Source organism: Micromonospora trifolii, assembly GCF_050516465.1.
GTDB classification, from domain to species: domain Bacteria; phylum Actinomycetota; class Actinomycetes; order Mycobacteriales; family Micromonosporaceae; genus Micromonospora; species Micromonospora trifolii.
The window spans coordinates 2,781,490-2,839,160 of record NZ_CP191526.1 but is presented as its reverse complement, the minus strand read 5'-3'; the positions used below and the strand labels follow the sequence as shown (position 1 = coordinate 2,839,160).

At 70.5% G+C, this 57,671-nt stretch carries 44 protein-coding genes (2 of these 44 only partly in view); 29 read left to right on the top strand and 15 right to left on the bottom strand.

Going from position 1 to position 57,671, the window contains the following annotated elements; translation table 11 throughout:
* Together alr and ACQRWP_RS13155 are read right to left on the bottom strand one after the other, a co-directional pair.
* Window positions 1-1,027, bottom strand: partial view of an alanine racemase gene (gene alr, locus ACQRWP_RS13160; RefSeq protein WP_430502505.1) — the 5' portion only. The gene continues 116 nt to the left of window position 1, outside the view; the window shows 1,027 of its 1,143 coding nt (coding positions 1-1,027); it begins with the start codon at window positions 1,025-1,027; its stop codon lies beyond the left edge, outside the window.
* Entirely contained in the window at window positions 1,024-2,067 is a 1,044-nt protein-coding gene (locus ACQRWP_RS13155; RefSeq protein ID WP_430502504.1) for an acyltransferase family protein, read from the bottom strand. Before ACQRWP_RS13155 ends, alr begins: the two co-directional genes overlap by 4 nt.
* A gap of 341 nt (window positions 2,068-2,408) precedes the next feature.
* Here ACQRWP_RS13155 and ACQRWP_RS13150 point away from each other — a divergent pair, with 341 nt between their 5' ends.
* The 3 genes from ACQRWP_RS13150 (at window position 2,409) to ACQRWP_RS13140 (ending at window position 6,281) form a co-directional block, all read left to right on the top strand.
* Window positions 2,409-3,062 carry a CatB-related O-acetyltransferase gene (locus ACQRWP_RS13150; protein WP_430503196.1) on the top strand — a complete coding sequence of 218 codons (654 nt, stop codon included), beginning with the start codon at window positions 2,409-2,411 and terminating at the stop codon, window positions 3,060-3,062.
* 111 nt (window positions 3,063-3,173) lie between these two features.
* Entirely contained in the window at window positions 3,174-4,046 is an 873-nt protein-coding gene (locus ACQRWP_RS13145) for an LLM class F420-dependent oxidoreductase (RefSeq protein ID WP_430502503.1), read from the top strand.
* Window positions 4,047-4,238: 192 nt separating this feature from the next.
* On the top strand, window positions 4,239-6,281 hold the full coding sequence (locus tag ACQRWP_RS13140) for a serine/threonine protein kinase (RefSeq protein ID WP_430503195.1): 2,043 nt from the start codon (window positions 4,239-4,241) through the stop codon (window positions 6,279-6,281).
* A gap of 65 nt (window positions 6,282-6,346) precedes the next feature.
* Here the strand turns inward: ACQRWP_RS13140 and ACQRWP_RS13135 are convergent, their stop codons facing one another.
* Complete coding sequence (locus ACQRWP_RS13135) at window positions 6,347-8,608, bottom strand: catalase (protein ID WP_430502502.1); 2,262 nt, start codon at window positions 8,606-8,608, stop codon at window positions 6,347-6,349.
* A 184-nt stretch (window positions 8,609-8,792) separates the two neighbouring features.
* Here ACQRWP_RS13135 and ACQRWP_RS13130 point away from each other — a divergent pair, with 184 nt between their 5' ends.
* The 13 genes from ACQRWP_RS13130 to ACQRWP_RS13070 all read left to right on the top strand — a co-directional run bounded on the left by ACQRWP_RS13130 (window position 8,793) and on the right by ACQRWP_RS13070 (window position 26,905).
* Window positions 8,793-9,692, top strand: a complete 900-nt coding sequence (locus ACQRWP_RS13130; RefSeq protein WP_430502501.1) for an alpha/beta hydrolase family protein — start codon at window positions 8,793-8,795, stop codon at window positions 9,690-9,692.
* A gap of 135 nt (window positions 9,693-9,827) precedes the next feature.
* On the top strand, window positions 9,828-10,622 hold the full coding sequence (locus tag ACQRWP_RS13125; protein ID WP_430502500.1) for an ABC transporter ATP-binding protein: 795 nt from the start codon (window positions 9,828-9,830) through the stop codon (window positions 10,620-10,622).
* Complete coding sequence (locus tag ACQRWP_RS13120) at window positions 10,619-11,341, top strand: ABC transporter ATP-binding protein (RefSeq protein WP_112672860.1); 723 nt, start codon at window positions 10,619-10,621, stop codon at window positions 11,339-11,341. Before ACQRWP_RS13125 ends, ACQRWP_RS13120 begins: the two co-directional genes overlap by 4 nt.
* Window positions 11,342-11,374: 33 nt before the next feature.
* A complete protein-coding gene (locus ACQRWP_RS13115) occupies window positions 11,375-12,253 on the top strand; it encodes a branched-chain amino acid ABC transporter permease (protein ID WP_430502499.1) in 879 nt (292 codons plus the stop codon).
* Window positions 12,250-13,362, top strand: coding sequence for a branched-chain amino acid ABC transporter permease (locus ACQRWP_RS13110; protein WP_430502498.1), 1,113 nt, complete (start codon window positions 12,250-12,252; stop codon window positions 13,360-13,362). Before ACQRWP_RS13115 ends, ACQRWP_RS13110 begins: the two co-directional genes overlap by 4 nt.
* 85 nt (window positions 13,363-13,447) lie before the next feature.
* The gene (locus ACQRWP_RS13105; RefSeq protein ID WP_430502497.1) at window positions 13,448-14,734 is read left to right on the top strand and encodes an ABC transporter substrate-binding protein; all 1,287 of its coding nucleotides are present in this window, start codon (window positions 13,448-13,450) and stop codon (window positions 14,732-14,734) included.
* A gap of 141 nt (window positions 14,735-14,875) precedes the next feature.
* Window positions 14,876-15,643: an SDR family oxidoreductase gene (locus tag ACQRWP_RS13100; protein WP_430502496.1), complete on the top strand. Its 768-nt coding sequence runs from the start codon at window positions 14,876-14,878 to the stop codon at window positions 15,641-15,643.
* 94 nt (window positions 15,644-15,737) lie between these two features.
* Window positions 15,738-16,349, top strand: coding sequence for a TetR/AcrR family transcriptional regulator (locus tag ACQRWP_RS13095; protein ID WP_430502495.1), 612 nt, complete (start codon window positions 15,738-15,740; stop codon window positions 16,347-16,349).
* 64 nt (window positions 16,350-16,413) lie between these two features.
* Window positions 16,414-19,236: an AAA family ATPase gene (locus ACQRWP_RS13090; RefSeq protein ID WP_430502494.1), complete on the top strand. Its 2,823-nt coding sequence runs from the start codon at window positions 16,414-16,416 to the stop codon at window positions 19,234-19,236.
* Between the two features lie 46 nt (window positions 19,237-19,282).
* Window positions 19,283-20,431: an acyl-CoA dehydrogenase family protein gene (locus tag ACQRWP_RS13085; RefSeq protein ID WP_430502493.1), complete on the top strand. Its 1,149-nt coding sequence runs from the start codon at window positions 19,283-19,285 to the stop codon at window positions 20,429-20,431.
* Between the two features lie 17 nt (window positions 20,432-20,448).
* Window positions 20,449-20,913, top strand: coding sequence for a MaoC family dehydratase (locus tag ACQRWP_RS13080; RefSeq protein WP_430502492.1), 465 nt, complete (start codon window positions 20,449-20,451; stop codon window positions 20,911-20,913).
* 1,761 nt (window positions 20,914-22,674) lie between these two features.
* Window positions 22,675-22,899: a hypothetical protein gene (locus ACQRWP_RS13075; protein WP_430502491.1), complete on the top strand. Its 225-nt coding sequence runs from the start codon at window positions 22,675-22,677 to the stop codon at window positions 22,897-22,899.
* 223 nt (window positions 22,900-23,122) lie between these two features.
* The gene (locus tag ACQRWP_RS13070) at window positions 23,123-26,905 is read left to right on the top strand and encodes a hypothetical protein (protein ID WP_430502490.1); all 3,783 of its coding nucleotides are present in this window, start codon (window positions 23,123-23,125) and stop codon (window positions 26,903-26,905) included.
* A gap of 20 nt (window positions 26,906-26,925) precedes the next feature.
* Here ACQRWP_RS13070 and ACQRWP_RS13065 read toward each other — a convergent pair whose 3' ends face one another.
* On the bottom strand, window positions 26,926-27,924 hold the full coding sequence (locus tag ACQRWP_RS13065; protein WP_430502489.1) for an acetylxylan esterase: 999 nt from the start codon (window positions 27,922-27,924) through the stop codon (window positions 26,926-26,928).
* A gap of 21 nt (window positions 27,925-27,945) precedes the next feature.
* Window positions 27,946-28,983: a LacI family DNA-binding transcriptional regulator gene (locus ACQRWP_RS13060; protein WP_112698181.1), complete on the bottom strand. Its 1,038-nt coding sequence runs from the start codon at window positions 28,981-28,983 to the stop codon at window positions 27,946-27,948.
* A gap of 319 nt (window positions 28,984-29,302) precedes the next feature.
* Between ACQRWP_RS13060 and ACQRWP_RS13055 the strand changes: the two genes are divergently transcribed.
* The 9 genes from ACQRWP_RS13055 to ACQRWP_RS13015 all read left to right on the top strand — a co-directional run bounded on the left by ACQRWP_RS13055 (window position 29,303) and on the right by ACQRWP_RS13015 (window position 43,268).
* Window positions 29,303-31,666 carry a glycoside hydrolase family 3 N-terminal domain-containing protein gene (locus ACQRWP_RS13055; RefSeq protein WP_430502488.1) on the top strand — a complete coding sequence of 788 codons (2,364 nt, stop codon included), beginning with the start codon at window positions 29,303-29,305 and terminating at the stop codon, window positions 31,664-31,666.
* A gap of 10 nt (window positions 31,667-31,676) precedes the next feature.
* The gene (locus ACQRWP_RS13050; protein ID WP_430502487.1) at window positions 31,677-32,666 is read left to right on the top strand and encodes an ABC transporter permease; all 990 of its coding nucleotides are present in this window, start codon (window positions 31,677-31,679) and stop codon (window positions 32,664-32,666) included.
* On the top strand, window positions 32,663-33,571 hold the full coding sequence (locus tag ACQRWP_RS13045; protein ID WP_430502486.1) for a carbohydrate ABC transporter permease: 909 nt from the start codon (window positions 32,663-32,665) through the stop codon (window positions 33,569-33,571). The genes ACQRWP_RS13050 and ACQRWP_RS13045 overlap by 4 nt, the downstream gene beginning before the upstream one ends.
* Before the next feature lie 77 nt (window positions 33,572-33,648).
* The gene (locus ACQRWP_RS13040; RefSeq protein WP_430502485.1) at window positions 33,649-35,262 is read left to right on the top strand and encodes an extracellular solute-binding protein; all 1,614 of its coding nucleotides are present in this window, start codon (window positions 33,649-33,651) and stop codon (window positions 35,260-35,262) included.
* Window positions 35,263-35,349: 87 nt separating this feature from the next.
* Entirely contained in the window at window positions 35,350-36,039 is a 690-nt protein-coding gene (locus ACQRWP_RS13035; RefSeq protein WP_430502484.1) for a DUF624 domain-containing protein, read from the top strand.
* Window positions 36,036-38,069 carry a beta-galactosidase gene (locus tag ACQRWP_RS13030; protein ID WP_430502483.1) on the top strand — a complete coding sequence of 678 codons (2,034 nt, stop codon included), beginning with the start codon at window positions 36,036-36,038 and terminating at the stop codon, window positions 38,067-38,069. Before ACQRWP_RS13035 ends, ACQRWP_RS13030 begins: the two co-directional genes overlap by 4 nt.
* Window positions 38,066-40,198, top strand: coding sequence for an alpha-glucuronidase (locus ACQRWP_RS13025; protein WP_430502482.1), 2,133 nt, complete (start codon window positions 38,066-38,068; stop codon window positions 40,196-40,198). The genes ACQRWP_RS13030 and ACQRWP_RS13025 overlap by 4 nt, the downstream gene beginning before the upstream one ends.
* A 309-nt stretch (window positions 40,199-40,507) precedes the next feature.
* Window positions 40,508-41,833: an extracellular catalytic domain type 1 short-chain-length polyhydroxyalkanoate depolymerase gene (locus ACQRWP_RS13020; RefSeq protein WP_430502481.1), complete on the top strand. Its 1,326-nt coding sequence runs from the start codon at window positions 40,508-40,510 to the stop codon at window positions 41,831-41,833.
* A gap of 40 nt (window positions 41,834-41,873) precedes the next feature.
* Complete coding sequence (locus ACQRWP_RS13015; RefSeq protein ID WP_430502480.1) at window positions 41,874-43,268, top strand: endo-1,4-beta-xylanase; 1,395 nt, start codon at window positions 41,874-41,876, stop codon at window positions 43,266-43,268.
* A 115-nt stretch (window positions 43,269-43,383) separates the two neighbouring features.
* Here the strand turns inward: ACQRWP_RS13015 and ACQRWP_RS13010 are convergent, their stop codons facing one another.
* Together ACQRWP_RS13010 and ACQRWP_RS13005 are read right to left on the bottom strand one after the other, a co-directional pair.
* Window positions 43,384-43,827, bottom strand: coding sequence for a hypothetical protein (locus ACQRWP_RS13010; protein ID WP_430502479.1), 444 nt, complete (start codon window positions 43,825-43,827; stop codon window positions 43,384-43,386).
* Between the two features lie 100 nt (window positions 43,828-43,927).
* Window positions 43,928-44,623 carry a methyltransferase domain-containing protein gene (locus ACQRWP_RS13005; RefSeq protein ID WP_430502478.1) on the bottom strand — a complete coding sequence of 232 codons (696 nt, stop codon included), beginning with the start codon at window positions 44,621-44,623 and terminating at the stop codon, window positions 43,928-43,930.
* On the opposite strand from ACQRWP_RS13005, the gene ACQRWP_RS13000 reads away from it, so the two are divergent.
* Complete coding sequence (locus ACQRWP_RS13000; protein ID WP_430502477.1) at window positions 44,622-45,059, top strand: MerR family transcriptional regulator; 438 nt, start codon at window positions 44,622-44,624, stop codon at window positions 45,057-45,059. The two genes, ACQRWP_RS13005 and ACQRWP_RS13000, sit on opposite strands and share 2 nt — an antisense overlap.
* On the opposite strand, the gene sthA is transcribed toward ACQRWP_RS13000, so the two are convergent.
* The 4 genes from sthA to ACQRWP_RS12980 form a co-directional block, all read right to left on the bottom strand.
* Complete coding sequence (gene sthA / locus ACQRWP_RS12995; RefSeq protein ID WP_430502476.1) at window positions 45,056-46,459, bottom strand: Si-specific NAD(P)(+) transhydrogenase; 1,404 nt, start codon at window positions 46,457-46,459, stop codon at window positions 45,056-45,058. The genes ACQRWP_RS13000 and sthA overlap by 4 nt on opposite strands.
* 53 nt (window positions 46,460-46,512) lie before the next feature.
* Window positions 46,513-47,532, bottom strand: coding sequence for a fibronectin type III domain-containing protein (locus tag ACQRWP_RS12990; protein ID WP_430502475.1), 1,020 nt, complete (start codon window positions 47,530-47,532; stop codon window positions 46,513-46,515).
* Window positions 47,533-47,620: 88 nt separating this feature from the next.
* Window positions 47,621-48,259, bottom strand: a complete 639-nt coding sequence (locus tag ACQRWP_RS12985; RefSeq protein WP_430502474.1) for a response regulator — start codon at window positions 48,257-48,259, stop codon at window positions 47,621-47,623.
* Window positions 48,256-49,449: a sensor histidine kinase gene (locus ACQRWP_RS12980; protein WP_430502473.1), complete on the bottom strand. Its 1,194-nt coding sequence runs from the start codon at window positions 49,447-49,449 to the stop codon at window positions 48,256-48,258. The genes ACQRWP_RS12985 and ACQRWP_RS12980 overlap by 4 nt, the downstream gene beginning before the upstream one ends.
* A 146-nt stretch (window positions 49,450-49,595) precedes the next feature.
* On the opposite strand from ACQRWP_RS12980, the gene ACQRWP_RS12975 reads away from it, so the two are divergent.
* Together ACQRWP_RS12975 and ACQRWP_RS12970 are read left to right on the top strand one after the other, a co-directional pair.
* Entirely contained in the window at window positions 49,596-50,354 is a 759-nt protein-coding gene (locus tag ACQRWP_RS12975) for an ABC transporter ATP-binding protein (protein ID WP_196923481.1), read from the top strand.
* Between the two features lie 8 nt (window positions 50,355-50,362).
* Window positions 50,363-52,882, top strand: coding sequence for an FtsX-like permease family protein (locus ACQRWP_RS12970; RefSeq protein ID WP_430502472.1), 2,520 nt, complete (start codon window positions 50,363-50,365; stop codon window positions 52,880-52,882).
* A gap of 52 nt (window positions 52,883-52,934) precedes the next feature.
* Here the strand turns inward: ACQRWP_RS12970 and ACQRWP_RS12965 are convergent, their stop codons facing one another.
* Together ACQRWP_RS12965 and ACQRWP_RS12960 are read right to left on the bottom strand one after the other, a co-directional pair.
* Complete coding sequence (locus ACQRWP_RS12965; RefSeq protein WP_430502471.1) at window positions 52,935-54,548, bottom strand: ricin-type beta-trefoil lectin domain protein; 1,614 nt, start codon at window positions 54,546-54,548, stop codon at window positions 52,935-52,937.
* 96 nt (window positions 54,549-54,644) lie between these two features.
* The gene (locus ACQRWP_RS12960; RefSeq protein ID WP_430502470.1) at window positions 54,645-55,067 is read right to left on the bottom strand and encodes a DUF2000 family protein; all 423 of its coding nucleotides are present in this window, start codon (window positions 55,065-55,067) and stop codon (window positions 54,645-54,647) included.
* A 50-nt stretch (window positions 55,068-55,117) separates the two neighbouring features.
* Here ACQRWP_RS12960 and ACQRWP_RS12955 point away from each other — a divergent pair, with 50 nt between their 5' ends.
* Window positions 55,118-55,921, top strand: coding sequence for an AraC family transcriptional regulator (locus tag ACQRWP_RS12955; RefSeq protein WP_430502469.1), 804 nt, complete (start codon window positions 55,118-55,120; stop codon window positions 55,919-55,921).
* A 6-nt stretch (window positions 55,922-55,927) separates the two neighbouring features.
* Here the strand turns inward: ACQRWP_RS12955 and ACQRWP_RS12950 are convergent, their stop codons facing one another.
* Window positions 55,928-56,761 (bottom strand): helix-turn-helix transcriptional regulator, encoded by an 834-nt coding sequence (locus ACQRWP_RS12950; RefSeq protein ID WP_430502468.1) that lies wholly within the window; start codon window positions 56,759-56,761, stop codon window positions 55,928-55,930.
* A gap of 209 nt (window positions 56,762-56,970) precedes the next feature.
* Window positions 56,971-57,671: the final stretch of an aldehyde dehydrogenase family protein gene (locus tag ACQRWP_RS12945; protein WP_430502467.1), read on the bottom strand. It continues 724 nt past the right edge of the window; 701 of the gene's 1,425 nt are visible here — the last part of the coding sequence; the start codon falls outside the window, past its right edge — the gene reads right to left on this strand; its stop codon occupies window positions 56,971-56,973.

Sequence of the window (57,671 nt, the reverse complement as noted above, 5' to 3'; positions counted from 1 at the left end):
GGCGGTGGTCACCCTCGGCCGGGCCGAACACCACGACCGGGTCGCCGACCGTCACGGGAAGATCTCCGGCGTCGACCACGCACTGGTCCATGGCGATGCGCCCGACGATCGGGCACCGCCGACCGGCGAGCCACACCGAGGCGCGGCCACCCGCGGCCCGGGGCAGCCCGTCGGCGTAGCCGAGCGGCAGCAGCGCCAGCGTGGTCGGTGTGCCGGTCACGTGCTCGGGCCCGTAGGAGACGCCCGTGCCGGCCGGCACCCGCTTGACGTTGACCACCCTCGTCCGCAGGGTCATCGCGGGGCGCAGCCCGAACTCGCCCGGACCGCTCACGCCGAACGGGTCCACGCCGTAGAGGGCGATCCCGATCCGGCAGAGGTCGAAGCGGGTCCGCGGTGCGGAGAGCGCGGCCGCCGAGTTGGCCAGGTGAACGAGATCGGGGTCCAGGCCGGCCGACCGTGCGGTCCGCAGCGCCTCCTCGAAGATCGCCACCTGACGGGTGAGCGCGGGGGCGCCCGGCAGGTCGGCGTCGGCGAGGTGGGACCACACCCCGCGCACCCGGATCCCGCCCTCCCGTTCGTACTTGCGGGCCCAACCGACCAACTCGGGCCAGTCGTCCCCGGCGGCCCCGTTGCGGGACAACCCGGTGTCCGCCTTGAGCTGCACCATCGCCGGAACGCCGAGCAGCCGTGCCGCGTCGGCGACGGCGTGCAGGTGGGTCGTCGTGGACACGCCGACGTCGACACCACCCTTGATCAACATACCGAAGTCGTCATCCGGGCCGTGCAGCCAGCTCAACGTGGGCGCGGTCACACCCGCCTCGCGCAGGGTCAGCGCCTCGGCCGTCGAGGTCACCCCCAGCCAGGTGGCGCCGGCGCGCAGCGCGGCCCGGGCCACCTGCACCGCGCCGTGGCCGAACCCGTCGGCCTTCACCACGGCCATCAGTCCGGTGCCGGTGACCGACGCGATCGTCCGCACGTTGCTGGCGATCGCGTCCAGGTCGACCAGGGCTTCGGCGAGGGCGCTCATCCGGCCGCCTCCACCCGGGGCGTGCCGGGCAGCGCGAACAGCCAGCCCGCGCGAACCGCCAGCAGCCCACGGTGAATCGCCAGGCTCAGACCGATCACCAGCCCGCTCAGCAGAATCGGATAACCGAGCACGATCAGGCCCTGAGCGGACTCACCCAACCCGGAAACCGGTACGAGCAACAGCCGGTGCAGCAGGGCCAGGACCGGCATGTGAATGACGTAGATCGGCAGGGTGATGCGGCCGAGCCTAGCCAGCGGTTTGCTGAGCGCCGACCACCGGGACAGCCGGGCAGCTGCGGTTATGCCGAAGATCACTGCCACCGCGGAGACCGCCGGCCATACCCCGAACCACTGCTGGGCGCCGGTCACGGCCATCGCGGCGAGCGCCAGGACGTAGCCGCCCGAGGTGAGCAACAGCCGGCGGCGGCTGGCCGTGGCGGCCCACTGCTGGATCTGCGGCCGCAGGTACAGGCCGGCGAGGAAGAAGACCAGGTTCTGGTAGAGACCGGCGCGGTTGCCCGGGGTGTCGAGCAGGCCGGCGGCGGCGACGGCGGACAGCGCGGCGGCGGGGACCAGGACCAGCGCCCGGGGCACCCGACGGGTCGCCTTGGCGATCGTGAAGTACAGAGCCAGGGCGTACAGGTACCAGAGGTTGGACGGCGTGATGGTGAGCTGCTCCAGCAGGCCGAGCGCCGAGGTGGCGCGGTCGGTCGGCAGTTCCGGTGCGGCGGCGAGGACCACCGTGTGGATCAGCAGCCAGACGGCGTACAGGTAGAGGAACCCGGCGATCCGGCTCCGGGCGACGACGCGCCACGGCCGCTGGGCGGCGTTCGCCGCGAAGACGCCCGAGATGGTGAAGAACAGCGGCATCCGCAGCGGAAGGAACTGCTCACCCAGCGTTCCCCAGAAGCCCGGCACCGGTACGCCGATGTGCCAGTCGATCTGGAGGTAGTCCTTCACGACGACGTGCCACAGGACGACGAGGATGATGCAGACGCCCTTCGCGGCGTCGGCCCACTCGGCCCGCTGTGGGCGTCCCACGGCGGGGGTGGCCCTGGGTCGGTGACGGAATCGGACGCGCGTCGCGTCGGACCCCGTTTCGGCGGACCAGGACTCGGTGGGAGACAGCTGTTGGATCACTCACCAGAAGCTGCCAGCCGGATATCCGCACGTGATCCACGAATTGTCATGATCCGGTAATGGACGCGGCCGGGCCCGTGTCGCAAGCAGTTCCCAGTACTCCAACGGGATTCGCACAGTGCTCCTGGACCGGATAGCGACATCGAGGCAGTGCGCTCCGTGTAGACGGGTGCGGTGGTAGCGTGCGGCGAGTCTTTGCGATCTTGGTTACGTCCCTTCGGCAGCCCGATGTGGAGGTCATGATGGCAGGTGTTCCGGCCGATCCGAGCGTGCTGCATCCGATGCCCGAACAGCCGCGCGTGGTGCTGCTGAAGCCGCTGGTCACCTCGCCGCTGATCGAGGTTGGCGAGTTCACCTACTACGACGACCCGGATGATCCAACCGCCTTCGAGGCCCGCAACGTGCTGTACCACTACGGGCCGGAGAAGCTGATCATCGGGAAGTTCTGCGCGCTCGGCGAGGGCGTGCGGTTCATCATGAACGGCGCCAACCACCGCATGGACGGCCCGTCGACCTTTCCGTTCCCGATCATGGGTGGTTCGTGGGTCGAACACTTCGATCTCATCACCAACCTGCCCGGACGGGGTGACACCGTGGTTGGCAACGACGTGTGGTTCGGATACCGAGCCATGGTGATGCCCGGCGTCCAGATCGGCAGCGGAGCGGTCATCGCTTCCGGATCCGTCGTCGTCGATGACGTCCCCGATTACGGCATCGTCGGCGGCAACCCAGCCAGGCTCATCCGCCTCCGCCACAGCGAGGAAGACGTCGCCCGCCTTCTGGCACTTGCCTGGTGGGACTGGCCAACCCAGGACATCACCGAGCACCTTCGCACGATCATGTCCGGCAGCATCGACGACCTCGAGGCCGTGGCGCCCAAGCATCGGTCGACCTGAGGAGGCAAGCCGGCACCAACCGACAAGGGTGAGCGGGTTCGAGTGTCGGCCCCCGCAGACCGACACCGGGGCCGCCAGACGTCCCCTAGGCTCGTTGCGGAGGTGCCGAACATGAAGCTCGGGCTGCACTACTGGAACTACTCGACCCCGGCCGACCCGGCCGCGATCGCACCGACCCTGGCGCAGACGGCGGCCACCGCCGAGCAGGCCGGCGTCGAGTCGTTCACAGTGATGGACCACTTCTTCCAGATGGACGCGGTGTTCGCGGCCGAGGAGCCGATGCTGGAGGCGTACACCACGCTGGGCTACGTCGCGGCCACGACTCAGCGGATGACGCTGGGCGTGCTGGTCACCGGCGTGATGTACCGCTATCCGGGGTTGCTCGCCAAGACCGTGACGACCCTCGACGTGCTCTCCGGCGGCCGGGCCCGCCTCGGCATCGGCGCCTCCTGGTACGAGCGGGAGCAGCTCGGGCTGGGTGTGCCGGTCGTCCCGGTCGCCGAGCGGTTCGAGCGGTTGGAGGAGACGCTGCGCATCTGCCGTCAGATGTGGAGTGCCGACGACGGCCCGTTCAACGGGAAGCACTACCAGCTCGCCGAGACCATCAACTCGCCGCAGCCGTTGAGCCGCCCGCACCCGCCCATCATGATCGGTGGTGGCGGCGAGAAGAAGACACTGCTGCTGGTGGCCCGGTACGCCGACGCCTGCAACCTGTTCGGCCGCGGCGGCATCGACGACATCGCGCGCAAGCTGGATGTGCTGCGCGGGCACTGCGCCGCCGAGGGCCGCGACTACGACACCATCGAGAAGACGGTGGTCGCCTCCCAGGCGCCGCTGGACGACACCGACGCGTTCCTCGCCGAGGTGTCCGAGTACGCCGCGCTCGGTGTGAGCGAGGTGCAGGTGACGCCGGATCGACACCCGGTCGAGTTCGCCCAGCGGCTCGGTGACGAGGTGCTGCCCCGGTTGGCCGACGTCGGCTGATTCCGCCGCGACTGGTGCGGGTGCCATTGTGAACAAAAAGCCAGTTCCTGGTGGCTCAATGGTGCGCTCGCACCGTCTTAGGCTCCACAAACGACGCTCCCGGCGGGGATGAGCCGGATCACATACGGTGGTTCGCTTCGACTGCCGGAAATTGTTCGACGACGTGCCAGGTAACCTCTCCGGGTGTCGCAGATGTTACCGCTTCTTGTTACCGATCGGTATGACGTCGTCGAGCTCATCGGCCAGGGCGGAATGGGTCGAGTGTGGAAAGCCCGCGACCGAATGCTGCAACGGGACGTCGCCATCAAGGAAATCGTTCCGCCCCCCGGCCTGACCAATGAGGCGCGACAGGAATTGCGGGTCCGGTCACTTCGAGAGGCCCGGGCAATCGCGCAACTCGACCACGTCAACGTCGTCCGGGTCTTCGATGTGCTGTTGAGTGCCGACGGCGACCCACAGATTGTGATGGAGTACGTGCCGTCCCGTTCGCTGCACGACACCATCACCACCGACGGTCCCGTCCCGCCGGTGCGGGCGGCCGAGATCGGGCTGGCCGTGCTCGGCGCGCTGCGCGCCGCCCACCGCGCCGGGATCATGCACCGCGACGTCAAGCCGGCCAACATCCTCGTCGGCGCGGACGGCCGGATAGTGCTCACCGACTTCGGCCTGGCCACCGCCATGGAGGACGTGAACCTGACCCTCAGCGGTGTGGTGCTCGGCTCGCCCGCGTACGTCTCTCCCGAACGGGCCATGCGGGGCACTGTGGGTCCGGAGGGGGATTTCTGGTCGCTCGGCGCGACCCTGTACGCCGCCGTCGAGGGCCAGTCGCCGTACGCCCGGCCGTCGAGTCTGATGAGCCTCACCGCGCTGGTCACCGAGCCACCGCCCGCGGCGCGACGGGCGGGACCGCTCGCGCCGGTGCTGGCCGGCCTGCTGCGCAAGGACCCGGCCGAGCGGGTGGACGCCGACGCGGCCGAGCAATTGCTCCGGGCTGCGCTGGACGGCACACCGCGGCCGCCCATCGCGGTGACGTGGCGTACGGCGCCCGCCGCGCCCGCACCAGCGGCGATCACGTCCCATCCGGTCGACGCGCCCGACGTACACCGGTCGTCGGCCGCGACGACGGCGGACGGCGACCGTCCGGGAGCGGCCCGCCGACGGCGGACCTGGCTTCTCGGTGGCCTCGCTGCCCTGGTCGCGCTCGGCCTGGCGGTCGGGGTCCCGCTGGCCACCCGCCGTGCGTCGCAGCCGGACGGGGGAGGGGCCGAGCTGGTGGACGCCGCCGTGCCGGGTGCGCCGTCGACGCCCGGTGCCGCACCGACGACCGCTGTGCTCCGGCCGATCTCGTGGTCGGTCTACCGGGACAGCAGCGGCTTCTCCGTGCCGGCGCCCCGCGACTGGCAGATCGTCCGGCGCGGCCACCAGGTTGAACTCCACGAGCCGGGCGGCGAACGGATGCTGGTCGTCAGCCAGACCGACTCGCCGCGCAGCGACCCGTTGGCCGAACTGGGCGGCCCGACCGTGAGCGAGCGGTACCGCGACTACCACCGGGTCGAGCTGCTCGCCGTCAACTACCAGCTCAAGGCCGCCGACCTGGAGTGGGTCTACACCAGCGAGGCGGGTACCGCGATGCACGGGCGCCAGCGCACCTTCACGACGGGTAAGCGTCAGGGTTACAGCATCGCCTGGCTGACACCCGAGTCCGCCTGGGCGGTGGCCGGGGCGGACGCGTTCCGGGAGATCACCACGGGCTTCCGGCCGGCGTCGCCGGCGGGCGGGGCCACCCCGTCCGCCACGCCGGACCGTCGAGTGTCGCCGACGCCGAGCGTGCCCCCGGCGCGCTCGGGCAACCGGCTCGTCGGGGTGGCGAGCAACCGGTGCCTGGATGTCAGCGCGCCGAACTCCCCCGACCCGGTCCGGCTCGGGATCTGGGACTGCCGGGACGACCGCGCCTCCCACCAGCTCTGGGCGATGCGGTCGGACGGGAGCGTGCAATTGGGTGGGCGTTGCCTGGACGTGCTCGGCGCGTCCAGCGACGCCGGGGCGGCGATCCAGCTCACCACCTGCAACACGACCCCGGCGCAACAGTTCACCCTGAACGAGGCCCGGCAGCTCGTCAACGCCCACAGCGGACTGTGTCTGGGTACTGTCGGCCAGAGCACCGCGAACGGCGCGGTGATCGAGCAGCGCAGCTGTAGCGCCGGCACGAGCCATCTTCAGTGGACCCGGCGATAGCGCCAGGACACCGACGAGGGCCGCCCTCCCGGTGGTGCGGAGGACGGCCCTCGTCGGTGGTTGGGTCAGGCGACCGCGGCGGGGAACCGTTCCCACACCCGGTGCGCGGCCATCAACTGCTGCACCGCCGTCAGCGCCTCGGCGCCCGAGCCCGCCGCCACGACGCCCGGGGTGCCGGCGACGCCGGTCTGCTCCAGCACGGTGACGCCGGCGCCCCAGGCGCCGATCGCCTTGGCGTGCCGCCAGCACTCCTCGACGAGCAGCAGCACGCGGGGGTCCACCGTTGCCGGGCCCGGCCGGCCCGCCTTGTCGTCGCGGGCGGGCCGGGCATCCGGGGCGGGTGCCGGCGCTCCGGCCAGCAGGACCGCGTCGAACTCGACCGACCGGCCGGTGGCGAAGGTGCGCTGCACCGGCAGGTCTCCCACCATGCCGCCGTGCGGGGCGATCAGCAGCGGCACCATGCCGGCGTCGAACACGGCCCGGCGGACCTCGTCGACGTCGTCCAGGTCGCCGTCGGGGTCGACGACGATCCCGACGATGCGGCCGTCACTCGGCCACTCCCGACCGACCTGCGACAGCGCCGCGCTGGGCGTGACGTCGGCGATCGGCACGGTCGGCTGCGGCGCGGGCAGGCCCAGGCCGGTGGCGACCTGCTCGCACAGCACCGGGTCGATGTTGGCGAGGCTCTGCAGCTGACGCTCCTTGATCGCCTGGTGGTAACACTTGCCCAGCTCGAAGGTGTACGCCCGGATGATGTGCTCCTTCTCGACCGGCGACATGCTCAGCCAGAACAGGCGGACCTGGCTGTAGTGGTCGTCGAACGACGCCGGGTTAGCGCGTACCTTCGGTGCCTGCGCGACCGTGACCGGCAGGTCGACGAAGGCGTGCTCGGCGTCCCCGGCGGGGAACGGGTTGCCGCCGTCGAGCGAGTTCGGTCGGTACGGCGCAACGCCCGCGTGCACGGCGTGCTGGTGGAAGCCGTCGCGCAGCATGTCGTTCACGGCGGCGTGCGGGCGGTTGATCGGGATCTGCGTGAAGTTCGGCCCGCCCAGCCGGGTGAGCTGCGTGTCGAGGTACGAGAAGAGCCGGCCCTGCAGCAGCGGGTCGTTCGTGACGTCGATGCCCGGGGGCAGGTGTCCGAGGTGGAAGGCGACCTGTTCGGTCTCGGCGAAGAAGTTCGTGGGCGTCCGGTTGAGCACCAGCTTCCCGATCGGCTGCACCTCGGCCAGCTCCTCCGGCACGATCTTCGTCGGGTCGAGCAGGTCGATGCCGGCGAAGGTCTCCTCGGGAGTGTCCGGAAAGACCTGGATGCCCAGCTCCCACTCGGGGTACGCGCCGGCCTCGATGGCGTCGTAGAGGTCGCGGCGGTGGAAGTCCGGGTCCATGCCGCCGAGCAGTTGCGCCTCCTCCCAGGTCAGCGAGTGCACGCCCAGCTTCGGCTTCCAGTGGAACTTGGCCAGCACCGTCTCCCCGGCCTCGTTGACGAGGCGGAATGTGTGCACACCGAAGCCCTCCATCGTCCGGTAGGAGCGCGGGATGCCCCGGTCGGACATGTTCCAGATGGTGTGGTGCTGCGCCTCGGTGTGCAGCGACACGAAGTCCCAGAAGGTGTCGTGGGCGCTCTGCGCCTGCGGGATCTCCCGGTCGGGGTGCGGCTTGGCGGCGTGGATGATGTCCGGGAACTTGATCGCGTCCTGGATGAAGAAGACCGGCATGTTGTTCCCGACCAGGTCGAAGGTGCCCTCGTCGGTGTAGAACTTCGTGGCGAAGCCGCGGGTGTCGCGGACCGTGTCGGCCGAACCCCGCGAACCGAGCACGGTGGAGAACCTGACGAAGACGTCGGTCTCGCGCCCCTTCTTGAGGAAGCCGGCCCTGGTGACCGCCTCGGCGGTGCCGTACGCGGTGAACACACCGTGCGCGCCGGCGCCCCGGGCGTGCACCACGCGCTCCGGAATGCGCTCGTGGTCGAAGTGCGTGATCTTCTCGCGTAGGTGGTGGTCCTGCAGGAGGACCGGGCCGCGCGGGCCGGCCTTGAGCGAGTGGTCGGTGTCGCGCAGCCGCGCCCCGTTCGCGGTCGTGAGGTAGGCACCCTGCTGACCGTTCGCGATCGTCGGTGCGCCGGTCTCCGCGCCGGTCGGCGTGCGCGTCTGCGGCGCACCCTGTTCCGGCTTCGGCGGCAGCGGGTCGTGCGGAGTCGTCGGCTCCTCGAGGGGCGGTGGCGCGCTTCCCGGCGCACCGGGGACATCCGGGGTGAGGGCGTCGGCGATCTTTCCTGAGGCGGTCTTCACTGCGTTCTTGACCGCCTCGGCGGGCTTGCTGGAATCCACTGAATGAACCTCTCCATGGCGCGTGTGCGGGCCGGCGCCTGCCCTGCTACCCCTGGTCAGAGGGTCGAAACACAACTCGCCTCGCCATCCTGCGCCGGGACTGGTGATTTCGCCGATGCCGGGATCGGCGGAGCGGCCAAAACTGACACACGTCGATATCCCTCGACTTTAGGGAGTGCCCGACGTGTCCTCACCGACCACCACCCGTCCCCGTTCCGTCGCAGCCCGTGCCACCCGATTTGCGCTGGCCGCCGTCCTGGCCGCCGGCGGCGTCCTGGCCGGATCGTCCGGCGCCGCCCAGGCCGCCGGCCCCTACGAGCGGGGCCCCGCCCCGACCACCGCGATCCTGGAAGCCAGCCGCGGCCCGTTCGCGACGTCCTCGCAGAGCGTGTCTTCGCTGAGCGTCACCGGCTTCGGCGGCGGCGTCATCTACTACCCGACCAGCACCAGCGAGGGCACCTTCGGCGCCATCGCCATCTCGCCCGGTTACACCGCCGCCTGGTCCAGCATCAGCTGGCTCGGACCGCGCATCGCCTCGCACGGCTTCGTGGTGATCGGCATCGAGACCAACAGTCGGCTGGACCAGCCGGACAGCCGGGGCCGGCAGCTGCTCGCCGCGCTGGACTACCTCACCCAGCGCAGCTCGGTGCGCACTCGGATCGACAGCAGTCGACTCGCGGTGGCCGGCCACTCCATGGGTGGCGGGGGCAGCCTGGAGGCGGCCTCGTCGCGACCCTCGTTGCAGGCCGCGGTGCCGCTGGCGCCGTGGAACCTGGACAAGAGCTGGTCCGAGCTGCGGGTGCCCACGCTGATCATCGGTGGGGAGAGCGACAGCGTCGCGCCGGTCTCGTCGCACTCGGTGCCCTTCTACAACAGCATCCCGGCCTCCGCCGAGAAGGCGTACCTGGAGCTGAACGGGGCGAGCCACTTCTTCCCGCAGACCACGAACACGCCGACCGCGCGGCAGATGGTGGCCTGGTTGAAGCGGTTCGTCGACGACGACACCCGCTACGAGCAGTTCCTCTGCCCCGGCCCGAGCGGTTCGCAGATCGAGGAGTACCGCAACACCTGTCCCAGCGCCTGACGGCGGTCACGGGGCGGTCGCCGCTGGCGGCCGCCCCGTCCGTGTGCGTGCAGGGGATTGAAGGTCTTGACGCCAAACCCGAGAAACGTACACTGCGAGTGTAAATAAACACCCGCCACGACAGAGGGATGGGTGATGGAGCGCGGCCTCGAACTGCACCACATCGGCGTCCGTTTCGGCGGCCTCACAGCCCTCGACGACGTGTCCCTGCGGGTGCCACCCGACCGGGTGGTGGGCGTCATCGGGCCCAACGGCGCCGGCAAGACCACGCTGTTCAACGTGATCTGCGGCTTCGTCGCACCGGAGACGGGTTCACTCACCCTCGACGGCCGGCCGCTGCGGCCACGGCCGCACCGGCTGACCCGGCTCGGCATCGCCCGGACCTTGCAGGGCACCGGGCTCTTCGCCGGGCTGAGCGTGCTGGAGAACGTGATGACCGGCGCTTCGCACACCGCCCGTGCCGGCTTTGTCCCGGCGCTGCTCGGTCTGCCGGCCAGCGACCGCGACGAGCGCCGGCTCCGCGGGGACGCCCTGGCCATCCTCGACGAGCTGGGCATCGCCGAGCACGCGGAGGCCGCACCGACCACCCTGCCCTTCGCCGTACGCCAGCGGGTCGCCCTGGCCCGCGCGCTCGCCGCTCGGCCCCGGCTGCTCCTGCTCGACGAGCCGGCCGGTGGCCTCGGTGCGGACGACATCGCCGAGCTGGCGGAGCTGGTCCGGCAACTGCCCGGGCGGGACACCGACCCCTGTGCCGTGCTCCTGGTCGAGCACCACATGGACCTGGTGATGGCCGTCTGCGACGAGCTCGTGGTGCTCGACTTCGGCCGGGTCATCGCCGCCGGCACCCCGGACGAGATCCGCGACGACCCCGCGGTCACCGACGCGTACCTCGGTGCCACCGTCGAGGAAGAGGAAGAGGTGTCCCCATGAGCGGCACCGACCTGCTCGTCGTGCGGGGGCTGGTCGCCGGTTACGGCGCCGCGCCCGTGTTGCGGGCCATCGACCTCACCGTCCCGGCCGGCACCATCGCCGCTGTCGTCGGCGCCAACGGCGCCGGCAAGACCACTCTCCTGCGCGCGCTCTCCGGCATGATCCGCCCGGCCGCCGGCCAGGTCCTGCTGGCCGGGGAGGACCTTCGCGGTACGCCGGTGGAGCAGCTCGTCCGACGTGGCATGGCGCACGTCCCGGAGGGCCGGGGCGTGATCAGCGAGCTGACCGTCGACGAGAACCTGCGGCTGGGCGGGTTGTGGCGGCGTGACCGGGCCGACGCGGGGCGGGCCCTCGACGAGGTCTACCAGCTCTTCGAGCCGCTGGCCCGACGCCGCCGGCACCTCGGTCACCAGCTCTCCGGTGGTGAGCGGCAGATGCTCGCGCTCGGTCGGGCCCTGGTCGGCCGACCTCGTCTGCTGCTGCTGGACGAGCCGTCGCTCGGCCTGGCGCCACGGGTGGTCGCCCGGACCATGGCCCTGCTCCGCCAACTGCGCGACCGCACGGGCCTGACCGTCCTGCTGGTCGAGCAGAACGTGCGCAGCGCGCTCGCCGTCGCCGACCAGGGCGTCGTGATGTCCCTCGGTCGGGTGGTGATCGCCGCCCCGGCGGTGCAGCTACGTGACGACGTCGACCTGCGCCACGCGTACCTCGGTTTCTGACCACCACCACCTCGTCCCCCGGAGGGAGGACTGTTGGACCGCTTCGTCTTCCTCACCGTCGACGGCTTGTCCCGGGGCGCGGTGTACGCCGCGTTCGCGCTGGCCCTGGTGCTCATCTGGCGGGCGGCGCGGGTCGTCAACTTCGCCCAGGGGGCGATGGCCGTCGCCGCCGCGTACGTCGCCTACACCGTCAGCACCACGACCGGCTCCTACTGGCTGGGCTTCGTGGTCGCGATCGTCGCCGGCCTGTTGCTCGGTGCGCTGGTGGACCGGGTGGTGATGCGGCACGTCGATCACGCGTCACCGCTCAACCCGGTGATCGTCGCGCTCGGGCTGGTGCTGCTGATCCAGGCCGTGCTCGGCATGGTCTACGGCAGCGAGTTCCGCCCCGCCGAGGCCCCGTTCAGCCGGTCCGCCCTCACCGTGGGCGGGGTCGCCGTGCTGTCCCCGTACGACCTGTTCGTCTTCGCCACGATCGGCGTGGTGGTCAGCGGCCTGGCCTGGATGTTCGCCCGTACCCCGGTGGGGTTGCGGATGCGCGCGGCGGCCTTCGCTCCGGAGGTCTCGCGGCTGCTCGGGGTCAACGTCGGTGGGATGCTGACCCTCGGCTGGGCGCTCGCCTCCGGGGTGGGCGCGCTGGCCGCCATGCTGGTCCTGCCGACCGAGCTGGGCCTGCACCCGCACGCGATGGACCTGGTGTTCGTCTCGGCGTTCACCGCGGCGGTGGTCGGTGGTCTGGACAGTCCACCGGGGGCGGTGGTCGGTGGTCTGGTGGTGGGGCTGCTGCTCTCCTACGTGAGCGGCTACGCCGGCAGTGACCTCACCCCGCTCGCGGTGCTGGTCCTGCTGCTGGCGGTGCTGCTGGTCCGGCCCGGTGGGCTGTTCGCCCCGGTCGCGGCGAGGCGGGTGTGAGCGCCACGAGGGCGGCCCTGCCGCCGAGACAGCAGCTCGACGACCCGGCCGGCCGACCTGTCGACCGGCGACGCGGCTCCACCCTGCTGCGCCACCTCGCGGTGGTGCTGGCCGCCGGGTTGCTGCTGGTGGCGGTCAGCTACGCCGTCGAGCCGTTCCGCAACTTCCAGCTCGCCACCGTGGCCGCCTACCTTTGCGCGACCGCCGGGCTGACCGTCCTCACCGGGCTCAACGGTCAACTGTCGCTCGGTCACGGCGCGCTGATGGCCACCGGGGCGTACACCGTGGCGCTGTGCCAGACCGCGTTCGCCGACCGGGGGATGACCGGCGGCTGGCTGTTGCCGCTGTCGCTGGGCGCGGCGATCGTCAGCACTGTCGCGGTCGGCGCGGTGGTCGGTGTGGCCGCGGCCCGGCTGCGCGGCCCCTATCTGGCCGGGGTCACCCTCGCGGTGGCCGTGGTGGTGCCGGCGCTGGCGGTCACCTTCGACGGTGTGTTCAACGGCGAGCAGGGGCTGTCGGTGCCGGTGGAGCCGCCGCCGCTCTCGCTCGGTCCGTACTTCCCGTACGAGCGGTGGCAGCTCTGGGTCACCGGCACGGCCACCCTGCTCGCGTTGCTGCTGTTGGCGAACCTGATCCGCAGCCGGTACGGGCGTACCTTCCGGGCGGTCCGCGACGACGAGGTGGCGGCCCGCCTAGCCGGCATCCACGTGGCCCGCACCCAGGTCCTCGCGTTCGTGGTCAGCGCCGCCACCGCCGGGCTCGGCGGCGCGCTGCTGGCGGTGCTCGCGCAGAGCGTCTCACCCGGGGCGTTCTCGCTGACCCTGTCGCTGTTCCTGCTGATGGCCGTGGTGATCGGTGGCCTGGGTCGACTGACCGGCGCGTTGTGGGGGGCCGTCCTGCTGGTCGCCCTGCCCGATCTGACCCACTCGGTGACCGAGATGCTCACGCTCTCGCCCGCGGTGGCGCAGCGGCTGGAGGGCAACCTCCCCTTGGCGATCTTCGGACTCACCCTGATCGTCGTCATGATCGCCGCCCCCGGCGGTGTGCAGGGTCTGCTGTCGCGTCTCGGCCGGGCGTTGCTGGCCAGGCGGCCGACCCGGCGTTCCTGAGCTGTCCTCGGTCCGGCCTCGGCCGGGCGCCCCACCACCACACCGTTCCCACAGACAACCGGACCGAGAAAGGTCGGTGTTTCCCATGCACCGTAAAGCGCATCGCGGCCTCGCGATCGCCAGCACCCTTGCCCTGCTCATCACCGCAGCCGGCTGTAGCGGCGACGACGGCCCCGGCTCCGGCGGGGCGTCGGTGCCGGGCGTCACCGACGCCGAGATCGTCGTCGGCACCCACATGCCGCTGACCGGGCCGGCCTCGGCCGGCTACTCGAAGATCGCCCCGGCGACGAAGGCGTACTTCGACTACGTCAACGCCAACGGCGGAGTGCACGGCCGCAAGATCACCTACAAGATCATGGACGACGGCTACAACCCGGCGAACACCCAGCAGGTGGTCCGTCAGCTCGTCCTCCAGGACAAGGTCTTCGCCATCCTCAATGGTCTGGGCACGCCGACGCACACCGGTGTGCTCGACTTCCTCAAGAGCAACCGGGTGCCCGACCTCTTCGTCGCCTCCGGCAGCCGCAGCTGGGACCAACCGGACAAGTATCCGGGCACGTTCGGGTTCAACCCGGACTACACGGTCGAGGGCAAGATCCTCGCCAACTACGCGAAGGCGAACCTGGCCGGGCAGAAGGTCTGCTTCCTCGGTCAGGACGACGACTTCGGCCGGGACAGCCTGGCCGGCGTGGAGAAGGTGCTCGGCCCCGCAGCCGTGGCGGTCAAGCAGACGTACGTCACCAGCAACACCAACGTGGCGCCGCAGATCGGCGCGTTCAAGGCGGCCGGTTGTCAGGTCGTCGTGCTCGCCACCGTGCCCGGCTTCACCGCGCTCTCCGTCGGCACGGCGGCACGGCTGGGCTTCAAGCCGCAGTGGCTGGTCTCCAACGTGGGCGCCGACCACCCGACCCTGGCCAAGCAGCTCGGCGCCGCCGCGCCGCTGCTGGAGGGCATGGTCGGCACCAACTACCTGCCGATGCAGAACGACACCGCGAACCCGTGGATCCAGCTCTTCACGAAGGTCAACAAGGAGCACAACGGGGACGCGCCGTTCGACGGCAACACCGTCTACGGCATGTCGGTCGGCTACCTCTTCGTGCAGACGCTGCTCGCCGCGGGCAAGGACCTCACCCGGGAGAAGGTGCTGGAGGCCGTGCAGAAGGGCGGATTCCAGGGCCCCGGGTTGGTGCCGCTGCGCTTCTCCGCCAAGGACCACTCCGGGTACGGCGGCCAGCGGTTGAGCCGGGTGAGCGGGGGAGTGCAGACCTACTTCGGGCCGGCGTACGAGACGGACGAGGCGGACGGGTCGGTGAACGAGTACACCGCGACCCCGGCCGCGCCGCCGGCGAACGGGGTGCCGACCGTCTCCTAGGCCCTGTCCCCGACGTCCGACCGGGTGTGGTCCCCCTGACCACGCCCGGTCGGACGGCTGCGCGCGTGCTGCCGGAGCGGCCTGCCGACCGATTGTGGGAGGCGTTGACCGATACCGATCGACGCTCCTACTATCTGCACCGTGAATGCATATTCGGGCCGACTCGCGGACCGGGTCGCCATCGTCACCGGTGCCAGTCGGGGGATCGGTCTGGCCATCGCCCAACGCCTCGTCGCCGAAGGCGCGCGGGTGGGTCTGACCGCCCGCCGCCCGGAAGGGCTGGCCGAGGCGGTCGCCACCCTCGGCGGTCCGGCACACGCCCTGGCGGTGCCGGGCCGGGCCGACGATCCCGAGCACCGGGCCGCCGCGGTGGGCCAGGTGGGCGCGGCGTTCGGGCCGGTGAACCTGCTGGTGAACAACACCGGCATCAACCCGGTGCACGGCCCGCTGGTCGAGCTCGACCTCGCCGCGGCCCGCAAGATCCTCGACGTGAACGTGGTCGCCGCGCTGGGCTGGGTGCAGGAGGTCTGCGCCGCCGGCATGACCGAGCGCGGCGGCTGCGTCGTCAACGTCTCGTCGATCGCCGGGCTCGGCCCGTCGCCCGGCATCGCCTGCTACGGGGTCAGCAAGGCCGCGCTCAACCACCTCACCGCCAGCCTCGCCGTGGAGCTGGGGCCGACGGTCCGGGTCAACGCGGTCGCTCCCGGCGTGGTGAAGACCCGCTTCGCCGCCGCCCTCTACGACGGGCGGGAGGCCGAGGTCGCCGCGCGGTATCCGCTCGGGCGTCTCGGTCTGCCGTCGGACGTGGCGGGCGCGGTCGCCTTCCTGGCCTCCGACGACGCCAGTTGGATCACCGGGCAGACCATCGTCTGCGACGGCGGCGTCTCGCTGACCGGCCAGGCCGGATGACGACGTCGGCGGAGCGTCCGGAGCCGCTGATCAACGGCTGTCTAGACTCGGCGGTGCGTCGGGGGACGCCGTGGCGGTGAGGGGGCGAGGGCGGATGGACGGGGTCGATGTGGCGGGCCGGGTCGACGGGCGCACCGCCCGCGCCGAGCGGACCCGCGCGGCCATCGTCGAGGCGCACCTCGCGCTCATCTCCGAGGGCGACCTGCGTCCGACCGGGGAACGCATCGCCGAACGGGCCGGCATCTCGCTGCGCACCCTCTGGACCAACTTCAAGGACATGGAGACGCTCTTCGAGGCCAGCGGCGCGGAAGTGCTCCGCCAGCAGGACGCCGCCTACCGGCCGATCTCACCCGGGCTGCCGTTGGCGAAGCGGGTCGACGCGTACTGCCGGCAGCGGGCTCGGCTGCTCCAGCTCATCGCGCCGTCGGCGCGGGCCGCCCAGATGCGTGAGCCGGTCTCCGAACAGCTGCACCGCAACCGTCTCAAGCACATCGAACGGGTCCGCGACGAGGCCGAGGCGCTCTTCGCCGTCGAGCTGGCCGAGGCCGGGCCGGGGCGGGAGCAGTTGCTCAACGCCCTGGTGGCGGCGAGCACGTGGCAGGCCTGGTCGATGCTGCGCTACGGGCTCGGCCTGGGCGTGGACCAGGCCCGCGCGGTGATGGCCCGGACCGTGGGCGCCCTGCTGGCCGAGGTCGCGCCCGACTGATTCCGGCCCGGCCCGATATCGCCCCCTCTTTCCATTCGGTTTCCGATGGGTAACACTGGCAGGCATGGTTACTGCATCAAGAGTGCAACTAACCGTGCTGCGTGGCCGGGACGACGAGTGCCGGGCTGTCCGGAGCCTGCTCGACGGCATGACCAACGCCGGCGGTGCCCTGTTGTTGCGCGGAGAGCCCGGATCGGGCCGGACGGCGCTGGTCGGCTACGCCCATCGGCACGCCGAGGGCTGCACCGTGCTCGCCGGCAGCGGGCTCGCCGAAGAGGCCGCCCTGCCGTACGCCGGCCTGCAACGTCTGGTCGACCCGGTGCTCGACCGGGCCGCCGCGCTCCCCGGCGAGCAGCGCCAACTGCTGCGGCGCGCACTGGCCGGGGAGAGCTGCCCGGCCGACCGGCAACTGACCCTGTCGATGGCGGTGCTCGGGCTGCTCGCCGCCGCCGCCCGGGACCGGCCGTTGCTCGCCACCATGGACGACATCGACCGAGGTGACCCGCAGACCGCGCAGGTGCTGGCGTTCGTGGCCCGCCGACTGCGGCACCTGCCGCTCGCCGTCCTGCTCACCGCGGACGTCACCGCCAACCTCGACGGGATACCGGCGCACCGACTGCGCCCGCTGACCGAGCACGAGAGCAGCGCCGTCCTCACCGACCGGCTCGATCGGCTGACCGAGCGCGAGGGCCTCGACCGGCTCCCCGACCGGGCCGCAGCGTCGGCCCTGACCGCGTTGGCCGCGATCGGCGGCGGCAACCCGCAGGCCCTGGTGGACCTCGCCGAGGTGCTCACGGCGGGTCAGTGGCGGGGCGAGGAGTCGCTGCCCGCCGCACCGCCGGCGGACGGAGCGCTGGGTCGCGCGTACCGCGCCCGGCTGGACCGGCTGCCCCCGGAGACCCGACGGGTGCTGCTGCTCGCCGCGCTCGACGAGGACGGCGAGCCAGGCACGCTGATCCGGGCCGCGGCGGCCGCCGGCGCCGAGGTCGAGGCGCTCGCCCCGGCGGAGGTCGCCGGCCTGGTCCGCGTCGAGCAACGCGGCGTCACCTTCCCGCAGCCGCTGGTGCGCACGATGATCGCGGCCAGCGCCCCGCTCGCGGAGCGCCGGGCGGCGCACCGACTGCTCGCCGAGGTGCTGGTCGCGGACGGGCAGCGGCTGCGCCGGGCGATGCACCTCGCCGCCGCGACGGCGGGTGCCGATCCGGCCCTCGCCGCCGAGCTGGAGCAGGCGGCGGTGGGCGGATCCGACGGCTGGGCCGCCGCCTCGGTGGCCCTACGGTGGGCCGCCGAGCTGAGCGACCATCCGAGGCTGACCGCCACCCGTCTGCTGACCGCCGCCCGGTACGCCTGGGCCGGGGGACAACCCGACGAGGCCCGGCTGCTGCTCGACCGCCTCCGCGCGTTCTGCGTGGACCCGGTCGTCCGGGGTCGCGCCGACCTGCTCCGCGGTGAGCTGGAGCTGCGCTGCGGCACCGCGTCGAACGCCTCGGCCACGCTGCTGGCCTCCGCCACGGCGGTGGACGGCACCGACCGCGCCCTGGCGTTGACCGGGCTGGTGCGGGCCGGCGAGGCGGTCTGCTTCACCGGCGACCAGTACCGATACGCCGAGGTCGGCCGCCGGGCGCTGGCGTTGCGGCGCCCGAACGACCCGCCGGCCCTGGAGGTCATGGACTGTCTGATCGCCGGGGTGGCGGCGACCCTGCGAGGCGACCACGAGCGCGCCGGGCCCGCGCTGCGCCGCGCCGTGGTGCTGGGCGGCCGGCTGACCGGTTGGGCGTTGACCCCCACCGCGCTCAGTTGCGCCGCGGCGGCCGGATTGCTGGTGGCCGTGGACGGCGCGGCCCACCGGCTCGCCGAACGCGCCGTCGAGCTGGCCCGGGAACGGGGCGAGCTGTCGATGCTGTCGCGGGCGTTGGAACTGCGGGCGGTCGCCGAGTACTGGCTGGGTCGACACGAGGCGGCAGCGGAGACCTCCCGCGACGGGCTGCGCGTCGCCCGGGCCACCGGGCAGGTCAACTGCGCCAACGTCCATCTAGGAATGCTCGCCGTCCTCGCCGCGATCCGCGCCGACCGGGACACCAGCCTGCGGCGGATCCGCGAGATCGGCGAGTCGCCGACGCCGGGCAGCCGCCCGCACGCGCTCGCCGCCTGGGCCCTGGCGGTGCTCGACCTGGTCGACGGTCGGCACGCCGAGGCCGCAGACCGGCTGGCCTCGCTGGCCCGGATCGGCACACGTCGAGGTCAGGTCCTCGTGCAGGTGATGGCCACCCCGTACCTGGTGGAGGCGGCGGCGCACCTGGCGCACCGGCCGGCGGCGACGGCCGCGCTCGCCGCGTTCGACAGGTGGGCCAGCAGCACCGCGAGCCCACTGCGCCGGGCCCTGTCCGCGCGGTGCCACGCACTGCTCGCCCCTCGCGGCGGCGCCGAGGCGGAACGGGACTTCCAGACGGCGCTGCGCCTGCACCCGACGGAGGCCGGCACGTTCGAGCGGGCCCGCACCGAACTGCTCTTCGGCCAGGAGCTGCGCCGGAGTCGACGCCCTCGCGACGCGCGGACGCACCTGCACCAGGCCCGCGAGATGTTCAGCCTGCTCGGAGTGGAGTGCTGGGCCGAGCAGGCCACCACGGAGCTGCGGGCGGCCGGGGAGTCGATCGGTCCGCCGGACCTGCCCGCGGCGCGGTTGTTGACCGGCCAGCAACTGCGGATCGCCGAGCTGGTCGCCGAGGGCGCCACCAACCGGGAGATCGCCGCCCGGATGTTCCTCTCCACCCGCACCGTCGATCACCACCTGCGCAACGTGTTCCACCGGCTGGGCATCCGTTCGCGGACGGAGCTGGCCCGTGCGTTCACCGCCGAACGGCACGTCGGTCTGGCCTCGGACCGGTGAGCGTCCGGTCTGGACGCGTTTAACTATCACCGCTAGTTTAAGCGTCATGGACCTCACCCTCTCCGCCGAGCAGGCGGCGGTCCGCCAGCTGGCCGCCGAGTTCGCCGACCGCGAGCTGCTACCGCACGCCGCCGCCTGGGACCGCCGCGAATCGGTCGACCCCGCCATCGTCGGCATGCTCGGTGACCTGGGCTTCCTGGGGCTGACCATCGCCGAGGCCGACGGCGGCTCCGGCGGCGACCACCTCGCGTACTGCCTGGTCCTGGAGGAGCTGGGCCGGGGCGACTCGGCGGTGCGCGGCATCGTCTCGGTCTCCCTCGGCCTGGTCGCGAAGTCGATCGCCGCACACGGGAGCGCGGAACAGCGGGCCGAGTGGCTACCGAGGCTCTGCGCCGGCAGCGCACTCGGCTGCTTCGCGTTGACCGAGCCGGACAGCGGCTCGGACGCCGCCGCACTACGCACCCGCGCGGTCCGCGACGGCACCGACTGGCTGCTCACCGGCACGAAGACGTTCATCACCAACGGCACCACCGCCGACGTCGCGCTCGTCTTCGCCCGCACCGGCGGCCCCGGGCACCGAGGAATCAGCGCGTTCCTGGTGCCCACCGACAGCCCGGGGCTGACCCGGCGGGAAATCCACGGCAAGCTCGGCCTGCGCGGTCAGGCCACCGGCGAGCTGGGCTTCGACGAGGTGCGCGTGCCGGACACGGCCCGCCTCGGCGCCGAGGGCGCCGGATTCCGGCTGGCCCTGGCCACCCTCGCCAAGGGTCGGATGTCGGTGGCCGCCGGGTGTGTCGGCATCGCCCAGGGCTGCCTCGACGCGGCGGTCGGTTACGCCGGGCAGCGCACCCAGTTCGGCAAGCCGATCGCCGGGCACCAGCTCGTCCAGCAACTGCTCGCCGCCATCGCCGTGGACACCGCCGCCGCCCGGCTGCTGGTGTGGCAGGTGGCCGACCTGATCGACCGCGACCAGCCGTTCGCCACCGAGGCGTCGATGGCCAAGCTCTTCGCCAGTGAGGCCGCCGTCCGCGCGGCCAACAACGCGGTCCAGGTGTTCGGCGGGTACGGCTACATCGACGAGTATCCGGTCGGCAAGTATCTACGCGATGCCCGGGTGGCCACGCTCTACGAGGGCACCAGTCAGATTCAGCAACTGCTCATCGGCCGCGCGCTCACCGGCGTCAACGCCTTCTAACTGTAGGGAGATCCGGGATGAGAGTCTTCACCTCGTTCGAGGAGTTGGCCGCCGCGACCGGTGAGAGCCTCGGGCCCGGTCCGTGGCAGCGCATCGAGCAGAGCCGCGTCGACCTTTTCGCCGACGCCACCGACGACCACCAGTGGATCCATCTCGACCCGGTCCGAGCCGCGGCGGGCCCGTTCGGCGGGACGATCGCCCACGGGTACCTCACCCTGTCGCTGTTGCCGGCGTTGGCGGGCGGGCTGTACCGGGTCGAGGGGGTGGCGATGGGCGTCAACTACGGGCTGAACCGGGTGCGTTTCCCCGCGCCGCTGCGGGTCGGCGCCGCCGTACGCGCCACGGCCACCATCGCCGAGGTGTCGCCGGTCAGCGGCGGTGTGCAGCTGGTCGTGACGGTCACCGTGGAGAGCGACAGCGGCGGCAAGCCCGTCTGCGTGGCCGAGACCGTGAGCCGGCTCTACCGCGCCGTGGAGCAGTGACCGCCAAGCTCGGCGAGGGCCGGCCGAGGTGCCGTCCGCGCCGGTAGGCGTTCCGAGGGAAGTTCCGGAAATTGCGATGCCCTGCTGCCCCGTGAACCTGTGCGGTCGAACGGCGGCGGCAATGTCTTCGGCTTCATCACCATGGCCAACGGCAACTGGAGTCGCCCGGTGGTGCAATCCTGCACCGCCTGCTGAGCACCTCCGCATCCTGATGGGGCGGCGACGGAATCCGTCGCCGCCCATCAGCTGTCGAGAGCGGACGCGTCGGTCGCCTCGCTAACGCCAGCCCATCGCTCTGCTGGCGCTCCGACTTCGGCCACGCAACACGCCCAGCAGCGGCTGGTGCCGAGGGAGGGTAGCCCGATGGGCCGCCGGATAACGGCAGGCCGTTGTCCGGCGAGGGTGATGGGCCGGCAGCCGGCTGGGCCGCGCGACGTAGGGAGCGCACGCTGGGCCGCGGCTTGCGGTCCGTGGGTGGTTGCGGTGGGAGCCATCCCGCCCGTCATCGACCTGGGCGAGCCAAGCAGATCGCCGCCCGACCCGCCAGCGTCCGTACGGCGTCTAGACCGTCCTGACGTGGCGGGCCGGGCGGCGACCTGCTCTCCAGGCGGGGCGGGTCGATGGCAGACCGGATGGTGAATCTCCGCGCGGCCGATTGGTTGCGGCTCGAGGAAATCTGTGTCCATTTGCCGATCCGCGCCGGCCTCCTGAGCTGCCTGGGAGGATTCGGATCCTAATCCATTATTGGCAGTAGATGCTTTCAACTTTCGCCCGAGCGATTCCATTAATTCGAATCCACTGGCTCGTGCTGTAACCACGTCGGTCTACCGAATGCGTGTTGGAAGTGCCCTCGAATTTCCAGTTGACTCGGCAGCCTTTGTAGACGCGAAATGCGTCAGTGTCGTAGTAGTACGAGTAGTTGATGGTGCTTGATCCGACAGGAAGCTGGAAATCGGCATTACGCGCATACCGGTTGTCAGAACTCGTCACGCATGGGAGCGAGTCGCCTTGGTAGACGGATGGCAAGCTGCTCGGCCAGCAGTTTGCAACCTTGATTGAATGATTGGTGCTGCTGTTGTTGGTGACAACACCGCCGCACCCGGGTGTCCCGCAGGTGCCTGCGACTGCCGGGCTCACCGTCAATCCGAGGGCGCTCACCATGGTTGCGCTGACAGCAGCAGCGAGGACGCCCAGCTTTTTTAACAAGGCTCTCTCCTTGGGTCGGTGGGGTGGCACGAGATCCTTGTGTCGAACCCGTGATCACTGAATCTCCTGCCGAGATGACAAGAAAAATATTCGTTGCCGCAAGGGAGCAAGTAGTTAAAGTTCAAGAACCTTGCATCGGCACTACGTCTCTCCTGGAGGCCGTTGCGGTTGAGCAGCTGACAGCAGGGAGATCGAATAGGGTAGCCGGTCAGTGCCCTGTATTGGGTCAACGCAGGCCCGCAGCAGGGCATTGACGGGACAGTGCGGTGTCGATCGCGTCGCCATCTCGCGCGAGACAGAAACTAGCGGCACATCGCCCATGCTCCCCCGTCATTCAATAGATCGTCCCGAATCCATCCCCCAATCTGGGTTTGAACACTCTTGGCGTAAGTCCACGTTGGCCTTGGGTTGGCGGTGGAATCCCCCTGGTATGTCCAGCAGTGGTAGTCGAGAACTTCAGAGGGATCGACGACCGCGCGGATCTGACAAACGGTGCTCGATCCGTTGCGGGTATTTGCGCGTGTGGTGGTCTGGTGACGGCCAGGGGAGTCGTCCATGTCCGACGGCGGGGTTCTACCGCAGGCCCAATGCATAATTCCGAAGTCGCTGGGTTCGGCGGCACCCTTGGACACCTCCGCGATGTTCGGGGCGGCCGTCGACGAGGCTGATGCCTGCGGAGCGGCCCCGATCGCGCTAACCACGAAAGCCATCATGACCAATGCGGTGAAACCGGGTTGCCGGATCGACATTTTGATCAATTCATCGCTCCTTCGTGAGTGACTGGTCGACGTAGTTCACAGGCAGTGACAACGGACGTTGATCGATAACGAACCCACAAATAAATAAATGCCCCATCGTCTATTTGTGGGGAACGCGTGACACCCCCCGTACCCAGGACAGCCATCAGTGCTGCGGGTAACAACGCCGACGCCGTTTCTGGCGAGCATCACGCACCCCCTTCCAGTCCTCCTCCGTGTCTGTCGATCGTGTTGGGTCATCGAACGTGGCCGCACGCCTAGTTGCGCTTTGGCTGCTATCCGACACTCATCGATCGGCGTTCACGGAACTAGATATAGTCGTCCTTGGATTGTTTGCCAATCATGTCGCCAGGCTGACAAACAACTCTGTGACGGGGGACAACGTGGGAAGACCGGAGCGTCCGCTCGACCCGGAGGCAGGGGAGCTGGAGCGGTTCGCGCTCGACCTGCGCCAGCTGCGGACAAAGGCGGGTTCGCCGACGTACCGTCAGCTGGCACGGCGCGCGCACTTCTCGGTGACCACCCTGGCGAAGGCGGCCAGCGGCGAGACCGTGCCAAGCCTTCAGGTGACACTGGCGTACGTCGCCGCCTGTGACGGCGATCTGGCCGAATGGACGGAACGGTGGCACAGCCTGATCGCCAGCATGACGTCCGCCGAGACGGCGGAGGCCAGCCGTGGGCCGTACTGGGGAATGGCGGCGTTCCAGCCGGCGGACTCGGACTGGTTCTTCGGACGCGAGCGAATGGTGGCTCAGCTCTGTGAAATGCTCACCCGCCTCCGGTTCGTCGCGGTTTTCGCGCCGTCTGGTGCGGGCAAGTCATCCCTGCTACGAGCGGGTCTGATAGCGGCAGTGGTCGAGAATCCGGTCAAGGGTCAGCCGGCCTGGGCCACGGTGCTGATGACGCCCGGTGAACATCCAATCGAAGAACTCGCGTTCCAGCTCGTCAATGAACAGGACCTGGCTCGTGACGCGGTCGAGCGTCAGCTGGCCGATGACCCGGCGACCATCAGCGGGACGATCGAGCACATTCTTAATGCCCGTCCAACAGTGGCGAACCTGCTCATCGTGGTGGACCAGTTCGAGGAGCTTTTCACGCTCTGCCGCGACGAGGGCGAGCGGGCGGGATTCATTGCCGCGCTGCTCGCCGCGACGGAGGTCCCCAGGGTCCGCGTGGTGCTGGGAGTGCGAGCCGACTTCTATGGTCGGTGTGCCGCCTATCCGGCCTTGGTGGCCGCTCTCCATGAGCACCAACTGTTGATCGGCCCGATGGCCGATGAGGATCTGCGTCGAACGATCACCGGCCCTGCCGAGCGCGCCGGGTTGCTGGTGGATCCGGCGTTGGTCGAGATGGCCGTGGCAGACGTTGGCGGTCAGACGAGTGCGCTACCGCTGCTGTCCCACGCCCTGCTGGAGACGTCGCGCCTGCGGCAGGGCAAACGGATCACGCTGGCCCACTACCGCGAATCAGGCGGCGTGTATGGCGCCATCACCCGTACCGCTGAAGGGGTGTACGCGCAGTTCGATGAGGGGCAGCGAGGGCTGGCACGGGACATCTTCCTGCGCCTGACCGCCCTCGGTGACGGCACCGAGGACACCCGACGCCGGGCACCCCTCCCCGAGCTGGTGGGCGGGGTAGACCCATTGGCCGCGGCTGAGGTGCTGGGCAGGTTGACAGCCGCACGGCTGGTCACGGCGGACGAGAAGGGCGTCATGGTGGCACACGAGGCCCTGATCCAGGAGTGGCCCCGGCTGCGTCGCTGGCTGACCGAAGATCGGGAGCTGTTGCGCTCCCACCGGAGGCTGACGGAGGCCGCCGCCGAGTGGGATCGGCACGACCGCGTGGACGGATTCCTGTATCGGGGGGTCCAGTTGGCGCTCTGGGGAACGCGCCAGGTGATGGACCTCAGCGACCTGGAACGGGACTTTCTGGAGAACAGCCGTGCACGAGAGAGCCGGCGCCGGGCAGCCCGACGGCGGCGGACCAGCGCGGCGTTGACCGCACTCGCGGCAACCGTCGTCGTGGTGAGCGTCCTCGCGGTAGTGGCACTGGTGCAAGCGAACCGGGCGGCCGCCGAACGAGACCTGGCTGTTTCCCGGCAGCTGACGGTCGAGGCCAACAACCAACTGCAGATCGATCCGCAGCAGGCGCAGCGCCTCGCCAGACGCGCTCTGACCACACGCCCGACTGTCGGTGCGGAGATGGTGCTCCGCCAGGCCACCGCCGATGACCGGCTGCAGGCGATTGTGCCGATGAGCAGCAAGAAGGCCCTGGGCGTGGCGTTCAGTCCGGACGGAGAGCGGGTGGCGGCCACCGGAACGGATGGCGAGGTGCGGGTGTGGACCTGGGCCGGGCACGGCGTCTCCGGACCGGGCCGGGCTCTCACCGGCGCGTCCGAGGGACAGGTCTGGACCCCGATGTTCAGCCCGGACGGGAAGCGACTGGTCACCGCCGGCTCAGACGGCACCGTCCGGATCTGGCAGGTCGACGGAACCGCTGGGCCCGTCGTCCTGCGGGGGCACGAGGGCCCGGTCTGGGGAGTGGCCTTCAGCCCCGACGGACGGTTGGTCGCCAGTGCTGGCGAGGACACCACCGTTCGGGTCTGGGATGCCCGCGGCGACGATCGACCGGTGGTGCTGCGTGGGCACAGGAAGGTCGCGGTCGGTGTGGCCTTCAGCCCCGACGGGCGCCAGTTGGCCAGCAGCGGCCATGACGCGACGGTGCGACTCTGGGATCTGGCCGCGCGCTCCACCGGAACGATTCTTACCGGGCCACGCGAGGGCACCAGGACATTGGTGTTCAGCCAGGACGGCACCCGCCTGGCCTGCTCCAGCGCCGACGGTACGGCGTGGGTGTGGCCGCTGACCGGGCCGGCCGCGCCGGTGGTGCTGCGTGGGCATGAGGGCACTGTGGAAGGGCTCGCGCTGAGCCCAGACGAGCAGTGGATCGCGACCACCAGTGACGATCTGACCGTACGGATCTGGAACGCCAACGGCACCGGTGACCCGTTGGTGCTGCGCGGCCACACCAACCGGGTCTGGGCGTTGGCGTTCAGTCCGGATGGATCCCGGCTGGTGAGCGCAGCCGATGATGGCACGCTACGGATCTGGGACCCGGGCAGCGATCGCCTGATTCTGCGAGGCCACAAGAAAGCCACCTGGTCCGCCGCGTTCACCCCTGACGGGCAGCGGGTGGTCAGCGGCGGCGAGGACGGCACGGTACAGGTCTGGAACCTGGCCACACCGGCCGAGCCTCGGGTGCTCGGCCGCCACGACGGCGACGTCTACGGCCTCACGGTGAGTTCGGACGGGACGAGTGTGGCCACCGGCGGCCGCGACGGCAGCGTACGAGTCTGGGACCTCGCCGGCAGACACGATCCTGTGGTGCTTCGCGGGCACGAGAAGCAGGCGTGGATCGCCGACTTCAGCCCTGATGGCCGTCGCCTGGCCAGCGTCAGCAACGACGGGAGCCTGCGAATCTGGGACCTCACCGGTCAGAGTGACCCGGTAGTGCATCGAGCTGCCGAAGAGATCCGGTACGCCGCCTTCAGTCCGGACGGCAAGAAGGTCGCCACAGCTGGCGCGGAGGGCACCCTACGGATCTGGGACGCCCTCGGCACGGCCGAACCCCTACTCCTCCCCGGTCACGAGGGGTTGGTCTGGGCCGTGGCATTCAGCCCGGACGGACAACGGGTCGCCAGTGCCGGCTTCGACGGCACCGTGCAGATCCACTCCGTCACGAACGGCATCGCGCCGACGATATTGCGAGGACACGAGGGTCCCGTTTGGCATGTGTCGTTCAGCCCGGATGGGCAGTGGGTGCTCAGTTCTGGAAAGGACGGCACCGCTCGACTGTGGCGCGCTTCGGAGGCCGCGCAGTCCGTGACCTTCGGGGGATTCGGTGCCTCCGTGGAGACCGTCGACTTCAGTCCGGACGGCGAGCGGCTCGTCTCGACGCATGACGACGGCACCGTGCGCGTCTGGCCCTGCCGCGCGTGCGCTCCGGTCCAAAGCCTGCTGGAGCCGTGACCAGGACAGGGGTGGGCCGTTCAGGCCCGCGCTGGGTGGAGCACCGAGTCCAACCAGCGCAGCTGACGCTTGACGTGGACGGCCTCGCCGCCCTCGTGGCCGTTGAACGGGTACACGTGCATCTCCCGCTCGGGTGGGACCGGCCGCCCGTTCGCGGCGCCGTAGTGGTTGTAGGCGGCGAAGGCGGTTCGCGGTGGGCAGACGGCGTCACGCCGGCCGACCCCGAAATGCGCCGGCGCCGTCGCCCGACGCGCGAAGCTCACCCCGTCGACATAGGACAACGTGCGCCACACCGCCTCCTCGGCCTCCCGGTGCACCGCCAGGTACCGGGCGATCTCGCCGTACGGCGCGAGGTCGGTGAGCGCGACGGCCCGGCGCATGTCGCACAGGAACGGTGCGGTGGTCAGCACCGCGCTGAGGTTGTCGACGAGACCGGCAACCGCCAGGGCGATGCCACCGCCCTGGCTGTTACCGACCACTGTGACCCGGTCACCCTCGACCCCCGGCAGCGCGCGGACCGCCTCGACCGCCCGCACCGCGTCGGTGATCAGGCGACGGTAGTGGTAGTTGCACGGATCGAGGATTCCCCAGGTGACCGGCCAGGGCCCGCCGGGCGCGCCGTGCGGGTCGGGGGTGTCCCCGGCGCCGTGCTGTCCCGCCTGGCCCCGGTTGTCCATCAGCAGGTGTGCGTACCCGGCCACCGCCCAGGTCGGCCGTTCGTGTGGCAGGCCCCGACCGCGACCGTAGCCGGCGTACTCGACCACGGCCGGCAGCGGCTCCCGAACCCCGGCCGGGCGGGTGTACCAGGCGCGGACCGGGTCGCCGCCGAAGCCGGCGAACGTGACGTCCCACGAGTCGAGCAGCCGCAGGTCGGTGGGTTCGGGGCGGACGTCGACGAGCACCGGTACGGCGGCCGCCCCGGCGAGCGTGTCCCGCCAGAACTCGTCGAAGTCGTCGGGTTCGGCGACCTCGGGCGCGTACCGCTGAAGGTCGTCGAAGGTGAGGGTGGAGTGGGGCACGGGTCCTCGCAGGGGCCGGGGTCAGTGCGGATGGGCGGGGGGCGCGGTGCTCTCCCGGACGACCAGCTCGGTCACCAGGTCGATCCGGCTGGTCGCCGGCTCGTTTCCCCTGGTCAGGTCGAGCAACATCTGGGTGGCGATGCCGGCCATGTCGCGCAACGGCTGGTTGATCGTGGTGAGGGCCGGGTCGGTCCAGGCGGAGACCGGCAGGTTGTCGTACCCGATCACCGAGAGGTCCTCGGGCACGCGCAGGCCGCACTGACGGGCGGCCCGGAGCACCCCCATGGCCTGGATGTCCGACCCGGCGAAGATCGCCGTGGGTCGGTCCGGCCGCTGGAGCAGTTGCAGCCCGTGGGCGTGCCCCGCTCCGGCGGAGAAGCTGCCGTAGCGGATCAGCTCACGGTCGACCACTATCCCGGCTTCGTCGTGGGCCGACTGGAAGCCGGCGGCCCGGGCACGGCTGCACAGCACGTCGGGTGGCCCGGAGATGATGGCGATCCGTCGGTGCCCCAGCTCCAGCAGGTGCCGAGCGGCGAGCAGACCGCCGTTCCAGTTGTTCGACCCGACGGTGGGCACGGAGGCCGAGGTGGCGCTGTCGGTGTCGACGACGACGAACGGTATGCCCTGCCGGCGTAGGTGCTGCTGTTGGGCCTCGGCCAGGTGGGAGAGGACGAACACCACGCCCAGGGGGCGGTCGGCGAGCAACGCCTCCAGCCATCGTGCCGGCGGGCGGTGCGCGCCGTCGAGCTGGGCGATCGACAGCCCGATGCCGGCCGCGGAGGTCACCGCCTCGACGCCGCGCAGGATCTCCATCGCCCAACCCGTGTCGAACTCGTGGAACACGAGGTCCACCCGGCCGCCGCTGGTCGCGTGTCGTCGGGCGCGGCGCTGGTACTGGTGGCGGTCGAGGCTCGCCTCCACCCGGGCTCTGGTGCCGGGGGCGACATCGCCGCGTCCGTTGAGGACCTTGGACACGGTCGCGACCGAGACGCCGACATCGTTGGCGATGGTTGCGATGGTGGTGGAGGCGGGTGGGTCGAGCGGGCGGTGCTCTGTCATCGCGGCCTCATACAACATCCGAAAGTTTCGGGCGACCTTAACATGATGAGACATTCACGCCAGTCGGTGCCGCAGTCGGACCGGGCATTCCAGGGTCATCGCGCGGCTCGTCGGCGACGGAGCGCCGATCGTGGGGTCACCGTGTGCAGGAAACACCTCCTGGTGGTCCGATTGAGACTCTTGACAGGCATCGATGGGACACTTAGGTTGCCGAAAAGGTTACGCAGGTTTCCGGAAAGTTTCGGATCGTGAGAAACGTCCGCCACGGAGCTGGTTCCACCAGGGCACGGGGATGTGGCCGGAGCTGAGGGGTCATGGCATGAGAAGTCAGTCGCTCGAGGACGGCGGCGCCGCGCCGTGGCGTGATCAGCGGCTGTCGTCGACCGAGCGGGCCGATGCGCTCCTGCCGAAGATGTCCCTCGAAGAGAAGATCGCCCAGCTGGTCGGGGTCTGGGTCGGCGCCGACGCCAGCGGCGAGGGCGTCGCACCGCACCAGTCGGACATGATCAGCGAGTTGCCGCAGTGGAGCACTGTCATCCAGTACGGGCTGGGCCAGCTGACCCGCCCGTTCGGCACCGCCCCGGTCGACCCGGTGTCCGGCGCCCGGTCGCTGGCGGCCTCGCAGGCGCAGATCGTGGCCGCCAGTCGGTTCGGCATTCCCGCGCAGGTGCACGAGGAGTGCCTCACCGGGTTCGCGGCGTGGCGGGCCACCGTCTACCCGACCCCACTCAGCTGGGGCGCGTCCTTCGACCCCGAACTGGTCGAGGCGATGGCCGACCGGATCGGGCGGTCGATGCGCGCGGCCGGTGTGCACCAGGGCCTCGCCCCGGTGCTGGACGTCACCCGGGACTACCGCTGGGGCCGCACCGAGGAGACGATCGGCGAGGACCCCTACCTGGTCGGGACGACAGGTGCCGCGTACGTGCGCGGTCTGGAGCGGGCCGGCGTGGTGGCCACGCTGAAGCACTTCGCCGGCTACTCCGCCTCCCGGGGCGGACGTAACCTCGCGCCGGTGCCGATGGGCCGCCGCGAGCTGGCCGACGTCATCCTGCCGCCGTTCGAGATGGCGCTGCGCCTCGGCGGCGCCCGCTCGGTGATGAACTCCTACGCCGAGATCGACGGCCTGCCCGTCGCGGCCGACCATGGGCTGCTGACCGGGCTGTTGCGTGACGAGTGGGGCTTCACCGGCACCGTGGTGGCCGACTACTTCGCCGTACGGTTCCTCCAGACCCTGCACGGAGTCGCCGGGAATGCCGCCGACGCCGCCCGGCTCGCCCTGCGGGCCGGGATCGACGTCGAACTGCCCACCGTGGACGCCTTCGGCGAACCGCTGGTGGAGGCGGCTCGCCGCGGCGAAGTCGACGAGGCGCTGATCGACTGCGCGCTGCGTCGGGTGCTGATCCAGAAGATCGAGCTCGGTCTGCTCGACGACGGCTGGCAGGAACTGCCCGACGACGTGGCGTCCCTGCGCTTCGACGACGAGGCCAGCCAGGACGTCGCCGTACGCCTGGCCCGGGAGTCCGTCGTCCTGCTCCGCAACACCGGCGTCCTCCCGCTGCCCGTGGCTGCCCGGGTCGCCCTGGTCGGTCCGGCCGCCGACGACCCGATGGCCATGCTCGGCTGCTATTCGTTCCCCAACCACGTGGGCGTCAACCACAGCGACTTCGGGCTCGGCCTGGACATCCCCACACTGCGCGACGAGTTGGCCCGACGCGTCCCGGTGCTCACCCACGAGCCGGGGTGCACCATTACCGGCGAGGACACCTCCGGCATCCCGGCCGCGGTCGCCGCGGCCGCCGCCGCCGACGTGTGCGTGCTGGCCGTCGGTGACCGGGCGGGAATGTTCGGCCGGGGCACCTCCGGCGAGGGCTGCGACGCCGTCGACCTGCGACTACCCGGCGTGCAGGCCGAGCTCGTCCGCGCCGTCCTCGCCACCGGCACCCCGGTCGTCCTGGTCTTGATGACCGGCCGCCCCTACGCGCTCGGCCCGGACTTCGACGGCGCGACGGCCGTGGTGCAGGCGTTCTTCCTCGGTCAGCTCGGTGGGCAGGCCCTCGCCGAGGTGCTCACCGGCGCGGTCAACCCCTCCGGGCGGTTGCCCGTGAGCGTTCCCCGCGACGCCGGCGGGCTGCCGAGCACCTACCTGGCGCCACCGCTCGGCCGGCGCAACAAGGTCTCCTCGATCGACCCGACCCCGGCGTACCCGTTCGGCCACGGGCTGAGCTACACCACCTTCGAGTGGTCCGACGCGACGGTGGTCGACCCGCGCGAAGATCCGGCTGCCTGGCCGGTCGACGGCGAGGTGCGGGTGCGGATCACCGTCGCCAACACCGGTGAGCGGGCCGGCACCGAGGTCGTGCAGCTCTACCTGCACGACCCGGTCGCGCAGACCACCCGTCCGGTGGTCCGGCTGATCGGCTACACCCGGCTGCCGTTGGCGCCCGGCGAGGTGGCGCACGTGACGTTCGGCGTACCGGCCGACGTGGCGTCGTTCACCGGGCTGACCGGCCAACGGATCGTCGAGCCCGGCGACGTCGAGCTGCGGTTCGGCCGATCGAGCGGTGACATGGCGGCGACTCTGCCGCTGCGGCTGGTCGGCACCGAGCGCCAGGTCGGTTACGACCGGGAACTGCTCACCTCGGCGCGGGTCGAGCCCCTCGTGGCTGTCCCACAGTCGGCATAGGAGGCCACGGATGACATCCACCCTGCGGCCACCGCCGCCGGCGCCGCCGAGTTCTCCGCAGCAGGCGCAGAGCCCTGCCCCGCGCTCGCCCCGACGCCGTCGCAGTTGGCGGCAGGCACTGCGCCGGGACTGGCAGCTCTACTCCCTCGCCATCCTGCCGCTGCTGTTCTTCCTGGTCTTCAGGTACCTGCCGATGATCGGCAACATCATCGCCTTCCGCCGGTTCAAGCCGGGCGGCAGCATCTTCGGTGAGTACTGGGTCGGGCTGCGCTACTTCCGGATGTTCCTCACCGACCCGACGTTCTGGGAGGTGTTCACCAACACCCTGGTGCTCGGGACGCTGACCCTGCTGTTCTGTTTCCCGCTCCCGATCGTGCTGGCGCTGCTGCTCAACGAGGTCCGGGCCCGCCGCTTCAAGCGGTTCGTCCAGTCCGTGTCCTACCTGCCGCACTTCCTGTCGATCGTGATCGTGGCGGCGATGGTCATGCAGTTGACGTCGATCGAGGGCACCGCCAACCAACTCGTCAGCCTGTTCGGTGGCGACCCGGTGGCGTTCCTGCAGAAGCCGGAGTGGTTCCGCACCATCTACGTCTCGTCCGAGGTCTGGCAGACCGTCGGGTGGGGCACGATCCTCTACCTCGCCGCCCTCACCACCATCGACGAGGACCTGTACGAGGCCGCCCGGATCGACGGCGCCGGGCGGCTGCGGCAGACCTGGCACGTCACGTTGCCCGGCATCCGTCCGACGATGGTGACCTTGCTGATCCTCAACATCGGCAGCTTCCTGGCGGTCGGGTTCGAGAAGATCCTGCTGCTCTACAACCCATTGACGTACCCGACCGCCGACGTGGTCTCCACCTATCTGTTCCGGATGGGCTTCCAGTCGAGCAACTTCAGCTACGCGGCCGCCATCGGCCTCTTCGAGGCGGTGATCGGGCTGATCCTCGTCCTGTCGGCGAACGTCATCTCCCGTCGCACGGTGGGGACGAGCCTGTGGTGACCCTCGGTACGAAGATCGACGCCCCGAAGACGCGCGGGCCGGTGGACAGCCGTGGTTACCGGATCTTCCGGGTGGTCAACACGATCGTCCTGCTCGGCGTCGTGGTCGTGACGCTGTACCCGTTCCTCAACATCGTGGCCCGCTCGCTCAGCGAAGAGGCGTACATCATCGCCGGCAAGGTGACCGTCGTCCCGCGTGGGTTCGACCTCACCGCGTACAAGCTGCTGATGTCGGACGCGATGTTCTGGACGAACTACCGCAACACTGTTGTGTACACGGTGGTCGCCACGCTCATCTCGATCGTGCTGACCACGTGTTACGCGTACGTGCTGTCGAAGCCGCAGCTCAAGGGGCGCCCGTTCCTCATCGGTGTCGCGCTGTTCACCATGTTCTTCTCCGGTGGCCTGATCCCCAACTATGTGCTGGTCACCAGCCTGGGAATGAAGAACACCATCTGGGCCGTGGTGATCCCCAATGCCATCAGCGTGTTCAACCTGCTGGTCATGAAGGCGTTCTTCGAGAGTCTGCCGAGCGAGTTGGAGGAGGCCGCGGCCGTTGACGGGCTGAACACGTACGGCATCCTGCTGCGGATCGTGCTGCCGCTGTCGAAGGCGATCATCGCGACGATGGTGCTCTTCTACGCGGTCTCCTTCTGGAACTCGTGGTTCACCGCGTTCCTCTACATCGACCGGCAGGATCTGCTGCCGGTCACCGTCTACCTACGCAACCTCATCGCGGGCGCCACGAGCGCCGAGTCGGCCGCGGCCGACGCCGACAAGGTCCAGGCGGCGGCCACCCTCCAGGCCGTGACGATCGTGCTCACCACCCTGCCGATCCTGGCGATCTACCCCTTCGTTCAGCGGTACTTCGTCCGCGGCGTGATGCTCGGCGCGGTCAAGGGATGACGCCGGCGCCGCACCGCTTCCCCAACGAAACCCCACCACCGAAAGGACGAGCCATGCTCCACAAGACGTGGCGCCGCGTGGCATTAGCCACCGCGGGTCTGCTTGCGCTCTCCCTTACCACCGCCTGTTCCGAGGACCCCGGTGAGTCGACTGACCTCTCCGAGAACCGGGTCGGCGCGATGGCCAACTACGGCGTCGGTGACCAGTTCAAGGCCACCGAGGCGCTCTCGTTCTCCACCCTCTACAACAACCACACGTTCTATCCGCTCAAGGAAGACTGGCTGTTCTGGTCGGAGCTCACCAAGCGGACCAATGTCAAGATCGATCCGGTGGCCGTGCCGCTCAGCGACTACGAGCAGAAGCGCAGCCTGCTGATCGGCGCCGGAGACGCTCCGCTGATCATCCCGAAGACGTACCACCCGCAGGAGGACGCGTTCGTGTCCTCCGGGGCGATCCTCCCGGTGAGCGACTACCTGGATCTGATGCCCAACCTCAAGGAAAAGATCACCAAATGGAACCTCAAGCCGGAGATCGACAACCTGCGGCAGTCCGACGGTAAGTTCTACCTCCTGCCCGGCATGCACGAGAAGCCCACGCAGGACTACACGGTGCTGGTGCGCACCGACATCATGCAGGAGCTCAACCTCCCCGTCCCGAAGACCTGGGACGACCTGTACACCGTGATGAAGGCGATGAAGGCGAAGTACCCGAACGTCTACCCGTACTCCGACCTCTTCAGCAAGCCCAACCCGACCGGCGCCCTGCTGAACATCCTCGGCTCGGCCCACGGCACCTACGCGGGCTGGGACTTCCAGCACGCCACCTGGGACCCGGCGGCGAAGAAGTTCGTCTACACCGGCTCGTCCGAGCAGTACAAGCAGATGGTCACGTTCCTGCACAAGCTCGTCGCCGAGGGTCTGCTCGACCCGGAGAGCTTCACCCAGACCGACGACCAGGCACGGCAGAAGCTCGCGAATGGCAAGTCCTTCATGGTCACCGGCAACGCGCAGACGCTCGTCAACAACCACCGGCCCGACCTGGCCAAGACCCTGCCGAACGCGAAGATGGCCAAGATCCCGCTGCCGATCGGCCCGGCCGGCGAGATCAACCCGTTCCCCCGGCTGGAGAACGGCATCATGATCTCCACGAAGGCCCGGGAGAGCAAGAACTTCGTGGCCATGATGCAGTTCATCGACTGGCTCTGGTATTCCGACGCCGGCATGGAGTTCGCCAAGTGGGGTGTCGAGGGCACCACCTTCACCAAGGACGCCTCGGGCAAGCGTTCGGTCACGCCCGACGTCGACTTCCTCGGAGTCAACCCGAAGGGCACCAAGCACCTGCAGAAGGAGTTCGGCTTCCACAACGGCGTCTTCACCTACGGCGGCACCCCCGACCTGGTCCGTGGGTTCTTCTCGCCGGAGGAGCTGGAGTTCCAGAAGGTGATGGACGCCCGCAAGCCAAGGGAGGTCCCCCCGCCGCGCCCGTTGACCGACGAGGAACGCGAGCAGGTGTCGCTCTGGGAGACCCCGCTGAAGGACTTCGTCACCCAGAACACGTTGAAGTTCGCCCTGGGGCAGCGTCCGCTCAGCGAGTGGGACGCGTACGTGGCCGAGCTGAAGGCCAAGAACTCGGACCAGTACATCGACCTGGTCAACAAGGCGTACGAGCGGTTCCAGAAGAACAACGGCTGATCAGCGGGAGTCCGGTCGGGCGGCCTGTCGCGGCCCGACCGGACCCCGGCGACCACGGATCAGCTGAGTCGACCGGAGGGAGCGACCGTGAGTGGCGCGACTCAGGCCCGGCGACAGTTCGGCGACGGACCACTGTCGCGGATCACCTCGCGCGTCTACATCCTGCTCGTGGTCGAGCTGCTGCTGCTGCTCACCACAGTGCCCGCCCTGCTCCCGCTGCTGGTGCTGGGCCGCGATGCCAGTAACCTGCCGCTGGCCGCGCTCCTCCTGGTGCCGGTCGGCCCGGCGATCTCCGCAGCCCTGTACGCCCTGCGCCACCAGCGAACCGACCTGACCGACCTGCACCCGGCCGCCCTGTTCTGGCGTGGCTACCGGGCCAACGTGTTCGGCGTGCTGCGCGTCTGGGTGCCGACGCTGCTGTGGTTGACAGTGCTCGCCGTGAACCTCGCCTACCGCGGCGCGGTTGGCCTGTCGAGCTGGTGGGCCGTGCCGCTGGTGCTGATCGGAGTGGGCGTGACGCTCTGCGCGGCCAACGCCCTGGTGATCACCTCGCTGTTCGACTTCCGCACCCGGGACGTGCTTCGGCTGGCCGTGCACTTCCTGCTGCGTACCCCCGGTGTCTCCGTCGGCAACGCCCTGCTGCTGGCCGCGGCGGCCGGGATCACCGCGGTCTTCTCCGAAGCGGTGCTGATGCTGCTCGCGTCGATCGCGGTGCTGGCCTACCTGCGCATCAGCGACCCGATGATCCACCTGATCCGGAAGGAGTTCACCGCATGAGCCTGCCCCTCAGCGCCAAGGTGCCCTTCGGGGGCGACTACAACCCGGAACAGTGGCCCGAGGACGTGTGGAAGCAGGACTACCGTCTCTTCGACACCGCACGGATCGACCTGGTCACCCTCGGGGTGTTCGACTGGGCACTCACCCAACCCGCCGAGGACACCTACGACTTCGCGCTGCTGGACAGGATCGTCGAGCGGGCCAGTGCCGAGGGACGCGGGATCTGCCTGGCCACCGGCACCGGAGCCCACCCGCCGTGGTTGGCGAAGGCGTACCCCGAGGTGACCCGGACCGACTTCGAGGGCCGCAAGCACCGGTTCGGGCAGCGACACAACTCCTGCCCCAGCTCGCCGGTCTTCCGCCGACTCTCGACCGAGCTGGCCCGCCGGGTCGCCCGCCGCTACGCCGACACCCCGGCGGTGCTCGCCTGGCACGTCGGCAACGAGTACGGCGGCGCCTGCTACTGCGCGCTGTGCGCGGCCGGCTTCCGGAACTGGCTGCGCCACCGCTACGGCACCCTCGACGAGCTGAACGAGGCCTGGTACACCACCTTCTGGTCGCACAACTTCAGCAGCTGGGACGAGATCGAGCCGCCGTCGGCGCTGACTGAGCACTGGCGCGGCCCGGATCACACCGCGTTTGCGGGTATCACACTGGACTACCTGCGGTTCACCTCCGACGCGATGCTGACCAACTTCCGCGACGAGAAGGCCGCCATCCGGGAGTCCAGCCCGACGCTGCCGGTGACCACGAACTTCATGGGAATGTACCGGCCGATCGACTACCACCGCTGGGCCCCTCATCTGGACTTCGTCTCCTGGGACAACTACCCGCCCGACGACGAATCGGCGGCCCGGATGGCGCTGACCCATGACCTGATGCGCGGGCTCAAGGACGGCCAGCCGTTCTGGCTGATGGAACAGACCCCGAGCTTCACCGCGTGCCGCGACGTCAACCCGTTGAAGCGCCCCGGTCTCATGCGGCTCTGGAGTTGGCAGGCCGTGGCGCACGGCGCCGACGCGGTGCTCTTCTTCCAGCTGCGTGCCTCCCGCGGGGCCAGCGAGAAGTACCACGGCGCGGTCATCGGGCACGCCGGTCGCTCCGACACCCGGGTGTTCCGGGAGGTAGCCGAGCTGGGCGCCGAGCTGGAAAGGCTCGGCCCGGCGTCGCTGGGCGCGCGGACCCCGGCCCGGGTGGCGCTGCTGTTCGACTGGGACAGCTGGTGGGCTCTGGAGCTGTCCGACGGCCCGTCCCGGCTGGTCCGCTACCAGCAGGTCGTGCTCGCGTACCACCGGGCGCTCTGGGACGCCGGTGTGGACCTCGACGTCGTCCCGGTGACCGCCGACCTGTCCCGCTACGACGTGGTCGTGGCCCCGGCCCTGCACCTGCTCAAGAGTGACCTGCCGCAGCGGCTCGAGGCGGTGGCGACACGCGGCGGGTCGGTGCTGACCACCTACCTGTCCGGTCGGGTGGACGAGAACGACCAGGCGTTCCTGATGGACGTGCCGGGCCCGCTCGGGCAGCTCATGGGCATCCGGGTCGACGAGTGGGACGCCCGCGGCCCGGAGGTGGTCAACCCGGTCCGCCTCGGCGACGGCGCGGATCAGGTCGACGTCGACGCGCGGCTGCTGTTCGAGCTGGTGATTCCGCAGGGCGCGCAGGTCATCGGCACCTACCAGGCCGACTTCTACGCGGGCACCCCGGCGGTGACCCGCAACTCCTTCGGCGCCGGCGACGGCTGGTACGTGGCCGCCGGGCTGGACCAGGCCGGGGTGTCCTGGGTGGTGCGGCAGGTGCTCGCCCGGCACGACCTGTTCGGGCCCTACCCGGACGTGCCGGACCTGGAGTCCGCCGTCCGGGTCGCGGCGGACGGATCCCGGCTGCTGTTTCTGCTCAACCACCGCGCCGAGCCGGTCGCGGTGACCGCCCGGACCGGCGGCGTCGACCTGCTCACCGGCGACCGTACGGCGGCCGGCGCTGTCCTGCGGCTGCCGGCGTACGGGGTTGTCGTGCTGAAGGAGGACCGGTGAACGCCGAAGAGTCGGTGGAGTTGGAGCAGCTGATGTTCGTCGAGGAGCCGACGGATGGTGACGAACCGCGCGTCCACCCGGCCTGGCTGCCCCCGGAGGCGTTCCGGTCGCTCGGCGCGCGCCGCGTCCTCCTGCACGGCGAGGGATTACTCGTCGACACCGTCCTCCACGAGGTCTCGCGCGCCTGCGCGCGCTACGGCGGACGGGTGTGGCACTCCCCGTCCTGGGATGTCGACGTCGACCTGGTGCTCGCCCTGCGCGGCGCCGGTGAGCTGCCCAACCCGGCGGCGGCGCGTGCCGCCGGCGAGGCGGCGCTGGTCGAGCTGGGCGACGGCGGGACGCTCGGCGACGAGGGTTTCGTGTTGGCGCGGGCCGGCGACGTGACCGCGGTGCTGGCCGACGCGCCCGCCGGCCTGCTGTACGGGCTCTTCCACGTGGTCCGGCTCTGCGCGGCGGCCTTCGACCCGGCCCGACCGCCGGAGCGGCATCGGCCGGCGCTGCGCCGACGCATGCTGAACCACTGGGACAACGTGGCGGTGCACCCGGTAATGGGCCAGGTCGAACGGGGGTACGCGGGCGGCTCGATCTTCTGGCAGGACGGCCGTCCGCGCGGCGACCTGGCCCGGGTGCGGGAGTACGGGCGGCTGCTGGCGTCGTGCGGGGTCAACGCGATCTCGGTGAACAACGTCAACGTGGCCCGCACGGAGGCGCTGCTGCTCACCGAACGACTCGGCGACGTCGCCGAGATCGCCGACGTGCTGCGCCCGTACGGCATCCGGGTGCACCTGTCGGTCAGCTTCGCCGCGCCGGTGCTCCTCGGTGGCCTGCCGACCGCCGACCCTCTGGACGAGGCAGTGCGGGTCTGGTGGGCCGCGACCACCCGGCGGGTGTACGACCGCATCCCGGACTTCGGCGGCTACCTGGTGAAGGCCGACTCGGAGGGGCAACCCGGCCCGTTCACGTACGGCCGCGACCACGCCGACGGGGCGAACCTGCTGGCCGAGGCGCTCGCCCCGCACGGGGGAGTGGTGCACTGGCGGGCGTTCGTCTACAACCACCACCAGGACTGGCGGGACCGGTCCACCGACCGGGCTCGGGCCGCGTACGACCACTTCGCCCCGCTCGACGGGCGGTTCCGCACCAACGTGGTCGTCCAGGTGAAGTTCGGCCCGGTGGACTTCCAGACCCGCGAGCCGGTCTCACCGGTGCTCGCCGCGATGCCGGCGACCCGGCTGGCGGTGGAGCTGCAGGTCACTCAGGAGTACACGGGCCAACAGCGGCACGTCTGCCACCTCGGCCCGTGGTGGAGTGAGGTGCTGCGCTTCGACCCATGGGGGCCGGGCGGACGGACGATCGCCGACGTGGTCACGGGAGAGGCGGCGGCCGGCGGCGGGATGGTCGCCGTCGCCAACGTCGGCGACGACCTCTTCTGGACCGGGCATCCGTTGGCGCAGGCCAACCTGTACACGATCGGCCGGCTGGCTTGGGACCCTCGGCGGGACCCGACGGCCATCCTCGACGAGTGGATCACGCTGACCTTTCCGCCGTCGGCGACCGCCGACGCGGAGCTGGTGCGGCGGACCCTGCACGAGATCATGGACGACTCGTGGCGCACCTACGAGCGCTACACCGCTCCGCTGGGTGTCGGCTTCATGGTCAACCCCGGCGGCCACTACGGACCCGGAGTCGACGGGTACGAGTACACACGGTGGGGCACCTACCACTTCGCCGACCGCGACGGCGTCGGCGTGGACCGCAGCCGCGCGTCGGGCACCGGCTTCACCGGCCAGTACCCGCCGTACTGGGCCCAGGTGTACGAGTCACCCGAGACCTGCCCCGACGAACTGCTGCTCTTCTTCCACCACGTGCCGTACGGGCATGTGCTGCACAGCGGCTCGACCGTCATCCAACACATCTACGACACCCACTTCGCCGGGGTCGAGGAGGTGAGGGCGATGCGACGGAAGTGGCAGACGTTGACGGGCATGATCGACCCGAGCGTGTACGAGCGGGTCGCCGAACGCCTCGACGAGCAGGTGCGCTGCGCCACCGAGTGGCGCGACCAGATCAACACGTACTTCTTCCGCAAGTCCGGGGTGCCGGACGAGCGAGGGCGGGACATCTACTGAGCGGCGGCGAGGCGCGGCCCGGCCATCCGGTCGGGCCGCCCTCGTGCAGTGCGCCCCAGCGGCCTGGCAGGTTCCGAAAACGTCCCGATAATTTATCGCTACCCATCGGCGCTGACAGTGCCCGTCGATGCCCATTGCTGCGCAGGTGACCGCCGGAACCGTTGCGGCGAAAGGTTTCCGGAAGTCTTGACAATCGAGTGTCCTCGATTGAAGCTGACATGGTCACGCGAGCCGCGGTCAAGGTCGGGCGAAGGGCAGTCCTCGACTTAAGTCCCCTTCCACGCGCCTTTTTCGCAAGGGATCGCGACGATGACACTGAAGACGAGAATGCTTGGCGTCGTCATGGCGGCCGTGACACTGGCCGCCGCCGCGTTGACGTTCGCCACTCCCGCGTCGGCGGCGACGCTCACGCAGGTGGCCAACTTCGGCACCAACCCCACCAACCTGCAAATGCACCTGTACGTCCCGGACCGGGTGGCGACCCGACCGGCGATCCTCCTGGCCATGCACTACTGCACCGGGACGGGCCCCGCGTTCCACTCGGGAACCCAGTACGCATCCCTCGCCGACCGGTACGGGTTCATCGTGATCTACCCGTCGGCCACCCGCAGCAGCAAGTGCTGGGACGTCTACTCGCCGCAGGCGTTACGCCGTGGCGGCGGCAGCGACCCGGTCGGGCTCATGTCAATGGTCGACTACGTGCGGCAGCGCTACTCCGCCGACCCCGCACGGATCTTCGCCACCGGCACCTCCTCCGGGGCGATGATGACCAACGTCATGCTGGGTGTCTACCCGGACGTGTTCGCGGCGGGCGCCTCGTTCGCCGGGGTGCCGTTCGCCTGCTTCGCCACCGGCGGCACCTCGGAGTGGAACAGCCAGTGCGCCAACGGGCAACTCATCCGGACCGCGCAGCAGTGGGGTGACCTGGTCCGGGAGGCGTACCCCGGCTACACCGGCCAGCGGCCCCGGATGCAGATCTGGCACGGCACCAACGACGAGACGCTGCGCTACCCGAACTTCGGCGAGCAGGTCAAGCAGTGGACCAACGTGCACGGGCTGAGTCAGACCCCGACGTACACCGACTCCCCGCAGTCCGGCTACACCCGCACCCGGTACGGCAGCAGCGGCCCGATGGCGCCGGTCGAGGCGATCAGCATGCAGGGTGTCACGCACAACCTGCCGGTCGACGCCGCGCAGGTGATCCGCTTCTTCGGGCTGGACGACACCGCGCCGCCGACGACCCCACCGCCGACGACTCCGCCCCCGACGACTCCGCCCCCGACCACGCCGCCCCCGACCACGCCACCACCGACCGAGGGCGCCTGCCGGGTCGGCTACACGGTCAACGCCTGGAACAGCGGCCTCACCGCGAGCGTGGCCATCACCAACACCGGTGCCACAGCCGTGAACGGCTGGGCGCTGACCTTCACGCTGCCCACCGGGCAGCGCATCACCAGCGGCTGGAACGCCCAGTACGCCCCGGCGAGCGGTGCGGTGACCGCCCGCAACGTCTCCTACAACAACACCATCGCTGCGAACGCGTCGGTCGAAATCGGCTTCCAGGCCACGCACCAGGGCGGCACCGGCAAGCCCACCTCGTTCGCCCTCAACGGTGCCGCCTGTTCGGTGTCCTGATTTCCCTTCCCACCCCACCACCCGAAAGAGGAGTCACACGATGAGAAGTACGAGATGGAAGGCGGCATCGAGAGCCGCGCTCGCGCTGGCCGGCGCGGGTGCCCTCGCCGCCGGCATGGCGCTGTTCGCGACGGCGCCGGCAGCCGCCGGGACGACGCTCGGCGCGTCCGCCGCCGAGAAGGGTCGGTACTTCGGTACGGCGGTGGCCGGATTCAAGCTCTCCGACAGTGCCTACACCACGATCTTGAACCGTGAGTTCAACATGGTGACGGCCGAGAACGAAATGAAGATGAACGCCACCGAGCCGCAGCAGAATCAGTTCAGCTACGGGGCGGCGGACCAGATCGTCAACCACGCCCGCAGCCGCGGGATGAGCGTGCGGGGTCACACGCTGGCGTGGCATTCGCAGCAGCCCGGCTGGATGGAGAGCATGAGCGGCAGCCCGCTGCGGCAGGCCATGCTCAACCACGTCACGCAGGTGGCCACCCACTTCCGCGGTCAGGTGGTCGCGTGGGACGTGGTGAACGAGGCGTTCGCTGACGGCAGCTCCGGAGGGCGTCGCGACTCCAACCTCCAGCGCACCGGCAACGACTGGATCGAGGCGGCTTTCCGCGCGGCGCGTGCCGCGGATCCGGGCGCGAAGCTCTGCTACAACGACTACAACACCGACAACTGGACGCACGCCAAGACCCAGGGCGTCTACAACATGGTGCGCGACTTCAAGGCCCGTGGCGTGCCGATCGATTGCGTGGGCTTCCAGTCGCACTTCAACAACGAATCCCCGTACGTGAGCAACTACCGCACCACGCTGTCGAGCTTCGCGGCGCTCGGTGTGGACGTGCAGATCACCGAGTTGGACATCCAGGGCGCTTCGGCGAACACCTACCGCAGCGTCGTCGAGGACTGCCTGGCCGTGGCCCGCTGCAACGGCATCACGGTGTGGGGCATCCGCGACAGTGACTCGTGGCGGGCTTCGCAGACTCCGCTGCTGTTCAACAACAACGGCTCGAAGAAGCCCGCGTACGACGCTGTGCTCGCCGCGTTGAACAACGGCACCACGCCCACGGATCCGCCGACCGACCCGCCGACCGACCCGCCGACCGATCCGCCCACCGACCCGCCCACGACTCCTCCTCCGGGGCAGGGCGGCTGCACGGCGACGGTGTCGCTGAACCAGTGGACGGGTGGCTTCGTTGCCACTGTGAAGGTGACGGCCGGTTCGTCGGCCATCAGCGGCTGGACGGTCACCATCGGTCTGCCGTCCGGCGCGACGGTCACCAACGCGTGGAACGCCAATCGCAGTGGTAGCACCGGCACGACGAGCTGGACGAACGTGGCGTACAACGGCCAGGTCGGCGCCGGACAGTCCACCGAGTACGGCTTCCAGGCCAACGGCACCGCCGGCAGCCTCAGCCCCACCTGCTCAGCAAGCTAATCCCAACCCCCAACCCTCGGTGATCAAGAGGTTCGCGTCACGCCACGCCAGACAGGATGACGCAAACCTCTTGATCACCGGGGTGGGTGGATGGGGGAGTGGGGGAGGGGGAGGGCTAGTCGCCGGAGAAGCCCCAGAAGTAGATTTCCTCGGGCTTGCCTTCGGCGTCGTGCAGGACCGCGCAGCGGCCGAACCAAGTCTGGTCGGCCAGCCCTTCGATCGCGGCCAGGTGCTCGCGGGTTAGCCGCTCGGTGCCGGCATGGCGCAGTGCCTCGGCCGCGCTCACCGGCTCGACAGTGCCGAATTCGGGCCGTTCGCCCTCGTCGAGAACTCGGTAGACGTCGAGGATGGAATGGGTGCCCGATTCCTGCACCCATTCGTCGCTGAACAACTCTTTCATCGTTGCGGGACGGTTGGGATAGTCGCTCGCCGAGTTCGGTGTCTCACCGCGGGCCCACCAGTAGGCACCCTCCGCGAAGACCCTGTCCCGCAGCGCGTCCAACGCCGCGTCCAGGTCTGACTGGTACGCGACGAAGTAGCTCCACCCGGATGCGCCCACCACTGCCTCTTTTCTCAACGTGTCAACAGTGCCGGCACGGTAGCGGGCAGCACCGACATCGGTGGGGGAGCAGTTCGCCGAGTTCGACCCACGATCCCTCTCAAGCCTGGGCGGCGACGAGGAACATCGGCACGACGACGAAAATCCGGTTCGAGCGGGCGCGCTCGGCCTGCTCGGCGAGCCAGGGCTCCTCATCGGTGATCCGCTTCAACAGGTCGAGCGCGGTGTCGTCGGTGAACACAGCGGTGTGCACCTCGACGATCGGGTCGGTGAACCCGGCGTCGAGCAGTAGGTTGCGATACCTACGGGCAATGCGCGGCGACGGAAGCGAGTCCGCCTTCGCGTGGACCAGCCGACGGGCGGTATCCGGCTCGTCCGAGTCAACGGCGATCATGTCCCAGTCCTGGCCGAGCAGCACGGCCCGGCCGCCCGGTGCGAGCACCCGCCGGGCCTCGGCCACGGCTCGGGCCGGGTCGTCGAGCACGTGCAACACCTTCTCAGCCCGGTAGTAGGTGGCCGATCCGGTCTCCAGCGGCAGCTCGGTGGCGTCGCCGACATGGAACTCGCCGGCAGGCCAGCGCTGCCGGGCCACGGCGATCATCTTGGGGTCGAGGTCGACGCCGACTGCGTGGGCCCCGCGCTCGGCCAACTCGGCGACGGCGCGGCCACTGCCGCAGCCAGCGTCGACGACGGTCCGACCGGTGAGGTCGCCGAGCAGCTCGTAGGAACGGGTGCGCAGTTCGACCGCCGCGGGCTCGGTCTCGATGGCATCGAGGACAGCTAGGAGACTGGACATGCCCGCCATGGTCGGCCTTAATGTCGACATGAAGTCAAGCCCGATGACGATCGGCGAGGTGGCCGACCACTTCGGCCTACCAGCGCACGTACTACGGCACTGGGAATCGGTGGGCCTGCTCCGCCCCGCCCGGGTCACCGGCGGCCGTCGCCGCTACAGCCGCGACGACCTGTTCCGGGTGGCCTCGATCCTGCGCGCGAAGCAGGCGGGGCTGTCGCTGCCGGACATCCGGGCGTTCCTCGTCGCGGGCGACCCGGCCGCCCGCAAGGACGTGCTACGCCGCAACCACGGCGCGCTGCAAGCCAGGATGGCAGCGCTGCGGTCGGCGCTCGATCTGCTTGAGGCCGGGCTGAACTGCTCACACGAGGACGTCTCGACCTGCCCGAACTACCGCAGCCAGTTGGCGGAGGTGGTGGAGGTCGGGGGTCGTGGCTAGCCGTCGATGCGGGTGATGTTGCGGATCTTGTTGGACGCGTCCAGGGCGGCGACCTTGTACGCCTCGGCCAGCGTCGGGTAGTTGAACACCGCGTCGACCAGGTAGTCGATCGTGCCGCCGCAACCCATCACCGCCTGACCGATGTGGACGATCTCGGTGGCGGCGGTGCCGAACACGTGCACCCCGAGCAGCCGGCCGTCTTCGGGGGAGACGAGCAGCTTCAGCATGCCGTACGAGTCGCCCACGATCTGACCCCGGGCCAACTCGCGGTAGCGGGCGATGCCCACCTCGAACGGTGTGGAGCTCTCGGTGAGCTGTGCCTCGGTCTGCCCGACGAAGCTGATCTCCGGGATCGTGTAGATGCCGATCGGTTGCAGGCCGTGCATCTCCCGGATCGGTTCGCCGCAGGCATGTTGTGCGGCCAGCCGGCCCTGCTCCATCGAGGTGGACGCGAGCGCGGGGAAGCCGATCACGTCGCCGACGGCGTAGATGTTCTCCACCGAGGTGCGGTAGTTGGCGTCGACCTTGATCCGGCCGCGTCGATCCGCCTCCAGCCCGGCGGCCTCCAGTGCCAGGTCGTCGGTCTGGCCCTGCCGCCCGGCCGAGTACATCACCGTGTCCGCGACGATCTTCTTACCGCTCTTGAGGATGCACAGCGCCGCCGTCTGGTGCTTTTCCACGGCGGCGACCTCCTCGCCGAAGCGGAACGCCACGGAGAGGTCGCGCAGGTGGTACTTGAGTGACTCGACGACCTCGTCGTCGCAGAAGTCGAGCATCCGCTCGCGGCGTTCCACCACTGTCACCTTCGTGCCGAGCGCGGCGAACATCGAGGCGTACTCCATGCCGATCACGCCGGCGCCGACCACGACCATGCTGCGGGGTACGGCCTGGAGGTTGATGACGCCGTCGGAGTCCACGATCGTCCGGTCGTCGAAGTCGACGCTGTCCGGGCGGGCCGGGCGGGTGCCCGCGGCGATGACGATCTTGTCGAAGGTCACCTTGGACTCGCGACCGGAGCCACCGTCGACCCAGATCGAGTGCGCGTCGGCGAAACGCCCGGTGCCGGTGATCATCGCGACCCGGTTGCGGGCCAGCTGATTGCGGATGACGTCGGTCTGTCGGGTGATGACGTGCTGGGTCCGGGCGGCCAGGTCGCTGACCGTGATCTCCTCCTTGACCCGGTAGCTGCTGCCGTAGAGGTCGCGCTGGCTCAGGCCGGTCAGGTAGAGCACGGCCTCGCGCAGTGTCTTGGAGGGGATGGTGCCGGTGTTGATGCACACCCCACCGATCATGTCGCGGCGGTCCACGATGCCGACCCGCCTGCCGAGCTTGGCGGCGGCGATCGCGGCCTTCTGACCGCTGGGTCCGGAGCCCAGCACCAACAGGTCGTAGTCATACACAGGCGCTAGCGTCGCAAGATGTCGCGGCGTGCGCCAGACCCCGGAGTCGAGCGTTATTCGTCTGCCACCCTGCAGAGGCCGCCGTTCAGCGTGATCTCCTCCGGCAGTTGCGTGCCGGTGGCGACGAGCCCCAGCGACACGGTGCCGCCGGGCGGGATCACCGCGTTGCGGCCGGTGTTGGCCACCCGGAGGTAGCTGTTGTTGAGGCGGTCGACGACCTTCGCGCCCCAGATGCCCTGCACCTGCTGGCTTGCCCAGAATCGCCACGTCATCGTCCACCCGTCGACCGTCGTCGAGCCGGTGTTCTCGACGACGAGGTGCGCCACGAAGCCGTCCGGCCACTGCCGCACGACGGATCGGACCGCGCAGCTCGGCGGTGGCGGCAGGGTGGTCACGGTGACCGGCGCGGACAGGGGGGACAGGTGGCCGGCCTCGTCGCGGGCCTGCACCACGAAGGTGTACGCGGTGTTCGGCGTCAGCCCGCTGATCTGGGCACTGTTCACGGGCGGGTACTGGTACACCTCGCGGACCCGGGTGAGAGTGCCGCCGGCGTCGACCCGGAACACCTCGTACCGGTCGAGCGCGACGTTCTCCACCGAGTGCGCCCACCGCAGCCGGACCACCGTGGCGGCGACGTCGTACCCCACCGGTTGACCCGGCGCGCTCGGCGGTTGGTCGTCCCCCGGTGGCATGGTCAGCCGCAGGATCGGGTTGGACACTGAGCTGTTGCCGGCCGCGTCCTCCGCCCGCACCGAGAAGGTGTAGGTGCGCGACGGCCGCAGGTTGGTGATCCGGATGCTGGTGGTGTCGGTCGAGTACTGGGCGCCGGAGTCCTCGAACTGCGCGCCGACCGGGTAGCGGACCACGCCCACGTTGTCGGTCGAGGCAGCCCAGGTCAGTTCGACCCAGGTGGTGTCGATGGCGACGACCGTGATCGGCCCGGGCGCGGTGGGGCGTTCGGTGTCGTCGGCGGCGTGCGCCGGGGTCGCGCCGGCGGCGACCAGAGTTGCCGTCAGTGCGCACGCGACCAGCGCGGCGGCCCTGGACCGGATTCCTCGGAACGGATGACGCACGATGAAGTCCTCGCTTCCGGGTGACCGCAGCGGACCAGGAATAGACTGCCCTGAATTTTAGGGCAGCTGTGGTCAGGTCGGTGTCCCGTCAGCCGACGAGGCGGCGCTCCCAGGCCCAGGCGGCGATCTCGACCCGGTTGCGGGCCTTGAGTTTCATCTGCACGCTCGCCAGGTGGGTCTTGACCGTGCCGACGGCGATGAAGAGCTGGGTGGCGATCTCGGCGTTGGTCAGGCCCCGGGCGACGAGCTTCACCACGTCGAGTTCCCGTGGCGACAGGCCGCCGTCGTCGCGCGCCGGGGCCGGTGAGCTGAGGTGCTCCAACAGCCGTACCGTGATCGAGGGGCTGATCAGCGCGTCGCCGGACACGGCCGCGCGGACCGCCTCCACCAGCAGGGCCGGGCCGGAGTCCTTGAGCAGGAAGCCGCACGCGCCGTTGGAGAGCGCCGTGTGCACGTACTCGTCGAGGTCGAAGGTCGTCACGACGACCACTCGGATCGGGTCGGCGACGCCCGGCCCCGCGAGCAGCCGCAGTGCCTCAAGACCGTCGAGGCGGGGCATCCGGATGTCCAGCAGCACCACGTCCGGGCGCAGTCGTCGGGCCAGTTCGACGGTCTGGACGCCGTCGGCGGCCTCGCCGACCACCTCCATGTCCGACTGGGCCCCAATGATCATGCCGAAGCCGGTCCGGACCATGGCCTGGTCATCGGCGATCAGCACCCGGATCACCGCGTCACCGCCATCTGGAGCGGGAACGCCGCGTCGAGCACCCAGCCACCGGCGACGCCGGGCCCGGCGGTGATCGTGCCGCCGAGGGCGCGTACCCGCTCGGTGAGGCCGATCAGGCCGAAGCCGTGCCCCCGGGCCGGCGCGGTGCGCGGCGAGGCGCCGTCGTCGGCGACCCGGACCAGCAACCAGTCCGGGGTACGCCGAACGGCCACGTCCACCGACCGCGCGTCCGGCGCGTGCTGGCGGGTGTTGGTCAGCCCCTCCATCACCACCCGGTACGCCGACGTCGAGACCTCCACCGGCAGCCCGTTCAGGTCGCCGTCGACGTGCAGTCGTGCCGGCGCGTTCGCCGCGCCGTTGAAACCGGTGAGCAGCGGCTCCAGCTCGGTCACCCCGGCCAGCGGAGCCAGCGGCGCGTCCGGCGGGGCGTCCGGGTTGCGCAGGATCCCGACCATCCGCCGCATCGAGGCCATCGTCTCCGCGCCGGCCCGCTCGATCTGCTCCAGGGCGACGATCACCCGTTGCGGGTCCTGTTCGGCGACGAACCGGGCCCCCTGTGCCTGCACCACGATGCCGGTGACGTGGTGGGCGATGAAGTCGTGCAGATCCCGGGCGAACTCGGCACGCTGCTCGGCCCGGACCAGCGCGATGGCCCGCTCCCGGCCGGCGGCCACGATGCGCAGGTAGAGCCCCACCCCGGCGGCGCCGGCCGCGGCGAGCACCTGGAGCAGGCCGAAGATCACCAGGAGGCTTTCGGTGCCGACGCGCAGCGGTAGCGCGGCCACGGCGAGCCCGGCGGCCACCGCCGCCCACGGGACGAGCCGCGCCGCGCCCCAGCGGGCCACCACGAAGACCACCCCGATCAGCCCGGCCGACTCGGCGAGCCCCCAGCTGCTGCTGATCAGATAGCTGCCGTCGAAGAGGACCAGGACGGCTGCCGTCACGGCCAGTGAGGCGCAGGCGAGCACCAGCGCGGCCAGCGGCAGCAGCCGCGAACCCAGCCGGTGCACTGGCAGCCAGAGCGGCACCGTTGCCACCGCCAGCCCCATCCGCACCAGCAGGAGCAGGAGAGCGGCCAGGCTCTCCGGTGCGCCGAACCGCAGGTCGAAGAGGGCGAGCAACCCCATGGCCACCAGCCCGGCGGCCTGGGCCAGGCGTACCCACCATCGTCGAAGATCCGGCGTGCTCATGGTGACCCAGCGTAGCCAGGCGGGTGGAGGTGGCGGATCGGCCAAAAGGCAGACCCTGCGCCGGCGATACCCGGCCCCGGGCCGATGCGCCCACCCGCCGGTGGCGGCGACGCTTTCCGGGTCACCACGCAGCCACTGGAGGAACGATGACAACCCACGCCCCGCCGGAGACCAGCCACGCCGCGGTCGCCGCGGTCGACCTGGTGAAGGTGTACGGCAGCGGCGACACCGCCGTCCGTGCCCTGGACGGGGTCTCGGTCGGCTTCGGCCGGGCCGAGTTCACCGCGATCATGGGCTCGTCCGGGTCCGGCAAGTCGACCCTGATGCACTGCCTCGCCGGCCTCGACACGGCGACCTCCGGCCGCGTCCTGCTCGGCGGGACGGAGCTGACCGGCCAGTCCGACCGGACGCTGACTCGGGTACGCCGGGAGCGGATCGGGTTCGTCTTCCAGTCCTTCAACCTGCTGCCGCAGCTCACCGCCGCGCAGAACATCACGCTGCCGCTGGACCTCGCCGGTCGGCAGCCCGACGCCGAACTCCTCGCGCACCTGGTGCGGGTGCTGGGCCTCGGCGACCGCCTGAACCACCGGCCCAGCGAGCTGTCCGGCGGCCAGCAGCAGCGGGTGGCGCTGGCCCGGGCGCTGGTGGCACGGCCCGAGGTGGTCTTCGCCGACGAGCCGACCGGCAACCTCGACTCCCGCTCCGGCGCGGAGGTGCTCACCATCCTGCGCGACTCGGTACGCGACCTCGGCCAGACCGTTGTCATGGTCACCCACGACCCGATCGCCGCCGCGTACGCCGACCGGGTGGTGCTCCTCGCCGACGGGCGGCTGGCCGGCGAGATCGACAAGCCGGACCAGGTGTCGGTCACCGATGCCCTGCGTGATCTGGCGGCCCGCCGATGAGGGCGACAGTGCTGCGTACCCAGACGACCGCCGCGGCCCGGCGGCCCGGCCGGCTGATCCTGACCGGCCTGGCGATCCTGGTCGCGTCGTTCGTCGTCTTCGGCACCGTGCTGGTGCAACAGATCACCGAACGCACCGTGCGGGACAACCTCAGCGGCACCCCGGCCGTCACCGACCTGGTGATCGGCAGCGCCGACGTGCCGCCACCCACCGTGACGGACGTGCGGCAGGTCCGGGCCGTGCCCGGTGTGGCCGAGGCGGTCGCCCGGGTGGCGACCGGGGTCTCCATCGGCGAGGGGTACCTCAACCTCCAGTCCGATCCGGGCACCGGCCCGCTGAGCACGGTCCGGGTGATCGAGGGCAGCTACCCGGACCAGCCCGGCGAGATCGCGATCACGCCGCGCACCGCCGAACGGCTCGGGCTCTCGGTGGGCACCACCACCAGCGGTACCGGCGGTGAACTCACCACGCCCGCCCCACTCACCGTGACCGGCGTGGTGGACGTCGGCGCCGACGCCGGCTACGACGCGTACGCCCCGGACAGCGCCGTGATCGCCTGGGCACGTCTGACGACGGTGGAGCGCGTCGACGTGCGGGTTGTCCCCGGCGCCTCGACCGACGCGGTCCGCCAACGGGTGACCGCTGCGGTCGCCGGCCAGCCGATCCGCTCCGGCGCCGAGGTGCGCGAGGCCGAGGCCCAGGCGGCGGCCCAACAGGTCGGGAGACTCTTCATCCTGGTCGGCATGTTCGTCTCCATCGCGGTCGTCGCGGCGGCGCTGGTGGTCACCTCGACCTTCCGCATCGTCTTCGCCCAGCGGATGCGGCAGCTCGCGCTGTTGCGGGCGGTCGGCGCGAGTCGGGCCACCCTGGTGGGGGCACTGACCGCCGAGGGAGCCCTGACCGGGCTGGTCGCCGGCGTCGTCGGGGTCGCCGGCGCCCTCATCCTCGGCTACGCGCTGCCGGCGATCCTGCGCGCCACCGGCCACGCGGTCTCCTCGCCGGGCCTGCCACTGGCGGCGGCGGTCACTGTGGTGCTCGGCGCCGTCGTGATCACCGTGCTGGCCGTGCTGGCACCGGCGCTGTCCGCCGCCCGGGTCTCCCCGCTGGAAGCACTGCGGGCGGCGAGCGTCACCGCCGGCCGCCGCGGCATCGGCGTGGCGCGTCTGGTCTTCGGGCTGCTCCTGGCCGTCGGCGCGATCCTGGCGGCGGTCGGGACGATCAGCCAGTTGCCGAAGCCGGACCAGTCGGACTACGACCCGTCGATGCCGCTGCTCCTGCTGGTCGGGTCCGGCGCGCTGGCGTTCTTCGCGCTGGTGGCCCTCGGCCCGCTGCTGGTGCGCCCGGTGCTGGCCGTGGTGGGTTGGCCGCTGCGCCAGCTCGGGCCGCTCGGGCGGATGTCGGTCGGCGGGATCGGCGGGGCGCCGCGCCGGGCCGCCGCGGTCTCCGTCGTGGTCGCGCTCGGCGTGACCCTGATCTCCGGGGTGGTCATCGGCGGCGCGTCGTTGCAGATCCTCGCCGACCGTGAGATGGCGCTCTCGGCCCCGACCGACTTCGAGGTCACCAGCAACGGTGGGACGCTGCCGCCAGCCGTCGTGAGCCGGGCCGAGGCGGCGCGCGGTGCGCTGGCCACTGTGGTGCCGTACCGGATGGTCGGCGACGCCACGCTGCTGCGCGGCACCGACAAGCTCGGCGCCGTCGAGTCCGGTTACCCGACCAGCGACCTGGACCTGGCGGCGTTGCCGAGCACCGGTGACCTGGACGTGGCCCAGGGCACCCTGAGCGATCGTGGCCCCGGCCGGATCGTGCTCAACAGCTGGGTCGCGCGGGACGCGGGTCTGCGGGCCGGCGACACGGTCACGCTCGCCGCCGCCACCGGCACTGTCGACGTCCGGGTGGCAGCGGTTCTGCCCGGTGACGGGCCACTGCACGCGGGCATCCTCGCCGATCCGGCCGACCTGGACCGGCTCGGTGTGCCGGCCGCGTACACCGGTCTGCTGGCCGACGCGGCCGGCGTCGGCGAGGACGGTCGCACCGCCGGCGTGCGGGCGCTGCGGCAGGCGATCGGGGGCAGCGACGGGGTGGGCCTCGCGGTGCTCGCCGACGAACGGGACCGCAACGACGCGTTGGTGCGCACCCTGGTCTGGATCGCGGTCGGTCTGGTCAGCCTGACCGTGCTGATCGCGGTCGTCGGTGTGGGCTCCACGACCGCGCTCTCGGTGGTGGAGCGGGTACGCGAGTCCGGGTTGCTCCGGGCGATCGGGCTGTCCCGGACCGGCCTGCGCACCATGCTGACCGTCGAGTCCGGCCTGTACGGGGTGATCGGCGCGACCATCGGTCTGGTGCTCGGGATTCCGTACGCCTGGTTGGCGGTCCAGACCCTCGGGATCGAGGCACCGCTGACCACGCCGCTGCTGCCGCTGGCCGGGCTCTTCGTGGTGCTGGTCGGGCTGACCGCGCTGGCCGGGGTGCTGCCGGCCCGTCGGGCGTCGCGGGTCAGCCCGGTGGTGGCACTGGGCGCCGACAACTGAGCACCGCCGTGGGGTGGCGCCGCGCGTTCGGCGCCACCCCACGGAGGCCTGGTCAGTTGGGGTTGTTGGCGTGGGTCAGCGTCTCCCAGGCGACGAAGAGGTTGTTGGTTCCGGCCGGACGCTGTTGCAGTGTGAGGGTCTGGGTGTTGGTCATGACGTTGCCCAACCGGGTGCTCATCGCGTTGAAGCCGACCTCGGTGATCGGCCCGAGGCCCCGGGTGAGGCTGCCGCCACAGAGCCAGGAGGGCGGCGCCTCGCCGAGCTGGTAGCGCGAGTGGAAGCCGAGCGCCTGACGCAGCCGCTCACCGACCTGCGGGTACAGGTCCCGTCCCTGGATGCGGGAGGTCTCCGCGACGTGCGAGATGGCGGAGATCCCGTACCCGGTGTGGACGAAGTCGCGGCAGGTCTCCTGGGCGAGGCCGGCGACGAAGGTGGACTGGCCCTGCCAGTAGCCGATGATCTCCGCGCTGGTGTCCAGGCCGCTGCCGGGCATCGTGTACGGCAACGCGCCGTCGCTGGGCAGGTAGACGAAGGCCCGGGCGCGGTTGAGGAAGCGGGTGGCCGCCGCGTCGTACACGGCCCGGTCCTCCAGGAACACCGCGATGCCGACGGTGGCCTCCATCATGGTCAGTTCCCAGTTGCCGTTGCTGTTCGAGCCGTTGCGCACCATCGGCAGGTAGACGTTGCGCAGCATGGTGGCGAAGCGGTTGGCGTTGGGCCAACTCGTGTACGTGTACTTGATGATCTCGGCGGCCCGGGGCCAGACCGAGGCGGCCCAGCCGGTTTGCAGTGGGGCGTTGCTGCCGGTGTGCGCGGTGATCGTGGCCGACCACGCGTCCATGATCTGGATCGACTTCTGCGCGTACCGGGCGTCCCCGGTGAAGTACCAGGCGAGCGCGTCGGTGTACGCCGCGATCGCGTCCTCCCGCTCGTCGGTGCAGCCGTTGTTCGGGTTCGAGTAGGAACCGCACTCGACCACCGAACGGGGCGCCGGGGTGCGCGACAGGGAGGCGTACCGGCTGCTCATCATCTGGTTGTAGGCCGCCGCCCACGGCTGCGCCCCGGCCTGCACCCGGCCGCGGACGAAGTCGAGCTGGCCTCGGCTGACCAGCACGCCGGGGTGGGTGAAACCACCCGAGGGTGGCGGTGTGGTGCCGCCGCCGGTGGGCAGCGCCCAGGTCTGGTTGGCGGTGCCGGTGCAGCTCCAGATCTGTAGCGGGGTGCCGTCGGCCGAGCTGGGGCCGGTCGCGTCGAGGCACTTGCCCGAGGTGGGATTGACCAGTTGCCCGGCGCTGGGCGACCACTGCTGCGCTCCGGTGCCGTTGCAGTCGTAGATCTGCACCCGGGCGCCGTTGGCGGTGCTGGCGGCGGCGATGTCCAGGCACTTGCCCAGCGCCCGGATCGTGCCGTCGTCGGCCACCGTCCACTGTTGCGCGGTGGAGCCGTTGCAGGTGAAGAGCTGCACCGGCGTGTTGTTGGCAGGGTTCGCGGCGGCCACGTCGACGCACTTGCCGCCGTATCCGGTGATGGCGCCCGTCGCGGCCGCCATCGCGGGTGATGCGCCGACGACCAGGCCGGTCGGTAGGGCGAGCAGGGCCGCGGCGAGCGCGGCGGTCAGTCTGATGCGGGGGCGGCGGGGCACGAGCCCGGCCAATCGTCGCGCCATGTGGGGGTCCTTCCGGGGCGGCGAAACAACTGTAAAGTGTATTAATCATTACAGCCATACACACCGATATCAATGTCTTCGTCGCCACGGATGCCGTTACGGGTGCATGGACGCACCCTTGAGCACCTTGTCCACCACGTTGCGCGGCGCGTGCAGCGCCAGGCCCACCAGGTCGAGCTTCTCCCGTCCGACCGCCTGGACAGCGGCGCGGTTGTCCCGGTCGTTGCCGGTGGCGAACAGCTCGGAGGTGAAGATCGCCATCCGCAGGCCACGGGCGAGGGCGCGGGAGTGCGCGCCGACCAACGTCGCCCGATCCCCGACGAAGACCAGCACCGGCTGGCCGAACATCGGCAGGTAGCTGGCGCCGTCCGCGTCGCGGTACTCCTCACCGACCAGCTCCGGCAGCGTGCTCGCGATGCCGCTGACCAGGAAGGCGGTGACGTTCAGCCGTTGCCAGCTCGCCAGGTCGTTGCGAAGCAGTACGGCGATCTTGGTGGGAAAGCGGATCGGTTCGGTCATGGCGTCGAGCCTGCCCGCCCCGACGCCTACCGGTCTTGTACGTTCTTAGCGTGGTCACCCGCCCGGCGGGCTCGCACGTCAGCGCGTGGCGACCCGCGGTAGCCGGGGTCGCCGAGGTTTTCCACGCCCATCTCGTGGACCACGCCTACCCCCGGCACATCCACGAGGTGTGGACGCTGTTGATCGTCGACGACGGCGCGGTCCGCTTCGACCTGGACCGGCACCGGCACGGCGCGCTGCGCACGTCGGTCACCCTGCTGCCGCCGTACGTGCCGCACGACGGCAGCTCCGCCACACCGGACGGCTTCCGCAAGCGGGTCCTGTACCTCGACACCTCGGCGCTCGACGCCGAACTGGTCGGCCGGGCCGTCGACGAGCCGGACCTGGCCGATCCGCAGCTGCGCGACCGCATCCACCACCTGCACCAGGTACTCGCCGCACCCGGTGACGAGTTCGAGGCCGAGAGCCGACTCGCGTTCATCCTGGACCGGCTGCGCCGCCAGCTCCGCCAGCGCTCCCCGGTCGGTGGCCAGCCGGTCGGACGCGGCCTCGCGGTGCGACTACGGGAGCTGCTGGACGCCCGGACCGTCGAGGGCGTCACGCTGGGGGAGGCCGCTGAGCTGCTGCACGCCCACCCGACCCACCTGGTCCGGACGTTCACCCAGGTGCACGGCGTGCCACCGCACTCGTACCTGACCGGCCGTCGGGTCGAGCTGGCGCGTCGCCTGCTCCTCGCCGGGCAGCGGCCCGTCGAGACCGCCGTCGCGGCCGGGTTCTTCGACCAGGCGCACCTGACCCGCCACTTTCGGCGCTACCTGGGCGTCAGCCCGGCCCGCTACCCCGCCCGGAGCTGATCGCGGTCAGACGAGCTGGCCGCCGATCACGGCGAGCAGCCGCAGCTTCTCGTCGCTCGGCGACCCGGGTACGGCGGTGAAGACCAGCAGCGTCTGAGACTCGTCCGGGTCCACCAGCGTCTGGCAGTGCAGCTCCATCGACCCCACCTCGGGGTGAAGGAAGTGCTTCGGCGGACAGTAGCCGCCAGGCACCGGGTGCTCTTGCCACAGTCGGGTGAACTCCGGGCTCTTGGCGAGCAGGTCGTCGACGAGCGCCATCGCCCGCGAACCCCGGCCGTCCCGGGTGTACGAAGCGTGCAGGTGCGCCACGAGGAGTCGACTCCTCGTCTCGTGGTCCTCCACCGGGTGCAGCTGTCGTGCCGCCGGGTCGGTGAACCAGCGGTGGTGCGCGCTGCGCGCCAACCCGGTGTACCGGGTCTCGTCACCGAGCAGGGCGATGGCCGGCGCGGTCTGCGCCAGGGTCTCGCCGAGGTGGTTCACCACCTGGGCCGGGGTGTCGTGCATCCGGTCGAGGATCCGCATCATTCCCGGGTTCACGTGGTCGGCCCGCACCGCGCGGCGCGGAACGGCGTGACCGGCGAGCTGGAACAGGTGGTCGCGTTCGGCGAGGGTCAGTCGCAGGCCCCGGGCCAGCGCGGCGAGCATCTGCTCCGAGGGGTGCGGCCCGCGCTGCTGCTCCAACCGGCTGTAGTAGTCGGTGGACATCCCGCTCAACGTGGCGACTTCCTCGCGCCGCAGCCCTCCGGTGCGCCGGCGCGGGCCCCGGGGCAACCCGACGTCCTCCGGCTGGAGTGCCTCGCGGCGGGTGCGCAGGAAGCTGGCGAGTTGGGCGCGGTCCACGGTGTCTCCGATCACGAGGTGCCGGCGGCGGCGCGGCACGTTCGGTGCAACAGACGAGCCCGGGGGCGGTGTTCCGCCCGCCCCCAAGATCGCACTGGATCCTGGTTGTAGTGGTGTGCCGGGCGTTCGAAGCCACTACAACCAGGATCCAGCACGATCTTGGGGCTGACGGGGCTGACGGGGCTGACGGGGCTGACGGGGCTGGTGCGTCAGCGCTGGATGGACTTGGTCTCCAGGAACTCCTCCAGGCCAAAGCGGCCGAACTCGCGGCCGTTGCCGGAGTGCTTGTAGCCGCCGAACGGGGCGAGCGGGTTCCAGTGGCCGGCGTTCACGTCGACCTGGCCCACGCGCAGCCGCCGCGCGATCGCCAGCGCGTGCTCCGGCTCACCGAAGACGCCGCTGGTCAGGCCGTACAGCGTGCCGTTGGCGATGGCCACGGCCTCCTCCTCGTCGGCGTACGGGATGATCGTCAGCACCGGGCCGAAGATCTCCTCCTGGGCGATCGCGGAGGCCGGGTCGACGTCGGCGAAGATCGTCGGCTGGACGTAGGCCCCGACGGTCAGCCCCTCGGGCCGCTGCGGGCCGCCGAACACGAGCCGGGCGCCGTCGGCGATGCCCCGCTCGATGTAGCCGATGACCTTCTGCCGGTGGGTCTCGGACGCCATCGGCCCGATCCGGGTGGCCTCGTCGCCCGGGTCGCCGACTGTGTACTGCTTCGCGGCCTCGACGGCCAATGCCACGACCTCGTCCTGACGGGAGGCGGGCACCAGCATCCGCGGCCACGCGCCGCAGACCTGACCACCGTTGGCGAACGCCATCATCACGCCCCGCTCGACCGCGGTGGGCAGGTCGGCGTCGTCGAGAATGATGTTCGCGCCCTTGCCGCCCAGCTCCAACGCCACCCGCTTGA

Coding starts and splice junctions, on each gene's coding strand:
- ACQRWP_RS12975 (WP_196923481.1), top strand. CDS start 49,596: ATGACAACCCACGCCCCGCCGGAGACCAGCCACGCCGCGGTCGCCGCG.
- ACQRWP_RS13075 (WP_430502491.1), top strand. CDS start 22,675: ATGTCCGACGGCGGGGTTCTACCGCAGGCCCAATGCATAATTCCGAAG.
- ACQRWP_RS13060 (WP_112698181.1), bottom strand. CDS start 28,983: ATGACAGAGCACCGCCCGCTCGACCCACCCGCCTCCACCACCATCGCA.
- ACQRWP_RS13095 (WP_430502495.1), top strand. CDS start 15,738: ATGGACGGGGTCGATGTGGCGGGCCGGGTCGACGGGCGCACCGCCCGC.
- ACQRWP_RS13050 (WP_430502487.1), top strand. CDS start 31,677: ATGACATCCACCCTGCGGCCACCGCCGCCGGCGCCGCCGAGTTCTCCG.
- ACQRWP_RS13015 (WP_430502480.1), top strand. CDS start 41,874: ATGAGAAGTACGAGATGGAAGGCGGCATCGAGAGCCGCGCTCGCGCTG.
- ACQRWP_RS12965 (WP_430502471.1), bottom strand. CDS start 54,548: ATGGCGCGACGATTGGCCGGGCTCGTGCCCCGCCGCCCCCGCATCAGA.
- ACQRWP_RS13090 (WP_430502494.1), top strand. CDS start 16,414: ATGGTTACTGCATCAAGAGTGCAACTAACCGTGCTGCGTGGCCGGGAC.
- ACQRWP_RS13085 (WP_430502493.1), top strand. CDS start 19,283: ATGGACCTCACCCTCTCCGCCGAGCAGGCGGCGGTCCGCCAGCTGGCC.
- ACQRWP_RS13000 (WP_430502477.1), top strand. CDS start 44,622: ATGCCCGCCATGGTCGGCCTTAATGTCGACATGAAGTCAAGCCCGATG.
- ACQRWP_RS13150 (WP_430503196.1), top strand. CDS start 2,409: ATGGCAGGTGTTCCGGCCGATCCGAGCGTGCTGCATCCGATGCCCGAA.
- ACQRWP_RS13055 (WP_430502488.1), top strand. CDS start 29,303: ATGAGAAGTCAGTCGCTCGAGGACGGCGGCGCCGCGCCGTGGCGTGAT.
- ACQRWP_RS13105 (WP_430502497.1), top strand. CDS start 13,448: ATGCACCGTAAAGCGCATCGCGGCCTCGCGATCGCCAGCACCCTTGCC.
- ACQRWP_RS13125 (WP_430502500.1), top strand. CDS start 9,828: ATGGAGCGCGGCCTCGAACTGCACCACATCGGCGTCCGTTTCGGCGGC.
- ACQRWP_RS12980 (WP_430502473.1), bottom strand. CDS start 49,449: ATGAGCACGCCGGATCTTCGACGATGGTGGGTACGCCTGGCCCAGGCC.
- ACQRWP_RS12960 (WP_430502470.1), bottom strand. CDS start 55,067: ATGACCGAACCGATCCGCTTTCCCACCAAGATCGCCGTACTGCTTCGC.
- ACQRWP_RS13120 (WP_112672860.1), top strand. CDS start 10,619: ATGAGCGGCACCGACCTGCTCGTCGTGCGGGGGCTGGTCGCCGGTTAC.
- ACQRWP_RS13080 (WP_430502492.1), top strand. CDS start 20,449: ATGAGAGTCTTCACCTCGTTCGAGGAGTTGGCCGCCGCGACCGGTGAG.
- ACQRWP_RS13005 (WP_430502478.1), bottom strand. CDS start 44,623: ATGTCCAGTCTCCTAGCTGTCCTCGATGCCATCGAGACCGAGCCCGCG.
- ACQRWP_RS13020 (WP_430502481.1), top strand. CDS start 40,508: ATGACACTGAAGACGAGAATGCTTGGCGTCGTCATGGCGGCCGTGACA.
- ACQRWP_RS13140 (WP_430503195.1), top strand. CDS start 4,239: ATGTTACCGCTTCTTGTTACCGATCGGTATGACGTCGTCGAGCTCATC.
- ACQRWP_RS13145 (WP_430502503.1), top strand. CDS start 3,174: ATGAAGCTCGGGCTGCACTACTGGAACTACTCGACCCCGGCCGACCCG.
- ACQRWP_RS13030 (WP_430502483.1), top strand. CDS start 36,036: ATGAGCCTGCCCCTCAGCGCCAAGGTGCCCTTCGGGGGCGACTACAAC.